The sequence below is a fragment of the Natronocella acetinitrilica genome, from assembly GCF_024170285.1.
GTDB lineage: Bacteria > Pseudomonadota > Gammaproteobacteria > Nitrococcales > Aquisalimonadaceae > Natronocella > Natronocella acetinitrilica.
This window is the reverse complement of sequence record NZ_JALJXV010000004.1, coordinates 1-56615: the sequence shown is the minus strand read 5'-3', so window position 1 is coordinate 56615 and position 56615 is coordinate 1. Positions and strand designations below refer to the sequence as shown.

Sequence of the window (56615 nt, the reverse complement as noted above, 5' to 3'; positions counted from 1 at the left end):
CATCCCCGAGCGCCAGGAAACGGCCTTGCATGACCTGCGTGAAATCGCACCGACGCTGTATTTCAGCTCGCCCCGTGCCTGGTCGAACATGCTGACCCGCATTCAGGTGGGGATCGACGAGTCCACCGGGATCAAGCGCTGGCTCTACCACCGCTTCATGCCATTCGCCGTCGAACTGGAACGTCGCCGTCTCGACGGCCATGACCCCGGCACCGGAGAGCGTATCTGGCGCGCCCTCGGTGAATTTCTCGTCTACGGCCCGATCAAGGATCAGCTTGGACTGGCGCGTGTCCAGCGCCCCTACACCGCCGGCGAGGCCATCGGCGAGGACGTGTTCCTGTTCTTCCGCGCCCTGGGGCTGAACCTGCGGCAGTTCTACGGCCAGACCGAGAACTGCGCCCTGTCCGCGGCCCAGGATCCGGAATCCATCAAGCTGCACACCGTGGGCAAGCCGTTCCCCGGCGTCGAGATCAAGCTGAGCGATGAAGGCGAGATCCTGATGCGCGCCGATAACGTGTTCGACGGTTATTACCGCAAGCCGGAATCCACCGCTGAAACGCTGCAGGATGGCTGGCTGCACACCGGCGATGCGGGGATCATCGAGGATGATGGCCAGGTGGTGGTGCTGGGCCGCGTCTCGGAGGTGGTCTATACCAATGCCGGCGAGCGCTTCATTCCCACCTACGTCGAGAACCGCATCAAGTTCAGCCAGTACGTGAAGGATGTCTGCGTGCTCGGCCAGCAACGCGACTACCTGGCGGCATTGGTGGCTATCGACATCAGTGCCGTGGGCCACTGGGCCGAGGAAAACGGTGTGCCTTATACCTCCTTCGCCGATCTCTCCCAGAAGCCGGAGGTGTACCAATTGATCCGGGGGGTGCTGGCCCACGTCAACGAGGTTCTGCCAGAGGGACTGCGGCTCAGGCGTTTCGTCAACCTGCACAAGGAGTTCGATCCGGATGACGGCGAGGTGACCCGCACCCGCAAGCTGCGCCGGAATGTGATCGACGCAAATTATGCCCCCATCATCAATGCCATCTATGCCGGTGATGACAGCGTCGACTACGAGGCAAGCATCACTTACGAAACCGGGGAATCCGGCGTGCTCAAACGGCATCTTGCGGTATCCGATGTGACCATCGGCGGAGGGCGGTAAGGCATGGACATCTATTACTTTCTTGAATTGCTGATCAACGGTGGTCTGACCGGCCTGATGTACAGCCTGACGGCGCTTGGCATTGTGCTGATCTACAAGTCCGCCGGCGTGCCGAACCTGGCCCAGGGCGCCATGGTAATGATCAGCGCCTATCTGATCTGGTGGCTTGCCAGCGTAACCGGCATGAACGTGTTCATCGCCATCGCCCTGGCCTGCATCGGCATGTTCCTGTTCGGGCTGCTCGCCGAGCGGGTATTGCTGAGAAAGATGGTGGGCCAGCCCATCATCATGATCGTCATGCTGACCCTGGGCCTGGAGATCTTCCTGCGGGGCCTGGGGCCGGGGCTCCTTGGCGCGGCGCCGAAGAGCCTCGATCTCGGTATCGACCTGATGCCCATCATCATCGGCGACATCTTCATCAATCGCGCCTACCTGATCGGCGGCATCGTCGCAGCCATCATGGTCGGGCTCTCGCTGCTGTTCTTCCGCACCCGTCTGGGGACCAAGCTCAGGGCCGTCTCCGACGACCATGTATCGAGCTGGTCCGTGGGCATTTCCGTGGAAAAGGCCATCGGCGTCTCCTGGGGCCTGGCCGGCGTGTCTGCGGTGGCTGCCGGCGCCCTCTGGGGCTCGGTGCAGGGTGTCGACTGGACCTTGTCCACCCTGCTGTTCCCGGCCGTCGCGGTGGTCATCCTCGGCGGTCTCGACAGCATCTACGGGGTGCTCGTCGCCGGGTTGATCGTCGGCATTCTGGGCAGCGTCATCCCGGGCTACGTCGACCCCCTGGTGGGCGGTGGCACCCGTGACGTGGTGACCTCGCTCATCATCCTGCTGACCATCATGTTCCGCCCCCACGGCATGTTCGGCCGCGAAGACATCGAGAGGGTCTGACCACATGTTCTACCGACTGTCCGGCGTCCATCACACCCGATACCAGACCGCCCGCGCGCTTTGGCCGATTCCAACTGACCGGCGCGTGGTCTACCTGCTGCTGGGCCTGGCCCTGGCGGCCCCCCTCTACATGTCAGACCTGTACCTGACCAGTTACATGTTGCCATGGCTGATCTGGAGCGCGGCTGCCCTGTCCCTGACCCTGCTCATGGGCATCGCCGGCCAGCTGCATTTCGGCTTCGCCGCGGTCATGGCCATCGGCGCCTACACCAGCATCCACCTGACACGGGCCGGCGTGCCCTTCGAGCTGGCGCTGATCGGCGCTGGACTGATGGCGGCAGTGATCGGCTGCATCTTCGGCGCCGCTGCCCTTCGGGTGAAGGGGCTATACTTGGTGATGGCGACACTGGCCATGCAATACTTGGTGGATTGGACCATCATCAACGTGCCGGCCATCTCCGGCGGCGCCCAGGCCACCCTCAGCACGCCCGATGTCAGGCTCCTGTTCGTGCCGCTGCAGGGTGACACCGCCATGTACTATGGCGCCCTGCTGTGGGTCGTGATCGTCACCCTGCTGGTACTCAACATCAAGCGCACCAGCTTCGGCCGTGCGCTGGTGGCAATACGCGACAAGGACTTCGCTGCCTCCGTGATCGGCGTCAACCCGTTCAAGTACAAGCTGCTGGCGTTTTTCACCAGCTCCTTCCTCGGTGGTGTCAGCGGTGCGGTACTCGCCTTCTGCTACTACCAGGCGGTCACGCCGGAGCAGTTCGGCTTCAATGTGTCCATCCAGCTGGTCGCCATGGTGTTGGTGGGGGGCCTGGGCAGCGTGATCGGTGCCTTCATGGGTGCGGGCTTCGTGCTGCTGCTGCCGATCATTCTCACCAATGTGGTGGCGTGGATGTCCATCATGGGCTGGCTGTCGGTGTCGTCGAACCTGCTTGCCCACATACCGTTGATGGTGTACGGCGCGCTGATCATCGGCTTCATCCTGTTCGAGCCGTTGGGTCTGGCGAAGATCTACGACAACTTGCGCAAGTATTTTCTGGTCTGGCCATTCCGGCACACACAAAGCTAGGAGGGTCGGACCGGTGGATCCCCGTTCGCGGGAACTTTGGAGTAGGTAGGAGGAGCGGATAATGAATAGCTTGCTGAAAGGCCTGGTCGGTGCCGCGAGTATCGCGGCTCTCGGCCTCGGAGGGGCCGCGAAGGCGGACGATACAATCAAGTTTGCACTGTTGCAGGACTTCACGGCGGTCTACACCTTCGTGACGGACGAATACAACCAGGGGCAGCGCGACTATGTCGAGCTGATAAACCGCGAGGGCGGCATCGGTGGCCAGCAGATCGAACTGCTGATCCGCGATACCGGCAACGAACCCCAGCGGGGTATTGAGGCCTACAACCGCGCACGTCGTGAGGGTGCTGTGCTGGTGGACTTCCTGAGCACGCCGGTGTCGCGGGCAGCCGTGAACCGCGTGCTGGATGATGAAGTCGTCATGATCACGGCCTTGCATGGCCGCGGCGACGCCAGCGATGGCACCACCTTCCCGTTCGTGTTCCCGATGATGGCCACATACTGGTCCCAGGCTACCGTGCTGCTGGACTACATCGATCGGGAAGCCGGTGGGCTCGAGGGCAAGCGTATTGCCCACGTGTACATCGACTCTCCGTTCGGCCGCGAGCCAGTGCCGGTGATGCAGGCGCTGGCCGAGCGCAAGGGCTTCGAGGTCCGCACCTTTGCCTACCCCAGCCCGGGTAACGAGCAGTCGGCCACCTGGTCCGACGTGCGCCGCTTCCGGCCGGATCACGTGATCCTGTGGGGCGCCGGTGGTGGTCAGGCGGTGTCCGTGCGGGAGGCCATTCGTAATGGCATCCCGGTGGAAAACGTCTACTCCGTGGTGTGGATGGCGGAAACCGACGCCCGCACCATCGGTGCTGACCGGGCCGTTGGCCTGAAACGCTTCGAGGCAGTGGGTACCGGCACCGACTACCCGGTGATGCAGCGGATCATGGAGCATGTAGTCGAGCCCGGCCATGGCGCCGGACCTCGCGAGAACGTGGGGACCACGTACTACAACATCGGTGTCGCCACCATGGCGGTGGCGGTGGAAGGTGCGCGCATCGCACTGGAAGAGTTCGGTGCCCCCCTGACCGGCGACAAGCTGCGCCAGGGCCTGGAAATGGTCACCGAGTACGATGCTGAAGGCATGATGCCGCCAGTCACCCTGTCGTCGGAAGACCACCAGGGCGGTGGCTACGGCCGCGTGTCACAGTGGAACGGCCAGGCCTGGGAAGCGGTGAGCGACTGGTTCAACGCTCACCAGGACGTGGTCTGGGAAGAAATCAAAAAAGACGCAGCCGGCTTCCGCGAAGGCCGCTAGTCGTTCTGCCGCCCCGCTCCGGCGGGGCGGTTTCCCCGGATCCATGGGCGCCGTGGCTCCGGGGAAGCCGCGAACTGGAACTGGCACTCACAACACCGGGATGCAGCAATGAGCAATCAAGCCGCACAGGCACAACCGGAGGCCACCACCGACAACCTGCTCACCATGAGTAACGTCGAAGTGGTGTACGACAAGGTGTTTCTCGCCATCAAGGGCGTGTCACTGCAGGTTGGCAAGGGAGACATGGTGGCATTGCTCGGAGCCAATGGCGCCGGCAAGAGCACCACGCTGAAGACCATCAGCGGTCTGCTGGCACCGGAGCGCGGTGCGGTGACCCGCGGCACTGTCGAGTTCCAGGGGCGGAACATCCTGCCGCTGGGGGCTCCGGCTCGCGTCGCCCTGGGTATGGTCCACGTGCTCGAAGGACGGCGGATCTTTGAGCATCTCACGCCGGAGGACAACTTGCTGGCGGCTTTCCCGAGCCGCGGCAGCCGGCAACGATTCAACGAGCTGAAGGAACAGGTGTTCACCTACTTCCCGCGACTCAAGGAACGGGCGCGCACCAAGTCCGGTTACCTGTCCGGGGGCGAGCAGCAGATGCTCGCCATCGGCCGCGCCCTCATGACCGAACCGGAACTGATCATGCTGGACGAGCCAAGCCTCGGGCTCGCCCCGCTGCTGGTCCAGGAGATCTTTGCGATCATTCGCGAAATCAATCAGCAGCAGAAGGTGAGCGTCCTGCTGGTGGAGCAGAACGCCTCAGCGGCGCTTGAGATCGTCCGGCACGCCTATTTGATCGAGAACGGGCATGTGGTGATGGACGGCAAGGCGGAGGTGCTGCGTCAGAACCCCGACGTGCAGGAGTTCTATCTCGGCGGGGCTGGCAAGGTGGACTATCACAACGTGAAGCATTATCGCCGCCGCAAACGCTGGCTCGCTTGAGGCAGTGGCGGCGAGGAGAGTCGAGCATGACGGAGAAAGCCGCAGAAACCGTGACGGAACGGGCGCTGTCCCGATTCCCCGTGCCGGCCCTCAGGACGTTGCCGGAGGACCTGCGGACGCGCATCGAGACCGTCAACGAAAAACTCGGTTTCGTGCCGAACGTTTTCCTTGTGCTGGCCCATCGCCCGGCCGAACTGCGTGCCTTCCTCGCCTACCACGATGCCTTGATGGAAAGCGACGAGGGGCTGACCCGGGCCGAGCGTGAGATGATCGTGGTGGCAACCAGCAGCGCCAACCAGTGCCTGTATTGCACCGTGTCCCATGGCGCATTCCTGCGGATTCGTTCCAAACGGGCAGAACTTGGCGAGCAGATCGCATTCAACTACCGCGAGGCGGATATCTCGCTGCGCCAGCGGACCATGCTGGACTATGCACTCAAGCTCGCACAGAGCCCATGGCTGGTGGAGGACGGCGACCTGGATGGCCTGCGGGAAGCGGGGTTCTCGGACGATGAAATCTGGGATATCGGTGCAATCACGGCACTGTTCGCCATGTCCAATCGTCTGGCGAGCCATACCGGCATGGGGCCGAATCGGCAATTCTACGGGTTGGCACGATGAACGGCTCAGGACCCTGCTTCAGCCGGGTTCACCACCGCGAGGGTGACCGTTGCCTTCGCGCACAGCGTTTCGCTGCCATCCGCCGCGCGCGCGCTGACCGCCGATTCGGCCACAATCACGCGGCGACCGCCACGCAGGACTTCGCCACGACAGATCAGCGCCTCACCCAACGCGGGCCGCAGCAGGTTGATCTTGAACTCGATGGTAAGCACATGATGCGCCGCATCGATCAGCGTGAAGGCCGCGCAACCCGCCGTGTGGTCGGCCATGGTTGCCTGGACGCCAGCGTGCACGAAGCCATCCTGTTGCCGGTGGCGGTTTGCCAGGGGCATGCGGGTTTCGCACCAGCCGGCGCCGGCATCGGTAAACTCCATGCCAAGAAGCTGGATGAAGTCAGCCCGTTCAATGATTTCGATGACGCGCTCTCGAAACTGCGGGTTACGGGCTTGCATTGCAGAATCCTCCGGGAGGCAAATTTGTCTTTTCCGTGCGGCATCAATGCGCAGAAAGTTGGAAAGTCTACAGGATGAACGAAGTCCGGGAAGTCAGCGCGGATAGTGCCCTGTCGGGCACGACCTACGGCATCGGGGAACTTGCCCGAGAGTTCGGCATTACCACGCGCGCCATCCGGTTTTATGAGGACGAGGGCCTGCTGTCGCCGATCCGGCAAGGAGCGAAACGCCTGTACCGTCGTCGGGATCGGGCACGGCTCAAGCTCATACTCCGTGGCAAGCGCCTCGGGTTCACGTTGAGCGAGATCCGGGAAACCTTCGATCTGTATGATCAGGCCCATGGAGAATCGAAGCAGTTGCGCTATTACCTCGGCGTGCTGGAGGAAAAACGGCAGCAACTGATTCGGCAGCGCCACGATCTCGAGGAAACCCTGCGGGAGCTGACGCAATCCTACGAGCACTGCAAGCAGTTGCTCGAGAACCAGGAGCGGGAAAAGCGCGATGCGCCGACCGCATCCTGAATGCCCTGTTGACGTTTTTTCACGCCTGCAGGTTGACGTATACGTAAACTTCAAGTCCTGGCCGTGATGGCCAGCGCCGCCAGCGAGGAGTTGCAACCATGATCCAGTTCCCTACTCTCGATTTCGGGCTGGGCGAGGACATCGACATGCTGCGCGATGCCGTCGCCGGCTTCGCGCAAGCGGAGATTGCTCCACGGGCTGCGGACATCGACGCCAGCAACACGTTTCCGACGGACCTCTGGGCCAAGATGGGCGACATGGGGCTACTCGGCATTACTGTCGAGGAGGAGTACGGCGGCAGCGGCATGGGCTACCTGGCCCACATGGTGGCCATGGAGGAAATCTCCAGGGCCTCGGCCAGTGTGGGGCTGTCCTACGGCGCCCACTCCAATCTCTGCGTGAATCAGATCCGGATCAACGGCACCGAGGCGCAGAAGCAGAAATACCTGCCGAAGCTGATCTCCGGCGAACATGTGGGTGCACTGGCCATGTCGGAGCCCGGTTCCGGTTCCGATGTGGTGAGCATGCGCTTGCGCGCCGTGAAGTCCGGCAACGGCTACGTTCTCAACGGCAACAAGATGTGGATCACCAACGGCCCGGAGGCGAACACGTTGGTGGTGTATGCCAAGACCGACCCCGAGGCCGGTTCCCGGGGCATTACCGCGTTCATCATCGAGCGTGGCATGGCCGGTTTCTCCACCGCCCAGAAGCTCGACAAGCTGGGCATGCGCGGCTCCAACACCTGCGAACTGGTGTTCCAGGACTGCGAAGTGCCGGAGGAGAACATCCTCGGCAAACTGGGCGGCGGCGTTCGCGTGCTGATGTCGGGGCTGGACTACGAGCGCGCCGTTCTTGCGGCAGGTCCGCTTGGCATCATGGCAGCCTGCATGGACGCGGTGATTCCCTATATTCACGAGCGCAAGCAATTCGGTCAGCCCATCGGCGAGTTCCAGCTCATGCAGGGCAAGCTGGCGGACATGTACACCACCATGAACGCCTGCAAGGCCTACGTGTATGCAGTGGGCCGGGCCTGCGATCGCGGCCAGACCACCCGCAAGGACGCCGCCGGCGCCATCCTCTACGCTGCCGAAAAGGCCACATGGATGGCCCTGGAGGCCATTCAGGCCCTGGGTGGCAATGGCTACATCAACGAATACCCCACCGGCCGGCTGTTGCGGGATGCAAAGCTCTACGAGATCGGCGCCGGAACATCAGAGATCCGGCGCATGCTGATCGGTCGGGAACTGTTCGGGGAGACGGCCTGAGCCATGTCCGTGATCAAGAGCAAGATCAATCCACGCTCCGAGGAGTTCGCCACCAATCGGGCGGCCATGGAGGCCCTGGTGAATGACCTGCGGGCGCGGGTCGAGACCGTGCGTCAGGGCGGTGGTGAGCGCGCCCGTGAGCGCCATGTAAGCCGTGGCAAACTGCTGCCCCGGGACCGCATTCGGGTCCTGCTGGATGTCGGCTCGCCATTCCTGGAGCTGTCGCAGCTGGCGGCGGGCGGCATGTACGGGGGCGAAGTGCCCTCCGCCGGCATCATCACGGGTATCGGGCGCATTGCCGGCCGGGAGTGCATGATCGTCACCAATGACGCCACGGTGAAAGGCGGCACCTACTACCCGATCACGGTCAAGAAACATCTGCGGGCCCAGGAGATCGCTCAGCAGAACCACCTGCCCTGCATCTACCTGGTGGATTCCGGCGGTGCCAACCTGCCGAGCCAGGATGAGGTGTTCCCGGATCGCGATCACTTCGGTCGCATTTTCTACAACCAGGCCAACATGTCGGCCATGGGTATACCGCAGATCGCCGTGGTCATGGGCTCGTGTACCGCCGGTGGTGCCTATGTGCCCGCAATGGCCGAGGAAAGCATCATCGTCAAAGAACAGGGCACGATCTTCCTCGCCGGCCCTCCGCTGGTGAAGGCGGCCACCGGCGAGGTGGTATCCGCAGAGGACCTGGGGGGCGCCGACGTCCACTCCCGCACCTCCGGCGTCACCGACCACTACGCCCTGAATGACGCCCATGCCCTGGGTCTTGCCCGGCGTGCCGTGTCCAACCTCAACCGCAGCAAACACCTGCAGATGGACATTCGTGAGGCACGTCCGCCGCTACATGATCCCGAGGAACTCTACGGCATCATCCCCGACGACACCCGCAAGCCCTACGATGTGCGGGAGGTGATCGCCCGCATCGTCGACGGCTCGGAGTTCGATGAATTCAAGGCGCTATACGGCACCACCCTGATCTGCGGCTTCGCACACATCTACGGCTACCCGGTGGGCATCATTGCAAATAATGGCGTGCTGTTCTCCGAGTCCGCCCTGAAGGGCACCCACTTCATCGAGTTCTGCAGCCAGCGCGGCATCCCGCTGGTGTTCCTGCAGAACATCACCGGCTTCATGGTGGGCCGCAAATACGAGGCCGGCGGTATCGCCAAGGACGGTGCCAAGATGGTCACGGCGGTGGCCTGCGCCAGGGTGCCCAAGTTCACGGTGATTCTGGGCGGCAGCTTCGGCGCCGGCAATTACGGCATGTGCGGCCGCGCCTATTCGCCGCGCTTCCTCTGGATGTGGCCCAATGCCCGCATCTCGGTAATGGGGGGCGAGCAGGCGGCCAACGTCATGGCCCAGGTCCGGCGGGACATACTCGAGCGCAAGGGTGAGGACTGGCCTGCAGATGAGGAGGAGCGCTACAAGGCGCCGATTCGGGAGCAGTACGAGCACCAGGGGCACCCCTACTACGCCACGGCGCGACTCTGGGATGACGGCGTGATCGACCCGGCGGATACCCGGCGGGTATTGGGTCTTGGCATCTCTGCCAGCCTCAATGCCCCGGTGGAAGAAACCCGCTTCGGCCTGTTCCGGATGTAGGTGCACCATGACCAGCGACAGCATACTCACCAGCATTGACGACGGCGTGGCGACCCTGGCCATGAACCGGCCGGAGCGCCACAACGCCTTTGACGACACGCTCATCAACGAGATGACCTCGGTACTGCAGGAATTCGAACAATCCCCCGCCGTGCGGGTTGTGATCCTGTCCGGCAACGGCAAGAGCTTTTCGGCGGGCGCGGATCTGAACTGGATGAAGCGCATGGCGGAATACAGCCGCGAGGAGAACTATCGCGATGCCATGGCGCTGGGTGGGTTGATGAGCACCCTGGATGGCCTGGCAAAGCCCACCATCGCCCGGGTGCATGGCGCCGCCATTGGCGGTGGCGTGGGACTGGTGGCGGCCTGCGACATCGTCATCGCATCGGAGGCCGCGGTGTTTGCCTTCTCCGAGGTGCGGCTCGGGCTTATCCCCGCGGCGATTTCACCCTACGTGGTGAAAGCCATCGGTGAGCGGGCAGCGCGGCGTTACTTTGTGACGGCGGAGCGTTTCGACGCCCGGGAGGCGCATCGACTCGGCCTGGTCCACGAAGTGGTCGCCGACACCGCCCTGGATTCACGGATCAACACCCTGCTCGACCAGATGCGCGGCAATGGTCCGCTGGCCATGGCCGCCGCCAAGCGCCTGGCCCGGGATGTGAGCCGCGGTCCGGTGAACGAGACCATGATCGAGGACACCTCCCGACGGATTGCGAACATTCGCGTCAGCCCGGAGGGCCAGGAAGGGCTGGGGGCGTTTCTCGAGAAGCGGAAACCGTCATGGAATTGAATATGGCGGGTGCGAAGCGGGCTTCGATCGGCGGCTGGCCGGGGTTACTGTTCCGGACACGCCGTGAATACGTCCCTGTAGGCTCGACAGCGACATCCCTGTCGCTGACGGTCCGGAACGGTAACCCCGGCCAGCCGCCTGACGCCGGAGGTATCGTTTTGGGCGTTGCCCCGGGAACGTCTCGCGCTCGGCTTGCCTCTGAAGGAAGAGCCCCATGTTCGACAAGATACTGATCGCCAATCGCGGGGAAATCGCCTGCAGGGTAGCCCGCACCTGCCGCGCCATGGGCGTTGCAACAGTGGCCGTTTACTCTGAAGCGGACGCCGATGCCATGCACGTCCATGCATGTGACGAGGCCTGGCTGATCGGCCCGGCGCCGGCGCGGGAAAGCTACCTGAATGGCGCCCGCATCCTGGAGGTCGCCCGGCAAAGCGGGGCCCAGGCCGTCCATCCCGGCTACGGCTTTCTCTCGGAAAACGCGGGCTTCGCCAAAGCCTGCGCCGAGGCCGGCATCGTGTTCATCGGGCCGCCGGTGGCGGCGATCGAGGCCATGGGCTCGAAAAGTGCCGCGAAGTCCATCATGGAGAAAGCCGGCGTGCCGCTGGTGCCCGGATATCACGGCGACGATCAGGCACCGGAGCGGCTTGCTGCGGCGGCGGATGACATCGGCTATCCGGTGCTCATCAAGGCCTCGGCCGGCGGCGGTGGCAAGGGCATGCGACGGGTAGACAAGCCCGAGGATTTCGCAGAGGCACTGGCAGCCGCCAAGCGCGAGGCAGCATCCGCCTTCGGTGATGAACACGTGCTGGTGGAGAAATACCTGGTGGGGCCGCGCCACGTGGAGGTGCAGGTCTTTGCCGACGGCGATGGCAACACGGTGCACCTGTTCGAACGGGACTGCTCCATCCAGCGCCGCCACCAGAAGGTCATCGAAGAGGCGCCGGCCCCCGGGCTCGACGAAGGGCGCCGCGCCGAGATGGGCGCAGCGGCCGTCGCGGCTGCGAAAGCCATCGGCTACCAGGGCGCGGGCACGGTGGAATTCATCATGGACGCCGCCGGTGCCTTCTATTTCATGGAGATGAATACCCGCTTGCAGGTCGAGCACCCTGTCACGGAGTGCATCACCGGACAGGACCTGGTGGCCTGGCAATTGACCGTCGCCGCCGGTGGCCCCCTGCCCAGCAATCAGGCGGAGTTGTCCATCAGCGGTCATGCCTTCGAGGCCCGCATCTACGCCGAGGATGCATCGCGGGACTTCCTGCCCGCCACCGGCACCATTGCCCATCTGCGCACGCCGGCGGAAAGCCGTCATGTGCGTATCGACACCGGCGTGCGCGAGGGGGACACCATCTCGGTGCACTACGACCCCATGATCGCCAAGCTGGTGGTCTGGGATCACGATCGCACAACGGCGCTCCGGCGGCTGCAACACGCGCTGGAACAGTACCTGGTCGTGGGCACGGTGACCAATGCGGCTTTCCTTGCACGGGTCGCGGCGCATCCCGCCTTTGCCGAAGGCGGTGTCGATACCGGCTTCATCGACACACACCGCCAAGAGCTGTTTCCAGCCGCCTCGCCGGTAAGCAGCCGTATCCTGGCGGCGGCGGCCCTGTTCGAGTTGCTCAGTGTGGACCAGCAGGCCGAGATCCGCGCGGCAGCATCCAGCGACCCCTGGTCGCCATGGCATCTCACCGACGGCTGGCGGCCCAACAGCGACAATTACCACACGCTGCACTTCATGGATGGAGAGCAGGATGTCGAGGTCATCGCCCACTACCGGGACGACTGTTTCCTGCTTGAATTACCCGACGGGGAAGTACGTGCCAACGGCACACTCAACGCAGACGGCCGGCTGCGCATGGAGCTCGATGGCGTGCATCTGGATGCCATGGTTCTGCGCGACGGACAGCGACTGACCACAGGAGTGGGCGGTGACACCCGGGAACTGGTGGTCCACGATCCGCTGATCGCCGGCATGGAGGATGAGCTCAGCGAAGGCAGCCTGACCGCGCCGATGCCCGGCCTCGTTCTGGCAGTCAACGTCAGTGCGGGAGATCATGTCTCCGAGGGCGACGCCCTGCTCGTGCTGGAGGCGATGAAGATGGAATACACCATTCGCGCCTTCGCCGACGGTGTTGTGGAGCACGTGAACTACGCAGTGGGCGACCAGGTCAGCGAAGGTGCCGAGCTGCTGGCCATCGTGAGCGGAGACTGAGCGGTGGCGGAGACGTTCCAGCATGGCCCCATGTACCTGGAGGATCTGCAACCCGGCATGCGCTTCCGGGCGCCCACCTGGCCGGTGACCGAGACGGACATCATCCGCTTCGCCAGCGAGTTCGACCCGCAGCCCCACCACGTGGATCCGCAGGCAGCAAAGTCGTCCTTCTTCGGGGGGCTTGCCGCCAGCGGATGGCATACGGCGGCTATGATCATGGGTATGGCCATGCGCTCCGACCTGCAGATGAGCGGCGGACAGGTGGGCATCGGCGTGGAGAACCTGACCTTCAGCAAGGCGGTGCGGCCGGGTGACGTTCTGTCACTGGACATCGAGATTCTCGCCGTCCGGCCCTCCCGCTCGCGGCCTGGCCAGGGAATTTTCAAGGCCCGCTGGCGCTGCACGAACCAGCACGGGGAGACAGTGATGGAAATCACCCCCACGGTACTGGCGCAGACCCGCGCGGGTCGGGAGCAGCGGTCAACGGAAACAGAATCCTGAGGTGATGACCATGGGATTACCTGAGCATGTGCGAATTGTCGAGGTCGGCCCCCGGGACGGCCTGCAGAATGAACCGGGATCGGTCTCCAGCGCCGTCAAGCTGGAGCTGATCCACCGCCTGGCCAATGCCGGCCTGCCGGCGGTGGAGGCCACGGCCTTCGTCTCGCCAAAGTGGGTCCCGCAGATGGCGGATCACGACACCGTACTGCGGGGCATCCAACGCCGGAACGGTGTGCGCTACCCGGTGCTCACCCCCAACCTCAAGGGTTTCGAAAACGCCGTCGCGGCGGGTGCGGACGAGGTCGCCGTGTTCGGCGCGGCCTCCGAGAGTTTTTCCCGCAGGAACATCAACTGCTCCATCGACGAGAGCCTGGAGCGTTTTGCGCCGGTCATGGAAGCAGCCCAGGCGCATGGCGTGCGGGTGCGGGGTTATGTCTCCTGTGTGCTCGGTTGCCCCTACGAGGGCGCCATCGAGCCGAAAGTGGTCGCACATGTGTCGGACACGCTCTACCGCATGGGCTGCTATGAGATCTCGCTGGGCGACACCATCGGCGTGGGCACGCCCCTGCAAGCCCAGCGCATGGTGGCTGCCGTAGCCGAGCGCGTGCCCATGGAACACCTGGCCGCGCACTTCCACGATACCTATGGCCAGGCGCTGGCGAATCTGTTCGCGGTACTGCAGCTGGGCATCGCCACGGTTGACAGTGCCGTCGCCGGACTGGGCGGTTGCCCCTACGCCAAGGGCGCCTCGGGTAACGTGGCGACGGAGGACGTGGTCTACATGCTGAACGGCATGGACATCGATACCGGGGTTGATATGGACGCGCTGGCCGCCACCGGCCGATGGATCTGCGAGCAACTTGGCAAGCAGCCCGCCTCACGGGTTGCCCGGGCACTCGCGGCCAGGGCTACGGAGGGCTGAGGGGGGCTGCCATGGAAACCGGTTTCATTACCCGACGCAGCCAATGGCCATGTCGTCGTATCAACGGCGACCGACCCGCGGTGTCCTTCGAGGATGGCGACACCTGGACCCACGACCGGCTGCGCGGCCGGGTCAATGCCTACGCAAACGCGCTGCTTGCCGATGGCGTACAACCCGGCGACCGGGTGGGCATTCTGCTGCACAACTGCCTGGAATACTGGGCCACCTACCTCGCCGTGATGCGCATCGGCGCCATTGCGGTGCGCCTGAACTTCCGCCTCACGGCGGACGAACTGCACTTCGCCATCAACGATTCCGGCAGTACTGTGCTCTGCTTTCATAGTGCCTTCGCGGAGACCATCGGCGGCATTCGCGACGACCTGCCGGTACGGCGGTTCATCGCGCTGGAAAGCGACAGCGGCGAACCCCGGCCCGACTGGGCCGCGGCCTGGACCATGCTGGATGCAGGTAGCGCCGAAGAGCCCGATTGCCCCAGGCCCACCGCCGACGCACCGGCCATGCTGATGTACACCTCCGGCACTACGGGCCGGCCCAAGGGGGCCGTCTGGCGCCATGCCAATACCCTCTGGTTCACCGCCATGCAGGCCATGCAATGGGGGCTCGACGAACACACGGTGGGCATGACGACCGGGCCCATGTACCACGTGGGCGCGGTGGAGGATCTGACCAGCGCCGCACTGGCCGTTGGTGGCCACGCCGTGGTGCTGAAGAGCGGCGGCTTTTCCATACGCCGGGTGCTGGAGATCGTCGCCAACCGGCGGGTGACTGACCTGTTCCTGTTTCCATTCATGATCTACGAACTGGCACAGCTGGATGATCATCAGGGCTACGACCTGTCCAGCGTGAAACGCATACTCTCCGGCGGCGACCCGCTGCTGCCCTGGGCTACTCGTACGCTGCAGGAGCGCTACCCCTGGATCGAGATCATCCAGGTCTATGGCCTGACCGAAGGCACCCCTATTGCGGCCTGCTCCACCGGCGAGGAGACCCTGGCACACCCGGAAAGCGTCGGCCGGCCCATGCCGTTCACCGAGATCTCGCTGCGTAACGACGACGGCAGCGAGGCCGGACCCGGCGAGGAAGGCGAGATCTGGATTCGCGGCCCGGTGGTCTGCGAGGGCTATTGGCAACGGCCGGACGCAAACCGCGAAAGCTTCACCGATGGCTGGTGCCATACAGGGGATCTCGGACGACTCACCGACAACGGCCTGCTGTGCATCGCCGGCCGGAAGAAGGACATGATCCGCACCGGCGGCGAGAACGTCTATCCGGCAGAGCTGGAAGACGTTCTCATGCGGCTCGCCGGGGTGCGCGAAGCGGCGGTGGTCGCCGTGCCCGATGCCCGCTTCATCGAGGCGGTCACGGCGGTGATCGTGACCAGGGACGGCGTGTCGATCTCGCCGGAGGAGATCATCAGCCACTGCCGGCAGCATCTGGCAGGCTACAAGTGCCCACGCCACGTCGCATTCACCGACGCCCTGCCCCGGACGCCCTCGGGCAAGCTGATGAAATACCGCCTTCGCGAGACGTATCGTCACCTGGGCAGCGAGCCCGGCTCCGGGAAAACGGCCTGAGACAGGATCAAGCATGAGCGAGCCATTACTGTTCGAGAACGATGGTCACCTGGTCACACTGACCATGAACCGCCCCGAGACCCGAAACGCCGTATCCGAGGCGGACATGATCGACGCCATCGAGGATGCGGTTCACCGCATCAATGGGGACGCCAGCGTCCGCGCTGTCATCCTCACCGGCGCGGGCACGGCGTTTTCATCCGGCGGCAACCTCAAACACATGCGCGACCGCACCGACATGTTCGCCGGCAAGCCCGCCGAGGTGCGCAACGCATACCGGCGCGGTATCCAGCGCATTCCCCGGGCCATGCTCGACCTTGAGCCCCCCGCCATCGCGGCGGTCAACGGCCCCGCCATCGGCGCTGGCTGTGATCTGGCAATGATGTGTGATCTGCGGGTGGCCGCCGAGAGCGCCATCTTTGCCGAAAGCTTCATCAAGGTGGGCATCATCCCCGGCGACGGTGGCGCCTGGTTCCTGCCCCGGGTCGCAGGGCTTGCACGAGCCAGCGAGATGGCGCTGACCGGCGATCCAGTGGATGCCCGGACAGCGCTGGAATGGGGACTCGTGAATCGCGTCGTGCCCGGCGACGCCCTCATGGCGGAAGCGCGGGCTCTGGCGGAACGCATCATGGTCAACCCGCCGGAGGTCACCCGGATGACCAAGCGATTGTTGCGGGAAGCCCAGCTCACACGTCTCGACAGCCTGCTGGAGCTGTCAGCCGCCTACCAGGCCATCGCCCACACTACACAGGACCATCAGGAAGCGGTTCGTGCCCTGCTGGAGAAGCGGCAAGGCGAGTTCACCGGCGATTAGCCGGCTCGCCAGGCACGACTCGGTCAACATGGCGCGGTATCACGCCTTGGCATGACAATCCCGGGTGGTATGTCGCCGCGTCCCTTGGCATGCTCTGACCATCCTTGGCCGCATCGACCGGAACCTCGCCATGCATGATTACAACCCACCGCTTCGCCACATGCGCTTCGTGCTCCAGGAGCTACTGGACTACGAGGCGATTCATGTCCTGCCGGCATGGTCCGAGGCCAGCCCCGATCTGGTGGATGCGGTGCTGGAAGAGGCCGGGCGCTTTGCCGGTGGCGTGTTGGCGCCGCTGAATCGCGTTGGCGACCGGCAGGGTTGTCGCCTGGCCGATGGCGCGGTCACAACACCGGAGGGCTTCCCCGACGCCTATCGCCAATACGTCGAGAATGGCTGGAACGGCTTGTCCTGCCCCCCGGAATTCGACGGCCAGGGGCTTCCGGGCTGCGTGGCCACGGTGACCCAGGAGATGTGGCAGGCGGCCAACATGGCCTTTGCCCTCTGCCCCATGCTCACCGCCGGTGCCATCGAGGCCATCCACCGCCACGGCACCAGCGAGCAGCAGGCGCTGTATCTGCCCAGGCTGGTGAGTGGCGAGTGGACAGGGACCATGAACCTCACCGAACCCCAGGCGGGTTCAGATCTCGCTGCGGTGCGGGCGCGGGCGGTACCCGAGGGTGACCACTACCGGCTCTTCGGCCAGAAGATCTACATCACCTGGGGCGAGCACGACTGCGCCGAGAACATCATTCACCTGGTGCTGGCGCGTACGCCGGACGCACCGCCGGGGGTGAAGGGGATTTCCCTGTTCATCGTTCCCAAGTTCGTGCCCACTGCCGGTGGCGACCCTGGCGAGCGCAACGACGTACAGTGCGTTTCCACGGAACATAAACTCGGCATCCACGGCAGCCCCACCTGCACCATGGCCTACGGCGAAAAAGACGGTGCAGTGGCCTACCTGGTGGGCGAGGAGGGCCAGGGGCTGGTGTACATGTTCACCATGATGAACGAGGCCCGCCACAAGGTGGGGGTGGAAGGCCTGTCGATCTCCGACCGCGCCCTGCAGCAGGCCCGTGCCTATGCCCGGGACCGCGTGCAGGGGCGGCCGGCGGGTTCCAGCAGCAGTGAAGCGCAGGCGATCATCCACCACCCTGACGTACGCCGCATGCTGCTCACCATGCAGGCCGGTGTGGAGGCAATGCGCTGCCTCTGCTACTACGCCGCATGGTGCATGGACCTGGGCCGGGAAGCGGCAGACGGCGACCAACGCGCCACGCTCGGCGCCCGGGCCGATCTGCTGATTCCCATCGTCAAGGGCTGGTGTACGGAACTGTCCGTGGAACTCACCTCCCTGGGCGTGCAGGTGCACGGCGGCATGGGCTACGTGGAGGAAACCGGCGCGGCCCAGCATTTCCGCGACGCCCGGATCACGCCGATCTACGAAGGCACCACGGCAATCCAGGGCAATGATCTGATCGGCCGCAAGACCCATCGCGACGGGGGTGAGGCCATCAAGGCGCTTATCCATGAGTTCCGTGGAGACGCCGAGGCTCTGCGGGATATTCCGGGATTACCGCATTTGTGCGAAGCCCTCTCCACGGCGCTGAACGGGCTTGAGACGGCAGCGGACTGGGTCGTGGCGCACCATGGGGAACAACCCGCGGCTTCCGCCGCCGCAGCGGTGCCCTACCTGATGCAGGCGGGTTACGTGATTGCCGGTGGGCTGATGGCACGCGCTGCGCGGCGGGCCCATACAGCGCTGGAAAGCGGTACCGGGGAAAAGGCTTTCTACGAGGCCAGAATCGTCACGGCGCGGTTCTACATGGAGCAGCTGTTGCCGAGAGCGGGCGGTCTCTTGCCAGCGGTACTGGCCGGGGATGCGGTGGCGCAGACGGACGCCTCGGTGCTTGATTGAAACGCCGCTGTGGTGCGTTACGCGCTGCGCGCTAACACACCCTACGATGGCCCGTGCGCGATCCAAGCCTCTCGTAGGGTGCGTTAGGCCGAAGGCCGTAACGCACCACTTAACCTTTCAGCTTCTGGGTCAGCTCCGGAACGAGTTCGAACAGGTCCCCTACCAGGCCGTAATCCGCCACCTCGAAGATGGGGGCGTCTTCGTCCTTGTTGATGGCGACAATGACCTTGGAGCCCTCCATGCCTGCCAGGTGCTGGATGGCGCCGGAAATGCCGATGGCGATGTAGAGATCCGGTGCCACCACCTTGCCCGTCTGGCCCACCTGGTAATCGTTGGGCACGTAACCGGCATCAACCGCCGCGCGAGAGGCGCCAATGGCCGCGCCAAGGGTATCGGCAAGCTCCTCGAGCAGGCGAAAGTTCTCGCCGCTGCCAAGCCCCCGTCCACCGGAAACCACCACGCCTGCGGCGGTGAGTTCAGGCCGGCTTGACTCGGTAAGTTGCTGATCCACGAAGCGACTGCGTCCGGAATCCGCACCCGGATCAACGGGCTCGACGGCACCGCTGCCGCCCTCGGCCGCAGCCTTGTCGAAAGCCGTCGGGCGCACCGTGATCACCTTGATGGAGTCTGTGGACTGCACCGTGGCGAGGGCGTTACCGGCATAGATTGGTCGAACGAAGGTGTCGGCGCTCTCCACCACCGTGATATCCGAGATCTGCTGCACATCCAGCAGCGCGGCGACCCTGGGCATGAGGTTCTTGCCAAAGGTGCTCGCCGGCGCCAGCAGGTGCTGGTAATCGTCGGATAGGCCGACGATCACTGGTGCCAGGTTCTCAGCCAGCCAGTGGTCGAGGTGCGGCGCGTCGGCGACACGCACCCGGGCCACGCCCGCAACCGTCGCCGCCCGCTCTGCAACTGCACTGCAGCCATGACCGGCGACGAGGACGTCTACCGTGCCATCGATTGCGAGGGCGGCTGTGACCGTCGCCAGCGTGGAAGGGGCAAGTTGTCCGTTATCGTGTTCCGCAATCACCAGTACTGACATGTCAGATCACCTTCGCTTCATTGCGCAGCTTCTGCAGCAGCTCATCGACGCTGGCGACCTTGCTGCCGCCCTGCCGTTTCGGTGGCTCGCTCACCTTGAGGGTCTTGAGGCGCGGAGCGATATCCACGCCGAGCTCATCCGGTGTCAGGGCGTCGAGCTGCTTTTTCTTCGCCTTCATGATGTTGGGCAGCTTGGCGTAACGCGGCTCGTTGAGCCGCAGATCGGCGGTAATCACCGCCGGCATCGACAGTGCGACCGTCTCCAGGCCGCCGTCGATTTCACGGGTCACCTTTGCCTCGCCATCGGCGATTTCGACCCGGGATGCAAACGTGCCCTGGGGCCAGCCCAGCAGTGCCGAGAGCATCTGTCCGGTCTGGTTGGCGTCATCATCAATGGCCTGCTTGCCCAGAATCACCAGCTCTGGCGACTCCCGATCAACCAGTGCCTTCAGAAGCTTTGCGACAGCCAGGGGCTGGAGTTCGGCATCGGTGTGCACCAGGATGCCGCGATCACCGCCCATGGCGAGCGCCGTGCGGATGGTCTCCTGGCACTGCTGGATACCGAGGGAGACAATGATCACTTCCTCGGCAGCGCCTGCCTCTTTCAGCCGCACCGCCTCTTCCACGGCGATTTCGTCGAAGGGATTCATCGACATTTTCACGTTGGCGGTCTCAACGCCCGACCCATCGGCCTTGACCCGCACCTTGACGTTGTAATCGATGACCCGTTTGACGGGCACCAGGATTTTCATGAACAGCCCTCCATTACCCGCTGCCGTTGGAATGTCGCGGAATCGCAAGGACCATACGCCAGCCTTGTGTGGCTAGGCAAGGGCGAGCGGCGCTGCCGCTGCGCTCTCCGCTGCCACCAGGTTTCGGTAGGCCGATTGCAGGCTGCGGAATGCGGGCCCGGGGCAGGTGCGGATCAACCGACCATCGACTTCCCGCAGGGGCAACAGGCCGGCTCCGGTCCCGGTCAGAAGCGCCTCATCAGCGTCGTACACATCCACCAGCGTCAGGCTGCGCTCTGCTACCCGCAAACCACAGGCAGGCGCCACCTCCATGACCGTTGCCCGGGTAATCCCGTCCAGCGCTCCATCCGTGACCGGCGGCGTACAGAGTGTGTCACCCCGGACCACGAAGAGATTGGCGACGCTCGCCTCCACCACATGGCCGTTGCGGTTGAGCAGCAGTGCTTCATCGGCACCCGCCCTGTTGGCCTCGGCACGGGCCATCACACCGGTGAGGTAATTCAGGCTCTTGATTCGCGGATCCAGACAATCCGGCGGCAGGCGCCGAAGGCTGGCGGTGATAGCCCGCACCCCCTGCTCGACACGATCCGACGGTACAACGGCGAGTTGGGCTGCAATGATGAACACGGTCTGTCGCTCACAGCCCTGCGGATTCACCCCCAGGCTACCCTCGCCCCGGGTCACCACGATTCGCAGATAGCCGTCTTCCGGGTCCGCGGCATCCACAGTTTGTTGCACGGCGGCAGCCAGTGCCGGCAGATCATAGGGAATTGTCAGCCCGATACCTGCGGCAGATCGGGCGAGGCGCCGCAGGTGACGCTCCAGACGGAACGGCGTTCGTCTGTAATAGCGCACACCTTCGAACACGCCATCGCCATACAATAAACCGTGATCGAGCACCGACACCACCGCCTGCGCCGGCTCCACCAGCACGCCGTTCTTCCAGATGGTCATTTCCGCGGTCATCATCCACTCCCGGCAAAGATCTGTTCAGTGAGCCTATCCCGCCAGCCACAAACAATACAGATTCAGAATATGGATTTTTGAACCAGTACAGATTAGTGTCTGACTCATCTGTTATGCCTAATCTGCTGGAACTGTGTTGCATGACGCCACCGGATCGACACCGCACACGCTACCAACACCTGACCGATACCCTCTCCGAGAGGATGGATGATGGGGTCTACCAGGCCGGGCAGCGACTCCCTGGCGTACGACGGCTTGCACGGGAGTTCTCTGTGAGCGTCTCCACAGTTCTGCGGGCAATGGAGCAGTTGGAGTCCTTTGGCCGCGTCGAGGCACGGCCGCGGTCCGGCTACTATGTTCGAGCGTCGCGAAAGAGATCGCTTCCCGCGCCGCAGGCAGACATCACCCCTTCTCCCCAGGCGATTGACGGGCAGGACAGAGTGCTGCAACTGCTCCGGGGTGGGCAGTCCGAGGGCATGCTGTCGCTGGCTGCCGCCATGCCGGATGCGCAACAGTTGCCGCTGCGGCTCGTCAACAAGGCACTGGTCAGCGCTGCACGACGCCGTGGTCCGGATGACGCCCTGTATGACTTTCCGCCGGGTCACGCACCCCTGCGCCAGGCAATCGCCCGCCGCATGCACCTCAACGGTTGCCCGGTAGACCCCGCCGACATTGTCATCACCGGTGGCTGCCAGCAGGCGCTTGGCCTTGCCCTGCAGTCAGTTTGCGCGCCGGGCGACCTGGTTGCTGTCGAGTCGCCCACCTACTACGGTCTGTTGCAGGTGCTGGAGGCCCATCGACTCAAGGCACTGGAGATACCCAGCCACCCGGAGACGGGGCTCAGCCTGGAAGCACTGCGAATGGCGCTGGACAACTGGCCTATTCGCGCCTGCGTGCTGGTACCCAGCTACAGTAACCCGACAGGGAGTTGCATGCCCGAATCTCACCGGCAACGCCTGGTTTCCATGGCGGGTAGCCACAACTTCACTATCGTCGAAGACGATGTCTACGGCGATCTGGCCCACGATGGCTCGCGAGCGTTGCCAGTCCGGGCATTCGATCAGGCGGACCGGGTCGTCTACTGCAATTCGTTCTCCAAGACCCTGGCTCCGGACTTGCGCGTGGGCTGGGTGTCGTCACCTCGCCTGAGCGAGCGCCTCTGCCAGTTGCAGTTCGCCGGCCAGCTTGCGGCGCCGGGTCTTGCTCAACGGGCACTCACGGAATTGCTACAGGGTGGTGGCATCGACAGACATCTGCGGCGTGTTCGGGCCAGCTACATGACCAACATCAGCCGCGCTGTCCATCTGGTGGATCAGTACTTCCCGGCAGGCACGGAGGTAACCAACCCTGCCGGCGGTTACGTCATCTGGGTGCGAGTGCCCGGCCTGGATAGCGAGGCTTTTCAACGACACGCCGCCAACGCCGGGGTGTTGATTGCACCCGGCACGCTGTTTTCCACCGGTCGACGCTACGCCGACTGTTGCCGTATCAATTGCTCCCGGCCCTGGGGCACGGATATGGATACCGCAATTCGCCTGCTGGGCCACCTGGCCCGGGAACCCCATCACCAGAAAAATGAGGAGCTGTCATGAAGCGCATCGGATTCATCGGTCTCGGCAACATGGGCGCGCCCATGGCCCGCAACCTGATCAGGGCCGGGCATGCGGTTACCGTCTTCGACCTGCAAAGAACCCCCGTGCAGACCCTGGTCGCCGAGGGCGCCACTGCAGCGGACTCGGCCCTGGCGGCGGCCCGCGACCAGGAGATCGTGATTTCCATGTTGCCTGCCGGCAAGCACGTCCACGGGCTATACCTGAGAGAAGCCGGCATTCTGCAGGTGGTCGCCGACAACACCCTGCTGGTGGACTGCTCCACCATCTCGGCGGACGAAGCCCGTACAGTCGCTTCGGCGGCGGAGCAGCAGGGCCTGACATTCATTGACGCCCCTGTCTCCGGCGGTGTCGCCGGCGCTGCGGCGGGCACGCTTACGTTCATCTGTGGTGGGCCAGCCGACGCCGTGGAGACCGTCCGTCCAGTCCTGGAGACCATGGGCAAGGCGGTCTTTCATGCCGGCGGCAGCGGTGCCGGACAGATCGCCAAGATGTGCAACAACATGCTGCTTGGCGTACTCATGATTGGCACCGCCGAAGCGTTGAACCTGGCGGATGCCAACGGCCTCGACCCGGCACTGGTCTCGGAGATCATGAAGGCGAGCTCCGGAAATAACTGGGCGCTTCAGGTCTATAACCCGTGGCCTGGCGTCATGGAGACCAGTCCGGCCAGTCGTGGTTATGAAGGCGGCTTCCTCACCGATCTCATCGTCAAGGATCTTGGTCTTGCCATGGATGCGGGGTTGAAGGCGAACGTGTCATTGCCCATGGGCTCTCTCGCCAGCGCGCTGTACCGCGCTCACTCGGCCAGCGGTAACGGTGGGCTTGATTTCTCCAGCGTGCTTCGGCTCTTGCGGGGCATCGATCCGACGAATTGAAGTCACTGAAATGCGGACAAACTGTGCAGCCTATCGCAGCATCTGGTCATTTTTTGACCGATACTTGAGGGTCAAAACAAAAATGTAACCAAAACGGCACAGCAGGCGAGTTCGAGGACAGGCATGGCCGATAAAGGCGACAAGGGGCTCCGTTCCAGGACGGTCGCCGCCGACCCATGGTGCGCAACAGCGGCAACGTCCGCTGACTGGGCGGACGTCGAGCGGCGCCTGCGGGACAGCGAAGAAAAGTACCGTCTGCTGGTAACCAACCAGAACGAACTTGTCCTAAAGGTCGATCTGCAAGGCAACTACCTGTTCGCAAGCCCGTCTTACTGCCGCACGTTTGGTCTTGCCGAGGCGGACTTGCTGGGCAAGCCCTTCATGCCGCTTGTCCATGAGGAGGATCGCGAGTCCACGCTCCGCGCCATGGAGCAGATCCTTGAGCCGCCTTTCCGGGTCTACCTGGAGCAGCGAGGCAAGACTTGCGACGGCTGGCGCTGGTTTGCCTGGTCAGCCAACGCGGTGCGGGATCAAGCAGGTCGACCCTGCGAAATCGTCTCAGTGGGCCGCGATATCACGGAGCAGAAACGCACCGAAACTGCGCTGCGCGACAGCGAGGCACGCTTCCGGCGCCTGGCGGAAAACGCGCCGGACATCATCTACCGCTTCAGCCTCCGCAAGCGAGGCCATGTGGAATACATCAGCCCCGCTGTCGAACGGATGCTGGGTTACATAGCGGCCGACTACGCTGCTGATCCCAACCTCGTATTCCGGATGACCCACGCCGACGACAGGGCCATGCTGGAGCGGCACCTGCAGCGGGCCTCTGGCATGGGCGATCCCCTGGTGATCCGCTGCTTTCATCGCGACGGCCATCTGGTCTGGCTGGAGCTCAGCGATAGCCTTGTAGAGGGTGCCGATGGCCTGCCGGAAGCCATTGAGGGTATTGCCCGGGATATATCAGAGCGCAAACGCCTGGAGCAACGGCATCAGGCCCAGGCCCGACTCCTGGAGCGGATTTCCACCGACCAGCCCCTGACCCACCTGCTGGAAGAAATGCTGCTGTTCATGGAGGCACAGTCCCCGGGAATCCGCTGCAGCGTCCTGCTGGCGGACAACGCCCAGGGCATCCTGCGTCAGGGGGCGGCTCCGAGCCTGCCCCCCACCTACAACCAACTGGTTGACGGCACACCCATCGGCGAGGGGTCGGGCTCCTGCGGCACAGCAGCGGCGCGGCGGGAATCGGTGATCGTCACGGACATTCGAACCGATCCGCTGTGGCAGGGTGTGCGACACAAGGTGGCCGGCTTCGATTGGCTCCACGGCTGCTGGTCAACGCCATTCTTCGACTCCGGCGGCGAGCTGCTGGGCACCTTTGCGATTTACCCGGAGTCCTTTGGAGCACCGGGCGAGCGCGAATTCGATCTCATCGAATTCGCCACCTCCATGGCCAGCCTGATCGTTGAGCGCCGGCGGGATCAGGACACGCTGCGCTCGCTGTCCAGGGCCGTGGATCAGAGTTCCAGCCACATTCTGATTACCGATGGCGACGGCATCGTCCGCTACATCAACAAGCAGTTCGAAGATGTAACCGGCTTCACCAGCGCCGACGTGGTCGGCCGGCCAATGCAAACGCTGATCGTTCAGCGATTCGGCCATGCCGAGAACGACACCTGCGCTGACGCCTTTCGCAACTTTGCAGAATGGCAGGGCGAGTACCAGGCCCACCGCAAGAACGGTCAGCAGTACTGGGAGTCCGTCACCCTCACCCCGATTCGGGATGACAATGGTCATCTACTGCAGCTGGTGGTTGTCGGCGAGGACATCAGTGCCCGGAAGCAGGCGGAGAGCGAGATCCGCAAACTCGCCTTTTTCGACCCGCTTACCGCTCTCCCGAACCGCCGATTACTGCAGGACCGGCTCGGCCAGGCACTGGATGCCGCCCGGCGTAGCGGCAACTACGGTGCCGTGCTGTTCATTGACCTGGATCACTTCAAGCAGCTCAACGATGCCCGCGGTCATGCGGTGGGTGATGACCTGCTGATCGCCGTCGCGGCGCGTTTGCAGGCAGAGTTACGGCGTCAGGACACCGTGGCCCGCCTCGGTGGCGATGAATTCGTCATCGTGTTGGTAAACCTTGCGGATGAGAGCTGCCAGGCCAGTGTCCAGGCACGACAAGTGGCCGACAAGCTGCGGCAGACACTCAGCACACCCTTCCGCATCGGCGATCTCAACTATCACCTCGGGGCAAGCGTGGGCTACACCACCTTTCCCAAACCCGATGACCGGGTCGATGAGTTGCTCCGCGAGGCGGACACCGCCATGTATCGCGCCAAGCAACTGGGTCGCGATGGCGTGACCGCTTTTGTGCCGGCCATGCGCGAGGCCGCCCAGGACCGGTTTGCCCTGGAAGGGGACCTGCGCCATGCGATTGCACGCAATGAGCTTGAGGTCTGGTTGCAGCCCCAGGTGGATCATAACGGCGTGCGCATCGGTGCGGAGTTGTTGCTGCGCTGGCGCCATCCGGAGAGAGGACTCATCTCACCCGCCGCCTTCATCCCCGTGGCCGAGCAGTCCGGCCTCATTATCAAGATCGGCGACTGGGTGCTGGGGCAGGCGGCGCAGCTCTCACGCACACTGACCGATCACGGCCAGCGTCTCCGCCTGGCGGTGAACATCAGCCCACGGCAGTTCCGCCAGCCCGAACTGGTATCCGGCATCAAACACTGGCTGGAGGCAAGCGGCGCCGACCCCGAGTTGCTGGTGCTGGAGGTCACGGAGTCTCTGGTGATCGAGGACATCGTTGATACGGCTGCCAAGATGGCGGAACTGTCGACCCTGGGCGTGCGCTTTTCCGTGGACGACTTCGGCACGGGGTATTCGTCGCTGGCCTACCTGAAACGCCTGCCCCTGCATGAACTGAAGATTGATCGCACCTTCGTGCAGGATGCACCCACGGATGCCAACGACGCGGCCTTGGTGGAGGGCATTCTTTCCGTCGCCCGGCATCTTGGCCTGCAGGTCGTGGGCGAGGGTGTGGAAACGCCCGCGCACAGGGACTTTCTGCTGGAACGGGGCTGTCGCTACTTCCAGGGCTACCTCTACGGCATGCCGAAGCCACTGCATGAGTTTCTGCAGGATCAGCTGGCCGACCAGTGCTCTCAAGAAGTCACGGATTCACTCACAGCGCCGATCCGCCCTTCCTCGACCCCATGACAGGCGACCTCCCCACCACCGGCTACCGACCTGAGCTCAGGCAATTCGCGACGGCAACGCTCGTTGGCGAACGGGCAGCGCGGGTGAAAACTGCAGCCGGATGGCGGATTGACGGGATTGGGCACCTCGCCCTCGATCCCCGTGCGTGTCCGATCCCGCTTGGTCAATGAGGGGACGGCTGTGAGCAGCATGCGTGTGTAGGGATGCCGGGGAGTCTGGAACAGCTTTTCCCGCGATGCGATCTCTGCGATACGCCCCAGGTACATCACCGCGATCCGGTCGGCCATGTGCTTGACCACCGCCATGTCATGGCTGATGAACAGGTAGGTCAAACCATGGCGTTCCTGCAGATCGCTCATGAGGTTCAGAATCTGCGCCTGCACGGAGACATCCAGTGCCGAGGTAGGCTCATCGCAAATCAGGAACTCCGGCTCGTTGGCCAGCGCCCGTGCAATGGAGATGCGCTGGCGCTGGCCACCGGAGAACTCGTGGGGATATCGTGCCCCGTCCGCGGCACTGAGCCCTACCTGTTCAAGCAACTCACCAACCCGGCGGCGACGCCCTGCAGCGGAGGTCTCGATGTCGAAGAACTTCAGCGGTTCGGCAATGATGGAACTCACCCGCCACAAGGGGTTCAGGCTGGCGTAAGGGTCCTGGAAGATCATCTGGAAGCGGCGCCGGATGGCAGCGGCGCGCCGACCGCTGAGGCGGCTGAGCCCGGTGATGTCGTTGCCGTCGAAAAACAGCTTGCCGGCAGTGAGCCCGTACAAGCCCACGATCAGTCGCGCCACCGTGGACTTGCCACAGCCGGACTCCCCCACCAGCGCCACGGTCTCACCGCGGCGGATGGACAGGTTCACCCCATCCACGGCCCGCAGCATGAGTCGGGGCTGCCGCTCCAGCACGCGGTTCAGCCAGGGGCGGGAGACGTCGAAATGACGCGCGATACCCTCGGCCCGCAACAGTTCCTGCGCGCTCACGGGACATCCCCCTGATACAGCCAGCATGCCGCCCGCGATGTGCCAGCCTGACGCAGCCCTGGCACCTCACGGCGACAGCGCTCCATGACCCGGGGGCATCGTGGATTGAACGCACAGCCTGCGGGTATGGCCGCCAGCCTGGGCATGGACCCGTTGATCTGGTGCAAGCGCTGACGGGTCTCGTGCATGGACGGAATCGACTCCATCAGGCCCTGGGTGTAGGGGTGGCGCGGTTCACGGATAACCGCATCCACCGGACCGATCTCGGCCAGGCGTCCGGCGTACATCACGGCGACCCGGTCGGCGGTCTCCGCGATCACCCCCATGTCGTGGGTCACCAGCATCACGGCGGTGCCATGATCGGCGCAGAGTCGCTTCAACAAGGCCAGGATCTGTGCCTGTACGGAGACATCCAGCGCCGTGGTGGGCTCATCGGCGATCACCAGCTCCGGCTCGGCGGCCAACGCCAGGGCAATAACCACCCGTTGACGCATGCCACCGGAGAACTCATGGGGATAGGCATTGATGCGGTTCTCCGCCGCCGGAATACCCACCTCTTTCAGCAACGCCAGCGCCCGGGCCCGGGCCTGCTTCTCGGTGAGCGGCAGATGCGCGCGGATGGTCTCGACGATCTGGTCGCCGATGGCGAACAGCGGATTCAGACTGGTCAGCGGGTCCTGGAAGATCATGCCGATACGCCGTCCACGCAAGCGACGGAATGCACTTTCCGGCAGATCGTCGATGCGTTCGCCGCGCAGCCTGATCTCACCGCCGGCAATGCGCCCGGGCGGCTCCAGCAAGCGAATCACGGCGTTGCCGGTCATGGATTTGCCGGCGCCGGACTCCCCCACCACCCCCAGGACTTCGCCGGGTGCGATGTCGAAGGACACGTCATCAAGCGCCACCAGGGTGCCATGGCGGGTCGGAAACTCCACCCGCAGGTTGCGCACCGACAATAGCGCCTGATCAGCGGAGTTTCGGGTTGAGGACATCGCGCAACCAATCGCCTAGCAGATTGACCGAAAGCGCCAGTATGAGCAGCGCCAGGCCGGGAAAGAGCAGAATCCACCACTCACCGGAGAACATGTAGTCCTGGCCGACGCGAATCAGCGTGCCCAGGCTGGGTTGGGTAGGCGGCATGCCCACACCAAGGAAAGACAGGGTCGCCTCGGCGATGATGGCCAGCGCCAGGCCAATGGTGCCAATCACCAGCACCGGCCGCAGCACATTGGGCAGCAGGTGGCGAATCAGGATGATCCGCGGCGGCAGGCCGATGACCCGGGCCGCCTGAATGTATTCCTTGCCCTTCTCCACCATCGTCGCACCGCGCACCGCCCGCGCGTACTGCACCCAGTCGGACAGGCCAATGGCGACAATCAGGACAATGATCGCCGCCTCCTGGTGCATGGATCGCGGCAGGATGCCGCGAATCACACCGAAGATGAGCAGCGCCATGAGTATGGAGGGGAACGTGAGCTGAACATCGGCAATGCGCATGATCAGTGCATCCGGCCAGCCGCCCCGATACCCGGCATAGAGCCCAAGCCCCGTGCCCATCAGCAAGGCAAACAGCACCGCCGAGAAACCCACCAGCAACGAGATCCGCGAGCCATAGAGGATGGCCGAGAACACGTCCCGGCCCTGGCTGTCGGTGCCGAGCAGATAGTAGTTGCCGGTGAAATCCGAGGTACTGAACGGTTCGGTAAAGGCGTCGATCAACTCCAGCTCCGCCGGGTTGAACGGGTTCTGTGGAGCAATCCAGGGTGCAAACAGCGCACCGGCAAACATGATGAGGGTCAGTAGGCTCGCGACGATAACCACCGGCTGACGCCGATAGGAGTAGAACACATCGCTGGCCAGCATACGCCGCAACAGGCCTGGGCGCTGCGTCTCGGCTGCCCGCAGCTCCTGCTCCTCGCGACTGCCGACGGTACTCATCGGCTACCTCCCCGAACGCGCAGCCGCGGATCCACGGCGTAGTACAGCAGGTCCACCACCAGATTGATCACCACGAATACCAGGGCGATCAGCAACAGGTAGGCGGACATGACGGGAATATCCACGAAGCGCACGGCAGTGATGAACAGAGCCCCCACACCCGGCCACTGGAATACCGTCTCGGTGATGATGGCGAAGGCAATGATGGTGCCCAGTTGCAGACCGATGATGGTGATCACCGGGATCAGCGTGTTCTTGAGGGCATGCTGCAGGTTGACCACCCGCCGGGTGAGCCCACGGGCCCGGGCAAACTTGATGTAGTCGGTGCGCATCACCTCCAGCATCTCCGCCCGGACCAGTCGCATGATCAGGGTTAGCTGGAACAGGCCCAGGGTGATTGCCGGCAATATCAGTGAGCGCAGACCGCTCTGGGTCAGCAGCCCCGTGGTCCACCAGTCACCGATGCGCACCACTTCACCACGGCCGAATGCCGGCAGCCAGCCCAGTTCGACGGCAAACAGGTAGATCAACAGGATGCCGATGAGGAACGTGGGCAGGGAGACACCGATCAGCGAGACGGTCATCACAACACGGGACAACCAGCTGCGGCGGTACAGGGCCGTGTAGACCCCAAGGGCAATGCCCAGCACCACGGCAAAAATGGCGGAAATGATGGCCAGCTCAAGCGTCGCCGGCAGTCGCTCCATGATCATGTCGGTAACCGGCCGCGCCGACCGGTAGGAGATGCCGAACTCGAACTGCGCGGCATTACCCACGAATCGCATGAACTGGATGATCGCCGGATCGTTGAGGCCCAGGCGCTCACGCAACTGCGCCCGATCAGTCTCGGTGGCCTCCTGACCCAGCATGTTGAGCACCGGGTCGCCCACGTAATAGAACAGGGAGAAGGCAATCAGCGCCACCACAAGCATGACGAACACCGCCTGCAGCGTTCGCTGAATGATGAATGCGAGCATGGACCGTCCGGATCAGTCTGTCGGGCCGCCGTCCATGGCGGCGTCCAACCTATCGGATAAACCGCAAGTATTTGAAGTGCGGTGTGTTCTCGCTTTGCACCTGGAAGTCGATGTCTTCCCGCATGGCCCAGGTCAGCATCTGGTGATGCAGCGGCAGGTAGATGATCTCGCCGTGCACGATTTCCCATGCTTCGTTGACCACGGCTTCACGTTCCTCCTCGTCAGTCACCCGGGCCATGGCGCGGGTCAATTCGTCCACACGCTCGTTGGAGAACCCGGTGAAATTCCAGGTACCGAGGTTGTCCTGCTTGGTGTGGTAGAGGTAGTTGAAGATGTACTCCGAATCCATGGGCGGCACGCCCCAGCCCAGCATGTAGAAGTCGTACTCTTGCCGGGCAAGTTCAGCAAAGTGCACCGACCGGGTCTGGGATACCAGGTCGATATTGATGCCGATCCGCCCCAACATGCCGACCACCGCCTGACAGATCTGCTCGTCATTGACGTAGCGGTCATTCGGGCAATGCAGCGAGACACGGAAACCGTCCGGGTAGCCCGCCTCGGCCAGCAACTCGCGGGCACGCTCCTGATCAACCCTGGGCAGCTGATCAAGCTCTTCGGAATAGCCGTAGACGAACGGCGGCGCGATGACGCCGGCGGGTTGCGAGTTGCCCCGCATCACCGAGCGCTGGATGGCCTCCCGGTCGATGGCGATATTCATGGCTTCCCGGACCCGGTGATCGGCGAATGGATTGCCGTCAACATCGGCGCTACGCAGATTCTGGCTGGCCACATCCATGCCCAGGAAGATGGTGCGATTCTCCGGGCCCTGTTCGATCTTGATGCCATCAGCCTGGGACAGGCGCTGTATGTCCTGCACCGGGGCTTCCTGCAGCAGATCCACCTCGCCGGAGAGCAGTGCTGCAACCCGCGTCGCCGCCGATTCGATGGGGGTGGAGACGATGCGCGAGACTTCCATGGGGTAGTGATCCCGGCCCCAGTAGTCGTCATTGCGTACCAGCACGGTGCGCACGTCGGGCTCCCGGCTCTCCAGGCGGAATGGGCCGGTGCCATTGGCGTTGCGCACGGCGTGGCTCTCCTCGCCGGCCGCATAATTGGTGGGCACCTCCACGCCATGCTCTTCCGCCCATTCGCGGCTCATGATGAACAGGTTGGTAAAGTTGTTGGGAAGCAGCGGGTTGGGGCCGTCGGTCTCGATTTCCACCGTGTAATCGCCGGTGGCCCGGACATCGACGATGGAAGCCAGCAGGCCCCGCATGTCGGAGTTCTCGTGGCGGGCCCGGTTGATGGAGAACTCCACGTCGTCGGCGGTCAGCGCCTGCCCCTGGTGAAAGCGGACACCCTCGCGGACGTGGAAAACCCAGACACTGGGATCGTCTTCGGACACCTGCCAGTCAGTGGCCAGGCCCGGCTGGATCTCCAGATCCATGTCCTGGTAGAGCAGCGCGTCATGTATCTGGTGGGAAACTGCGTGGGTGGGTTGCTCGTTCTGGGAATGTGGATCGAGGGTGAGGCTATCGCCGGAGCGGGTCCATCGGACGGTCTCGGCGCTGAGGCTCGACACCACACCCACCGTCGAGGCCACCGCTATCACACACACGAGCCTGATCATTCTTCGTCCTCCCAAACTGGCTGCCCGGCGAGACCGGGATCCTTGTCGTGAGGGGCTCCTTGCCGCACCCTCGACTTCAAACGTAGCCCGCATCGGCGAAAGGCACAATGCTTCAATTGTGGAGGTACATTGAACGCCCCGGATCACCGCCTCGTCATACTGCTGAACAAGCCCTACAACGTGCTCTCGCAGTTCACGGACGACCGTGGCCGCACCACCCTGGCGGACTTCGTGCAGAAGCGGGAATGCTACCCCGCCGGCCGGCTCGATCGGGACAGCGAAGGGCTGCTGGTGCTGACCAACGACGGCGCTCTGATCCATCGCCTGGCCGACCCGCGGCACAAGGTGAGCAAGTCCTACTGGGTGCAGGTGGAGGGAGAACCGACGGACCCGGCGCTGGAGCGCCTGCGCCAGGGCGTGGAACTGAAGGATGGCCTGACCCGGCCGGCGAAGGCCCGGCTGATGGACGAGCCACCGGGCCTGTGGCCGAGGAACCCGCCGATTCGCTATCGGGCCAGCATCCCGACCTGCTGGCTGGAACTGACCATCACCGAGGGTCGCAACCGGCAGGTACGGCGCATGACCGCGGCGGTGGGCCACCCCACCCTGCGGCTGATTCGCTACCGGGTGGGGTCCTGGACGCTGGACGGGCTGGCGCCCGGCGAGTGCCGGGAGATCAGGCTCTAGGCAAGCGCGCCGTCAGCCGGCGGTGGCTTCGCGGCGGAGATCGCGCATTTCCTGCCCCCAGACCAGGGACAGACTCACCACGTAGATCAGTGTCACAGCCAGCACCACGAGGAGCAGCATCTGCGGCCCGGTCACGGCGCCCGTGAAATAATCCGGCTGGCCTACACCGGGCTCAAGCCGCATGGCCGCCATACCCGTGTAGTGCATCCCGCATACCGCAACTGCCAGCACCGGGGCGCTGGCGGCGCGCAGCATGCCCCGCGCCCGCTGCAAGATGAACAGCGCGACGCACGCCGCCACCAGCGCAATCACCACGGAAACCGCCATCAGCGTGTGGTCGTGGCCGATCACCGCCTCGGAGCGGATCGCCGCCATGCCCATATAGTGCATCGCCGCCACACCCAACCCGAGGATGCTCCCGGCCGTGAGCAGCGCAAGGACGGACTCCGGATTCCGGCTAGTGACCCAGAGGCCCAGCCCGAACAACGCGACAGGCACTACCAGCGACATCAGGGTCAGGTTCAAATCGTAGGTAATGGGAATGTCGGGACGATAAGCGAGCATCCCCACGAAATGCATGGCCCAGACCGCACCGCCACCGAGCACCACCGCGGAGAGAACCAACCAGCCGGGGTGAACGCTGCCGTCGGCCTTCGTGATCCGTCGCGAGGTCAGGAGGCCGGTGCCGGCGCCAAACAGGCTCACCAGAAACGACAGGCCGACCAGCCAGAGATTGTAATCGGACAGGGAGTTTTGCATTACGCCCTCGAGTTAGGGAAGGTGAGTAGCGGCGAGAAGATTGACGTAATTCGTATCTGAACTGCGTGACCGGGGTCACAACCATGATGCCGGGCGGACATGGCGTTGGCCCTGGCACTGGCCGTATGATCAGGGAAGTCAATGCGCAGCCGCTTGAGGAGCCCCATCATGGTTACCGCCATCATTCTGATGACTGTCGATCGCAAGCGCATCAACGAGCTTGCCCAGGAACTCGCCGACATCGAAGGCGTTTCGGAGTGTTATTCAGTGGGCGGAAGCTATGATCTGGTCGCGCTGATCCGTGTTCGCGACACCGAGTCACTGGCAGATCTGGTCACCCGCCAGATGGCCCACCTGGAAGGCATCGAACACACGGAAACACTTATCGCTTTCCAGGCCCACTCCCGCCATGACCTGGAGAACATGTTTTCGGTGGGGCTGTAGGAACGGCCGAATGAGCGACACCGCAAACCATTCCAATGGTCCTGCCAGCCTTTAGCCCCATGCCGTAAACAGCTTTCGCCGCGCGCGCCCCTACCAGCATCAATGCACAGTAGTCGACGCTACGCGCAGATGCTGGTAGCGCCCTGCTGATGACAACGCATTGTCAACGTCAAAAAGTTGACGCCGATCATCGGCTGACCTATAAGTTAGGTGCGCCCCAAAAAGGAGCGCCCTCCTGCAAGAATTGACACTCTGCGCAGAGGAGTGTTTGTGCCCGAAAAAAATGGGCACGGATCAAACGGAAATAAAGACAACAATGCAGACCCTAAGGAGACAATAATGAAAATTGCGCCTTTCGCCCTATCCGTCGTATCAGCAGCGGTTCTCGCCACTGCCATTTTCGCTCAGGCCCAAGCCAAGGAAATCCACTCCACCGACGCTCTCTACCCTGCTGTGGGTCCCTACTCCCAGATGGTACAAGCCGGCAACATGCTGTTCCTTTCCGGCGTCATACCGCTCAACAAGGAAGGCAATGCAACTCAGGGAGATACGATCGAAGAGCAGACCCGTCTCGTCCTCGATTACATTGGTGCCAAGCTGGAGTCCCGGGGTCTCGGCTACGAAGACGTCGTGATGTCCAACGTGTTCCTTCAGGACCTCAACCACTTCGGCGCAATGAACGCCATTTATGGCGAATACTTCCACACAGACCCACCGGCTCGCGCCACGGTGGAAGTCGCCCGACTGCCCCGGGATGTGCTGATCGAAATCGCGGTGGTTGCCTACATCTCCGACTAAAACCAGCGTGAAACATACAAAACAAGAAAGGCAAGGGTGGGTTTAAAAAGATAATCCCGTCAACTTGTTTGGGGACACGACTAATGACAGTCCAACACGAGAATAATTCTGGCTCTTCCAGCAAGGGTCAGATCGATGATTCCGCTCGTCGCAAATTCCTGCAGATGATCGGTGCCGGTACCGCCCTGGCGGCCACCGGATTCCATGGATCGCTGCTGGCCAACCCGGGTCTGCTCAATGCTGCCCAACGTGGCGGCGGCGGCGGCCCGGCCGTGAGTCCATGGCGCAGCGACTTCATTCTGGATCGATCCCGGGTGTTCATGAACATCGGTACCGCGGGTTCCATGCCGCGCAAAGTGGTCCAGGCATACAACGAGGCCAACATTGAGAAGGCCAGGAACTCCCTGAACGGCTACGGGAACTATGCCGACATCCGGCAGCGCATTGCTCCAGGGTTTGGTGTAGGCGCTGACGAATGCGCCCTGTCGTATAACACCACCGACGGCATGTGCAGCGCCGTGCTGGGTATTCCATGGAAGGAAGGTGATGTCATCGTCACCACGAACCACGAGCATCCCGGCGGTAACTCGCCTATGGCCGTGGTCGCGGCCAAATACGGCGTCGAGATACGTCGCGTATCACTGCCGGTCGGGCCTGACGTACAACCTGAGGAGATCGTGCAGCTCTTCCAGGACAAAATCAACGAGGGCGGCAACGTGCGGGCCCTGGTGTGGTCAAGCCCCACCTTCCTGACCGGCACCATGCTGCCAATCCGCCGCCTGGTGGACCTGGCCATCCAGCACGGCCTGATCAGCATCTGCGACGGCGCCCACCTGCCTGGCATGATGAACTACGACTATGGCGCACTGGGTGTGGACTTCATGTCCGGCGCCGGCCACAAGTGGCAGTGCGGCCCGGGCGCCACGGGTATCCTGGTCGTGCGCAACAGGGTGGGGCCGAACAACCCGCTGCCCCTGCCCGCATTCTTCCCGGTGTCTTCCGCCGGATTCGGTCCCTCCTGGGTGCGAGGCGTGGAGCTGAACGCAACGCCCAACTTCGACGTGGCGGCCGTATTGTGTAACATCGGCAGCCGCAACAGGCCCTCCCTGGAAGCACTTGCGGATGCCTGCGACATGTGGGACGAAATCGGTCGTCAGGAGATCGAGGACTACATCCTTGGTCTGTCCCGGCACCTCAAGCAGAGCATCGCCGACCGCTGGGGTCGTCAGGCCTTGGTTGCCCCGGACCACCCGGAACTGCTCTCGGCTCTCACCGCCTTCAACCCGTTCATCAGCAGTAACGGAGAGGTCAACCCGAAGAACTTCAACTCGTCGGAATCTGGCAACTTCGTGAGCCGTCTGGCGAACGACTACGGGTTCATTGTCCGGAACACCAGTGTCCCGGTGCCCGGCATCCCGAATCAGTTCCCGCTGCGTGTCTCCACCCACCTCTGGCACAGCCAGCGGGAAGTGGATCAGTTCGTGGATGCAGCCTGGCAGTTGGCAAACGAGCTGAGCTGAGCCTGTCTCATGACCCAAGCACCGTTGGCGGCCCTGCCGCCAACGGTTTTTTTATCTTTGAAGCGCCTCCCTAAAGCTCCTTTTTCCAGAAGAGCATGGGCTCACCTCCATCGCCAAAGCCCATGGAACGATAAAGGCCCATGGCCCGGTCGTTATCCGTGCGCACCTCAAGCGTGACGGCGACACAACCCTGTTCCTCAGCGTGCCGGATCACCGCTTCCAGTAGCCCCCGGCCCACCCCCTGCCCCTGCCGCGCCGGGATGACCGCCAGATCATGGACATTGAGCCGCGGTCGTGCGTTGAAGGTGGAGTAGCCCATCAGGCAGACGGCGACGCCTACCGCCAACTCGCCAGACCACGCAAGAAAAACCACGGCACCGGGTGTCCGGCGCAATCCGGGGATCAGCTCAGCCTTCACGGCTGCAGTCAAAGGCCGCCCCAGGCCCATGTCGCTGGCGGCATAGGCATCCAGGCAGCTCACCACACCGGCTGCATTCGCCGGGTCTTCAAGATGAGCGGCTTCCACTCTGAGTCGCGACATGAAACCTCCTGCAGTTTGGCCAGTTGATCCACGTCAAATCCTGCATGAACCCCCGCCCCGATAATCCCCATGGAACCCGCTGACGCGTGATCCCTCCTCGGCAAACGGACAGGATTCCATGGACTCTGCAATCAAGTACAACGAAAAAGTGGTACGCCAGTTCGCAATCATGACCGTCGTCTGGGGCGTGGTCGGCATGGGCGTGGGCGTGCTGATAGCCGCCCAGCTCATCTGGCCAGCGCTCAACTTCGACGTGCCCTGGCTCAGTTATGGGCGCCTGCGCCCGCTGCACACCAACGCCGTGATCTTCGCCTTTGGCGGAAGCGCCCTGTTCGCAACGGCCTACTGGGTTGTGCAGCGCACCTGCCAGACATCGCTGTTTGCACCGAAGCTTGCCTCCTTCACCTTCTGGGGCTGGCAAACGGTGATCGTGCTGGCGGCCATCACCCTGCCCCTGGGTATCACCCAGGGCAAGGAATACGCCGAACTCGAATGGCCCATCGCCCTGCTGATCGCGGTGGTCTGGGTGTCCTACGCAGTGGTGTTCTTCGGCACCATCGTCAAGCGCCGGGTCAAACACATCTACGTGGCCAACTGGTTCTACGGCGCATTCATCATCGCCGTCGCGGTTTTGCACATCGTCAACAACCTGGCCATTCCGGTGGGGCTGACCCACTCCTACCCGGTCTACTCCGGCGCCGTGGACGCCATGGTGCAGTGGTGGTACGGCCATAACGCGGTGGGCTTTTTCCTCACCGCCGGCTTCCTGGGGATGATGTACTACTTCATACCCAAGCAGGCCAACCGGCCGATCTACTCCTATCGCCTGTCCATCGTCCACTTCTGGGCGCTGATCTCGATCTACATGTGGGCCGGACCCCATCACCTGCACTACACGGCGCTGCCGGAGTGGGCGCAGTCCCTCGGCATGGTGTTCTCGCTCATCCTGCTGGCACCCAGCTGGGGCGGCATGATCAACGGCATCATGACCCTCTCCGGAGCCTGGCATAAGCTGCGCACCGATCCGATCCTGAAGTTTCTGATCGTCTCGCTGTCGTTCTACGGCATGGCCACCTTCGAAGGGCCGATGATGGCCATCAAGACAGTCAATGCCCTGTCCCACTACACCGACTGGACCATCGGCCACGTCCATGCCGGAGCCCTGGGCTGGGTGGCCTTCATCACCTTCGGCGCCATGTATGCGTTGATTCCCAAGCTCTACGGCCGAGAAGAGATGCACAGCGTCAAGGCTATCGAGCTGCATTTCTGGATCGCCACCATTGGCGTGGTGCTTTACATCGCCGCCATGTGGATCGCCGGGGTCATGCAGGGGCTGATGTGGCGTGCGGTCAACGAGGACGGGACGCTGACCTACACCTTCATCGAGTCCCTGGTGGCCACCTACCCCTACTACATGGTGCGACTGCTGGGCGGCATTCTCTTCTTCACCGGCATGCTCATCATGGCGTGGAACGTCTGGATGACCACCCGGACCGCACCAGCCCGGGAAACCGCCACCGTCGCGGCGCAGGAGGCCTGAGCCATGAATCATTCAGTCGTTGAAAAGAACATCGGGCTAATGGCAGTGCTGATCGCCGCCGTAATCAGTGTGGCGGGGCTGGTGCAGATCGTGCCCATGCTGTTCCTCGCCGAGACCACCGAGCCGCTGGAGGGCATCGAGCCTTACGGACCACTGGAGTTCGCCGGGCGCGACATCTACGTGCGGGAGGGTTGCTACAACTGCCATTCGCAGATGATCCGCCCCTTCCGTGCGGAGACCGAGCGCTACGGCCACTACTCGCTGGCCGGAGAATTCGTCTATGACCGACCCTTCCAGTGGGGTTCGAAGCGCACCGGGCCGGATCTGGCCCGGGTAGGCGGCCGCTATACCGATCTGTGGCACGAGATCCATCTCATCAACCCGCGGGACGTGGTACCGGAATCCAACATGCCCAGCTACCCCTGGCTCGCCGAGCGCACATTGAACGGCGAGACCGTGGCCCGGCGCATGCGCGCTCAGCAGCGCTGGCTGAACGTGCCTTACACCGACGAACAGATCGAGGAAGCGGTGGAGGCCACCGATGGCCGGACTGAAATGGAGGCGATGATCGCCTACCTGCAGTCCCTGGGAACCAACATTCAGCGTAATCGCTGACAGCGAGGGGAGATCTCTGGCAATGGATGTGAACACCTTTTACGGCCTGATCACCCTGGTCCTGATGATCCTCTTCGGCGGGATCGTGTTCTGGGCCTACAGCGGCAAGCGTAAGCAGAGTTTCGACGAGGCGGCTCAGTTGCCCCTGGAAGAGAACCGGGACAAGCCTGCAAGGCAGAGTGAGGGACGCGGAAATGAGTAGCTTCTGGAGTTTCTGGAGCCTGTGGATCACGATCATCGCACTGGCGAACATCTTCGCCTGTGTCTGGCTGATCCGCTGGACCGAGAAGAAACGCCCCGGCGAGGCGGCATCCCATGAAACCACGGGGCACGAATGGGACGGCCTGCAGGAATACAACAACCCCATGCCGCGGTGGTGGCTGTGGCTGTTCTATATCACCATCGTGTTCGGGCTGATCTACCTCGTGCTCTACCCGGGTCTTGGCGGATTCAAGGGCGTACTGGGCTGGTCGCAGTACACCGCCTGGCAGGAGGAAGTGGACACCGTCGAGGAACGGGTGGCACCGCTTTTCGCCCAATACGCGGAGATGTCCATCCCCGACCTGGCCGCCCATGACGAGGCAATGCAGACCGGCCGTCGCCTGTTCGGCAACAACTGCGCCGTCTGCCATGGTGCCGACGGGGGCGGCCGCATCGGTTTCCCCAACATTGCCAACAATGACTGGCAGTGGGGCGGCGAGCCTGAGCAGATCTACAAGTCGATCCTCGACGGGCGTGCAGGCGTCATGCCGGGCATGGGGCGGGCATTGGGTGAGCAGGGTGTCACCGAGGTTTCAGCCTATGTATTCAGCCTGAGCGGCCGCGGCGCACCCGAGGATCTCGTCACCCGTGGCCGCGAACGCTTCCAGGCGCTTTGCGCCTCGTGCCACGGTTCGGATGCACGCGGCAACACCGCCATGGGAGCCCCCAACCTCACCGACGGCAACTGGACCTACGGTGGCAGCCTTGAGGCAATCCGGACGTCGGTCCGCGATGGCCGCCGCGGCCGCATGCCGGCGCAGAAGGATCTTCTCGGCGAAGACCGTGTGCACCTGCTCGCAGCCTACGTCTACAGCCTGTCGATGGACGAACGGGAGAACGCTGCGGCGGACAACGCGGATGAATAGGGAACGCCTCTATCGCAGCATTGGCGGGACGCTGTGGCCGTCGTTCCTGACGGCTGCGGCGGCGTCCGTGGTGTTCTTCGCCGCCATCGACCCGGCCACCCTGCACATGCAGACCCTGCCGGACTGGGAGATCAGCCGCATGGCAGGCTACACCCTGGGGTTCTTCATGTTCTGGGGTGTGGGGCTTGCTTCCAGCCTGATCACTTTTCTGCTCACCGACACGCGCCCGGGAGACCGGCCATGAGCGAAGAGCAGGTGCACAGCGAAGATGCCGGCATGTACGTCGCGCGGGAGAAGATCCACCCCCGCGAGGTCAAGGGCATCTTCCAGAACCTGCGTAACCTGGCGGTGGTGGTGCTGCTCGGTATCTTCTACGGCCTGCCCTGGCTGCGCTGGGACGGTCGCCAGGCGGTGCTGTTCGATCTGCCGGCGCGGCAGTTCCACATCTTTGGCCTGACCTTCTGGCCCCAGGATTTCGTGTACCTCGCCCTGCTGCTGATCATTGCAGCCCTGTCCCTGTTTTTCTTCACAGCCCTGGCCGGTCGCCTGTGGTGCGGTTACGCCTGCCCGCAAACGGTCTGGACCGAGGCGTTCATCTGGATGGAGCGCTGGACCGAGGGTAACCGTCAGCAACGCCTCAAGCTCGACAAGGCCCCCTGGAATCGGCGCAAGATCCTGCGACGGGGCAGCAAGCACGTGCTCTGGGTGGTCTTCGCCCTGTTCACGGGCTTTACCTTCGTCGGCTACTTCACCCCCATCACGGAACTGTCCGGGGCGGTAGCAACGCTCAGCCTCGGCCCGTGGCAGACCTTCTGGTTGCTGTTCTACGGCTTTGCCACCTGGGGAAACGCCGGCTTTCTGCGTGAGCAGGTGTGCATTTACATGTGCCCCTACGCCCGCTTCCAGAGCGCGATGTTCGACAAGAACACGCTGATCATTTCCTACGACGAGACGCGGGGGGAACCCCGGGGCGGCCGCTCCCGCAGCGTTGATCCGCGGGAGAAAGGGCTTGGCGACTGCATCGACTGCAATCTCTGCGTACAGGCCTGCCCGACGGGCATCGACATTCGCAAGGGGCTGCAATACGAGTGCATTGCCTGCGCCGCCTGCATCGACGCCTGTGACACCGTCATGGACCAGATGAGCTACCCCCGAGGACTGATCCGCTACTCCACGGAAAACGCCATGGAGGGCAAGCCGGCCCGCGTGCTGCGCCCCCGTGTGCTGATTTATGGCGTGCTGCTGCTGGCGCTCATCGGCGGCGTCCTGTTCAGCCTGACCCAGCGCATGCCGCTGACTGTGGAGGTCCTGGCAGACCGCAATGTGGTCTATCGTGAAGTGGACTGGGACACCATCGAAAATGTCTACACCGTGCGCATACTCAACAAGGACCGGGTAGCCCACGAGTATCGGCTGACAGTGGAAGGCATCCCCGGCATTGAGGCGGTGACGCGATCCGAGCCGATTCGCGTCGGTCCCGGCGATACCGATTCCGCCGTTGTCCGCGTGCAAGTGCCGCGGGATGCGGTCAGCGGCGCCGGCAATCCGTTCCGGCTGATCATGGAATCCACCGACAACCCGGATATTCGCACCGTCAACACGGCCCGCTTCAACGGCCCGGCAGAAGGACGCCCCTGACATGGAACAACAGGCCCCTGCACGTCCCTGGTACAAGGAATTCTGGCTCTGGTTTGTGCTGGCTCCGCCCATGGCCTCCATCGTCGTGGGGCTGAGCCTGCTTACCACGGCGATTCTCTATGGTGACAGCCTGGTGGTGGATAACTACTCCCAGGCCGGCCGCGCCCTGCACAAGGACGACGCCCGGGAACGAGCCGCCGTCAGCATGGGCCTGGACGGCATGCTGGTGGTAGACCGGGAAGCCGGACTGGTGACGATCAATCTGCAGGGGCTCGACGACATGCCCGAGACGCTGCAGTTGCTGTTCTCCCACCCGACCCATGCAGATCGCGACGTGACCCTGACCCTGGAGCGTGACAGCACCGGCCTGTACCGGGCCGATGCGAGGCGACCGGTAGAGGGACGACAGTACGTCCGGCTGGAGCCTGATGACGGCCGTTGGCTGCTGGCGAAAGAGCTTGGCCAGAGCGCCGACGAGCTGTCGCTCTCGCCGCGCACCCGGAGCCAGTGATGCAGCGTGAGGCCGGTATTACCTGCTTCCACTGCGGCGAGCCGGTGCCATCGGATATCGATCTCACCGTCACGGTGGATGATGAGCCCAGGCCGGTGTGCTGCCATGGCTGCCATGCCGTGGCCAGCACCATCGTTGGTGCGGGGCTGGACGCCTTTTATCAGTTTCGCCCGGAACCCAACGGTCGCCCCGAAGACGCAGGCATTGCCGAGCCCACCCTGTATGCAAGCTTCGATGAGCCCCGGGTGCAAAAGGAGTTCGTCTACAGCACGCCGGACGGTCACTGCGAAGCAAGCCTGCTGGTAGACGGACTCTACTGCGCGGCCTGCGGCTGGCTCATCGAGCGCAGCCTTACCGGGGCCGATGGCGTCGACGAGATCCGCGTCAACCCGGCCACTGGCCGGGCGCTATTGCGCTGGAATCCCGACACGGTGTCCCTGAGTCGGGTGATGGCCCATATGGGCCGCCTGGGCTATCGCCCCCATCCCGTGCTCGCCGACGCCACCGACTCCCAGGCCAATCGTGAGCGCCGTGGCGCCATGCGCCGCCTCATCGTCGCCGGGCTGGGCATGATGCAGGCCATGATGTTCGCCGTGGGCCTTTACTTCGGCCAGTACTATGGCATGGAGGCGAGTCACGAGCAGTTCCTGCGACTGGTGAGCATGCTGGTGGCCACGCCGGTGGTGCTGTATGCCGCCCTGCCCATATTCCTCGGCGCGTTCCGGGATCTGCGCAACCTGCGCCCCGGCATGGACGTACCCGTCTCGCTGGCCATTGGCGCGGGTTATAGTGCCAGTGTCTGGATTACATTTTTCGGCGGCCCGGAGGTCTATTTCGACTCCATCGCCATGTTCACGTTTTTCCTTTTGATTGCCCGCTACGTGGAAATGGCGGCCCGCCACCGGGCCAACGCCACCACCGACGCCCTTGCCCGGCTGGTACCCACAACCGCCCTGCGCCTGGCCGCCAATGGCACAGAGGAGGAAGTCCCGTCCGGCGATCTGCAACCGGGAGACCGGGTACGGATTAGACCCGGCGCCACCATCCCCGCAGATGGGGTGATCGTGCGCGGCGACAGCAGCGTGGATGAATCCATGCTCACCGGCGAATCCGACCCGCAGCGGCGCAACACGGGCGATCGGGTGGTGGGTGGTAGCGTCAATCTTGAAGACAGCCTCGATGTTCGCATCGAGCAGACCGGCCAGGACACCATGGTGTCCCACATCGGTCGCCTGCTCCGTCGCGCCCAGTCACAACGCCCCGCCTTCGCTCGCCTGGCAGACCAGGTGGCGCGGTATTTCGTCACAGTGGTCCTGCTGGCAGCAGCCGTGGTCTTTGCCGTCTGGTGGCAGCTGGATCCAGCACTGGCCTTTCCCATCACCCTGGCAATGCTGGTGGCCACCTGCCCCTGCGCCCTGTCCCTTGCCACACCCACCGCGCTGGCCGTCGGCACCAACCGCATGGCTGGCGACGGCCTGCTCATCACCCGCGCCGATGCGGTAGAGACACTGGCCAGGGTCAATCACGTGGTGCTGGACAAGACCGGCACCCTCACCGAAGGCCGCCTCAGCGTGGTGGAGACCCGTGTGCTGGGTGAGTTGTCCGAGCAGCAGGTCACCGGGATTGCCGCCGCGCTGGAGCAGCATTCGGAGCACCCCATCGCACGGGCATTCAAGGCCGCCAGCGCCGCGACACCGGCGGAACAACCCCAGAGCACCCGCGGCGCGGGCATCGAAGGTGAGGTGGACGGACGGCGCCTGCGAATCGGTCGCCCGGACTGGGTGCTGGAACATGCCGGTCTGCCCGTCGACGCCCGCTTCGGTGATGGTGCCTGGATACTGCTTGGCGACAGCCAAAGCGCTCTGGCCGCATTCCGGGTCGCTGACCGCCTGCGACCGGAGGCGGCGGAGAGCATCGCGCAGTTGCAGTCCCGCAGCATCACGGTGGAAATCGCCAGCGGCGACGCGCCGGAACCGGTGGCCGACGCGGCGAGACGGCTAGGGATCGCCCGCTGGACTGCACGCATGACCCCGGAACACAAGCTGGAGAGGCTGCGTGAATTGCAGGCGTCGGGTGCGACCGTGCTGATGGTGGGCGACGGTATCAACGACGCCCCGGTACTCGCCGGCGCCAACGTCTCCGCAGCCCTGAACGAAGGCACCGCCCTCGCCCAGACCAGCGCCGCCATGATCCTGCTGGCCGGCCGGCTGGATCGGCTGGTATCAGGGCTCGACAGTGCCCGGCGCACCATGCGGGTGATTCGCCAGAATCTCGCCCTGTCGGCCACCTACAATGCTTCCATGCTGCCTCTGGCAGCCATGGGGTTCGTGCCGCCCTGGCTCGCCGCCATCGGCATGACGCTCAGTTCCCTGGTCGTGGTGCTGAACGCACGACGACTGGCCCGCCGTCAGCGCCGGGGCATCACCCGGTCGATGGCGCCCGAACTTCTGCAGGGAGGGTCCAGCGCATGAACATCATTTACGTGTCCATCCCCATCAGCCTGATTCTGCTGGGCGTGGGAATCTGGTTCTTCTTCTGGGCGGTGCGCAGCGGACAGTACGACGATCTTGACTCACCGGCCTACTCGATCCTGCTAGACGAGGAAACCGACCGGAAACGGCAGCGCAAATCCAGGGCGAAGGATCAAGACGAGCAGCAATGACCACGGAACTGACACTGGTCGCGGCGCTTGTCATCGGGCTTGCCGGCAGCACCCACTGCCTCGGCATGTGCGGCGGCATCGCCGGTAGCCTGGGCGCCGCCACCAGCACCGAGCGCACCGGCACACGCCTGCTGTATGCAACGTCTTACAACCTCGGCCGCGTCGGCAGTTACACGCTCATGGGTGTGCTGTTCGCATCATTGGTGGGGCTGCTGGGGTTCAGTCTGTCCCGGCCGGAGTGGGGTGCCGCGCTTCGAATCGCAACCGGTCTGATCCTGCTCGCGGTGGCTGCCCACCTGCTGCTGGACTGGTCCGGCCTGCGCCGCATCGAGGTTGTCGGCGGAAGAATCTGGCGCGTGCTGGGTCCCATCGCGCGGCGTCTGCTGCCAGTGCGCTCCATGGGCGGTGCTCTCGCCCTTGGCGCACTCTGGGGCTGGCTTCCTTGCGGACTGGTCTATACCGTCCTGCTGGCGGCAGCGGTATCCGGTGATCCGCTGATCGGGGGTGGCATGATGCTGGCCTTCGGCCTTGGCACCATGCCCGCCATGACCGGGTTGACCGTCTTCGGCCAGACGCTTCGCCGCTGGCTCACGGGCACCCGGCCACGGCGCGTTCTTGGTGCCCTGCTTCTGGTGTTCGCGCTCTGGACACTGACAGTACCGATACTGCACCTCGCTGACGGCGGCGGCCACGACCATCACGAGGCGCACTCGGAATGAGCGCCATCCTCCCGGCAAGATCCCGGGCGTCCCATGTCCGGCTGACCCGGCGGCGCATCCTGCTGGAGTTCCTCGGCTCCATGAACCTGGCGATCATCCTGCTGGTCGCCCTGGCGCTGGCCTCGGTGATCGGGACGGTGCTGCAACAGAACCAGCCCTATCCGGACTACCTGGCCAAGCTCGGCCCTTTCTGGTTCGAGATGTTTGCCAGGCTGGGCCTGTACGACGTCTACGGAGCCGCCTGGTTTCTGGGCATACTGCTGTTCCTGCTGGTCTCCACCAGCGTCTGTCTCTATCGCCATACGCCGGTGGTGCTAGGCCAGATGCGCAATTTCCGTAGCCGCCAGCAGGTAGCCTCGCTGCGCGCGCTGCAACACCATCGAGAGTGGCAGCTTGAAGCCCCGGGCGCGGAACTGGCGACACGGGCAAAGGCGGTCCTGTCGCAGCATGGCTACCGGGTCAGGGAAAGCGGGGAAGGCAACCCGGTCCTGCTCACCGGACTATCCGGCCGAGGCAATCGACTCGGCTATATCCTGACCCACCTGGCGGTGGTGGTGATCTGTATCGGTGGGTTGCTGGACAGTAATCCGGCACTGAGAATCGCCGGATGGACGGGAAGCGTACAGCCGGCGACTGGCAATCCGGCCCACGGGAATATCGCGCCCGAGAGCCGGATCGGTGTTGGCCCTGGCGCCTTCAAGGGCTCAATCACCATTCCGGAGGGCGCCGCTGCCAGCGCCGTGCTGCTGCATTACCGGGATGGGTATCTGATCCGGGATCTGCCCTTTCGAATCACGGTAGAGCGTTTTCACATCGAACGTTATGCCAACGGCGAACCCCGCTCGTTCGAGACCGATGTGGCCATCACGCCCCGCTCGGGCGGCGAGGTGGTTCGAGAGACCATCAGCGTGAATCGCCCGCTCAGCTACGACAATCACCGCATCTACCAGTCCAGTTTCACCGACGGCGGTTCACACCTGCGCTACCGGGTGTGGCCATTGCAATCCGGCAGCACCGCGCAGGATGGAGCCGCCCGTGTCTTTGAACGCACACGCCTGGACGATGACAAGCAACCACTCACCCTGGAGTTCACCCACCTTGAGCCATTCAATGCGCGACTGGGCGACGACCGCAGGAGCGGATTCAATGTGGCAGCAGAGCTCGGCCCCAGTTACCGCTATCGCATCACCGACGCCACCGGCAGCACCCTGGAATTCGAGAACACCATGCAACCGGTGGACATGGACGGCGGCCGTTATTTCATCAGCGGCATGCGCCACAGCGAGTCGGAACCGTTCCGTTACCTGCACATCCCCGCGGATCAGAACGACAGCCCCGCCCGCTTCATGGCCCTCGTCGACGTACTGACCGGCGATGACCTTGCCCGCGCAGCGTCGGCAGCCGGAGCCACGGTGGCAGAGGACCTGGAGTTTTCGGCGCCAGCACTGCAACAGGCCCTGGCCGAGACCGCGCAGCGCCTGGTTCAGCGACTCAATGCCGGGAGCTCGGGATCAGCTCCAGACGCGTCGATGCCGTCTGCCCTGTCAGACGCCCTGGTACAGGAAACCCTGACCGAAGCCTATCGGCTCTCGCTGGCACGCACCGGGGATGATGCCAATCGCTCGCTCACCGGGGCCGACGCGGCATTTATTCAGCATGCTGCCTCCACGGTGCCGGCACTTGGCGGCTATGGCGCACCGGTATTCATCCAGCTCCTGGACTTCGATCACATCCAGGCCAGCGGACTCGAGATCACCAGGGCACCCGGTCAACCCATCGTCTACGCCGGCTTCATACTCCTGATAGCCGGCATTATCTGCATGTTCTTCCTGCAGTTCCGGCGTATCTGGTGCCATATCGAGCCAACCGCCGACGGGCAATGCAGAGTGCTAATCGCAGGTCAGTCCCCGCGAGATCCCATCGGCCAGCAGCAACATTTCCAGCGCCTGCAGAACGCCCTGGAGCATCACCTGGGCGGCGTCGTGGAACGACGACGGAGGTAGTGTTCCCACCAGCGGATGATGCAAGATGCAGGCTGACCCCGGAATCAGGAAGGCCTCATGACCAGACGCAGTCACTCCCTACCCACAAGTTTGGCACTGACCCTTGCCCTGCTTGTCGCCGCTCCCGGCATGGCCAGCGCCACCGGCCTTTATGGCGGCATCGGCGGTATCTACACCGACTTCGACGATGTCGACAACGATTCGCGATTTGGCTACCGACTCTACGGTGGTTACGACTTCATCCGGATCCCGGCATTGCTGCGGTTGGGACTGGAGGGTGGCTACACGCGCACCGGCAGCTTCGAGGATGGCGACGGCAACACGGATCGGCTCAGCAATGGCGATGCCGGGCTGCAGGTAACCCTGACCACGCTACCATTGGTGAACTTCCATGGACGCGCCGGCTATGAATGGGGCGACACGGAAGGTGCAATGTTCGCGCTAGGTGGCAGCGTGAGCGTTTTCCCGCTTACGCGTATTCGGGCCGAATACCAGAACCGCAACGAGTTCGACGCGGGCATGCTGAGCCTGGAGATTCGCTTGCCCTGAAGGGGCGGTGTCGCTGGTCAGGCGACCCGTTCGATCGCCTGCCGCCACTGCGTGACGCTGACATCTGTCAGCTTGCGCAGTTGCTCCGCGTAAAGTTCATGGAGCCTCTGCAGATTTTCCGCCTCGTCCACCGCCTGGGCACGGACTGAATTGGCCAGATCCACATGACCGTCGAGAAAAGCGCGCAGATCGTCCCGCGAGCGAATCTCCAGCGCGCCACGCAGGTGGCGAATGCTGATCTCACTGCAGGCCCGGGCAGCATCGACCTGCGATTGCAGAAGCAGCTCGGAGTAGACCAGGGAGAGCCCGGCGAGAGCACGGACCGGCCCGAACAGCAGCCGATCAAACTGGGCGCTCGGGTCGATATTCGAATCGTTCGAGGTAGGCATGGTCGACGCTCCGGAGGGCATGCGTGGAAGCTTTCCACGGTTGGAGTAAACGTACCATAACGTATGTTGCGGCGCAACATACGTTATGGATGTCACAGTCCAGGAAGCGTCTGCCGCCGGTTCCCCGGCGGCATCAGTCAGATCAATCTCTGCCGAACAGGCTCATCATGGACGACGCCATCATCAGCATGCTCATGGACGACAGCATCTGATTCATCCCGCCCAGACCGCTGTCGTTATCCTGCAACAGAGACTGGGAGACCATGGACTGCGCCATGCCGATCAACCCCAGGGCCATGCCCATCATGGCCATGGACTGCATGTGGTCCTGGTCGGCAGGCGCTGGCTTGTCGGTAACGGGGGTGTCGCTACCCTCTGCGCCGAGCAGCGTTTCGGCAGAGGGAATCTTCACCACCACATCGTTCCAGTCCCAATCCTTCCAGTCCTCATGCTCAATGACGCGGGTGCCGTCATCCAGCATCGTCTCCCGCTGGCGATCAGAACCCGGTTCGATGGTGAAATTGGTATCACCATTGCCGTTGCTGTCCACATGGACACGGATCTGCAGCTCATCGAGCCAGTTCTGAACCGCCTCGACGTCACCGGACTCGCGCAGATGCTGTGGAATCTCGATCTGTTTTGTCGTCGGCGGCTTGCCCTCGCCATGGCCTTTACTGCTGAGTTCCACCCACTCGTTGCCGTCGTGGTACTCGGCTGTCAGACCGAATTGCGCGGCATAGCTGACATCGACGTCCACATGGGCGGGGATTTGCGGGCCGCAGGACGCCGGCTCCGGCGCACAGGCTTCGGCCTGGGCCGAATACTGGGCTGCAAGGGCCTTGGCCAGTTTGCCGAAGGCGTTCTCCAATGGTACACCGCAACCCGGCCCGGTATGCCTCGGCACGGGGGCGCAACCCGCATGCTGCGCTGACTCGATCGACATGGCTCTATCCTCATAGGTCTGGTTCCAGATCATGAGGTTAGGAAAAGCGGGGGTATGCCGGCTATCCACCAGACGGCCTAGACTGAAGAGCTATATCTCCCTGGAGCCAGAATCAATCCGTATCCTGCTGTCGCGCGATCAGGTACTGATCGCCGGGCGCATGGAGGTACAGGCGCAGTTCGTTATCCATGCTGAAACGGTAAACCCCGGCCAGCAATTCAAGGAATTCCTGCTCCAGTTCCATGACCGTCTGCTCACACGCACGCCTGGTGGATGCCGCATGGCCAACGCTCAGGCCCTCGCGGGTCAAGGTGTACGACGCCATGTAACGGTTGCAGGCCGTGGACCCCGTCAATCGCTGTTCGTCGATGTCGAACCGCAGCGTCGGCCGCTCTTCCCCGCGCAGCGTGTTGACGTTCAGCCGCTCGACAACCCATTCGCCACCGGCGAGGAGGCTGGCAGGTTCACCCCCGCAGCCCTGCAGATACTCTCCGTCAAGAAACACGACCACTGTCTGGGGGTGTGGCATGCCGGTCATGGTGTCCTTGCAGAGACGCTCCAGGAGTGTCGCACTCAGAGTGGAACCACCCTCGCTGACGCGCCAGTTCAGGCCTCCTCCCACCGCTGATGGTTGCGGCGTTGTCACTTCCAGATCGACATCACCGCCCAGCATGTCGAAGCGCAGGCTGTCGGCATCGATCTGCAGCTGCCAGAACGGCTCATTGCCGGTGGCGCGGAGAATGGTTTCGGCACCGCGGGTTTCGGTACCAATGGGGTCGGCTGACGGCGCGCTCGATCCGGGTTCCGGATCACCACTGGCAGCGCAGGCCGCAAGTGATAGAAGCAAGGGTAAAACAAACAGACGACTGGCGAGCATGGGCACCTCCCGTTCACAGTCCGTTGCGGCGGGGCGTTACGGGCCCCGGCGAGGAGTACACAGAATAACCCGAACAGAACGGCAGTGGGCACTTCCATGCGCCTATCCGATCGTGGTGTCAGGCCGAGGCAACCACCGCGCCTGGCGGGGGTAACGTCAAGGCATGAGTGGTCGATCATTCAGAGAGCGACTATTCTCAGGGTGTTCCCGTGCTCGATGCTGCACACGGGAAGGAAGGTGGATCATGAGGCACATTACGATGTGTCTGCCGTCCTGCTACGCCGACCCTGCGCGCCGACACCGGCGGCACGCTTCCGGGAAGGCTTTTTGCGGCATCACACCCAAACCCGTTCCTGCGCCTGTCGCTTCCTCGCTCCCGACCACACCAGCGGGTCACAAGCCTATGCCTGCCCTACGGCCTGGTCGGGACACCGATCTTCGGGAGACGTGGTCATGAGGCTCAAGCGTTATTTCTTCATCAGCAATGATCTCGACGATCTGGAGCGTTTCGAGGAAGACCTCGAGAACGCCGGCATCGTCACACCGCAAATCCATGTACTTACGTTGGACGACACCGGCGCAGACTTCCATCACCATCTGCATACGGTCACCGACTTCATGAAGCGCGACGTACTGCACTCCACGCTGATCTGCGCCGCGGCCGGTGCCTGCCTTGCCGTACTCGTGTTGCTGGTGGCTTATTTTGCCGGCTGGACTGACAGCCCCGCAGGCTGGATGCCGTTCATCTTTCTCGCAATCATCGTGCTCGGTTTCGTCACCTGGGAAGGCGGTCTGCGGGGTATCGATACCCCAAACTCCCAGTTCCAGCGGTTCGAGCGCGCACTGCGGGACGGGAAGCATGTGTTCTTCGTGGATATCGAGCCGGGGCAGGAAAAAATCGTGAACAAACTGGCGAAAAACCACCCGACAGCACAATCGGCGGGGACGGCTCCCGGCGCGCCACGCTGGCTGGTGTTCTCCCAGCACCGGTTACGACGGTTTTTCGCCGACACGTTTCCGTAGCCGGAACGGCCGGGGGGGGATCATGGCTGTTGCGATCGTCCTGCTGATCATTGTCATCGCCTCGGTGGTGTTCCACTTCGTCAACCCGTGGACGCTCACGGAGCTGGCGTCGAACTGGTCATCCATGGACGCCATGCTGCAGGTCTCCTTCGCCGTGACCGGCATCGTGTTTGTGGCGGTCAGCCTGTTCCTGGTACTGGCCATCTTTCGCTATCGCCATCGACCCGGCCATCGGGCCCGTTTCTCCCCGGACAACCGGCGTCTCGAATGGTGGCTGCTCGGTATCACCTCCGTCGGCATCATGGCGCTGCTTGCCCCCGGGCTGGTGGTGTATTACGACTTCATCCGCACCCCGGACAACGCCATGACTGTGGAAGTGGTGGGTGAGCAGTGGCGTTTCTCCTATCGCTACCCCGGTCCCGACGGTGAACTCGGTGCCGCCGATGTGCGGCGCATGTCCAGCGACAACCCCCTGGGGCTGGATCCGGATGACCCCGCCGGCCAGGATGACGTGGTGGTGGTGGACGGCCCGCTGCGACTGCCGGTGGATCGGCCAGTGCGCGTCGTCATGCGCTCCAAGGATGTGCTGCACAACGTCTTCGTGCCGCAGTTCCGCGCCAAGATGGACATGGTGCCGGGCATGGTCACGCAATTCTGGTTCACACCGACCCGCGCCGGCGAGTTCGAGATGATCTGCGCACAGCACTGCGGTGTCGGGCATTTCAACATGCGCGGCAGCGTGCAGGTGCTGGAGCCCGATGCCTTCGACACCTGGCTGGCGCAGCAGGACAGCTTCGGCGTGATGCTTGCGGCGCTGGACGCCCGCGTGGAAGACCCGGAAGTCGCCCGGGGTCGCGGCATTGCCGAGCAGCAGGGCTGCCTTGCCTGCCACAGCGTTGATGGCAGCCGGCGAGTTGGCCCTACCTGGCTCAACCTCTACGGCAGCGAGGTCACGCTGGCGGACGACAGCGTGGTGACGGCGGACGACGCCTACCTGCGCCGCTCCATCACCGATCCGCGGGCGGAACTGACCAAGGGTTATCCGCCGGCCATGCCCGCCTATGACTTCGAGGACGACGTGATGGACGCCCTGGTGGCTTACATCCAGAGCCTTGCCGACAGCGGGGAGTCGGCAGACGCCCAACCCGCCCCCGATGACGCGGACTGAGGGAGACAGGTCATGGCAACCGTCGCTTCCGATCATGCCCACGCCCACGATGAACCCCAGGGATTCGTCCGCCGCTACATCTGGAGCCAGGACCACAAGGTCATCGCCATCCAGTACTCGGTGACCGCCATCGCCGTGGGGCTGGTGGCACTGGTGCTGTCCGGGCTCATGCGCATCCAACTGGGATTCCCCGACTCGGGCCTGGTGGACGCCTCCAGCTACTACCAGTTCATGACCCTGCACGGGATGATCATGGTGATCTACCTGCTCACGGCGCTGTTCCTTGGGGGTTTTGGCAACTACCTGATTCCGCTGATGATTGGCGCGCGGGACATGGTGTTCCCCTACCTCAACATGCTGAGCTACTGGTTCTATCTGCTGTCGGTGATCGTGCTGATGGCGAGCTTCTTCGTACCCGGTGGCCCCACAGGAGCGGGCTGGACGCTGTACCCGCCCCAGGCCATCACCGGCGGTACACCCGGGGCGGGCTGGGGCATCATCACCATGCTGGTCTCGCTGGCCATCTTCATCGTCGCCGCCACCGCCGGCAGCCTGAACTACGTGGTCACCGTGCTGCAGGCACGCACCGAGGGCATGACCCTGATGCGGATGCCCTTGACCGTCTGGGGCATCTTCGTCGCCTCGATCATGGCGTTGCTGGCTTTCCCCGCCCTCTTCGTCGCCGCGGTGATGATGATTCTGGATAGCCTGCTGGGCACCAGCTTCTTCATGCCAGCCGTGATCGCCATGGGCCAGCAGTTACCTCACGAGGGCGGCAGCCCGCTGCTGTTCCAGCACCTGTTCTGGTTCTTCGGCCACCCGGAGGTCTATATCGTGGCACTGCCCGCCTTCGGACTGGTGTCGGACCTCATCAGCACCCACGCCCGGAAGAACATCTTCGGCTACCACATGATGGTCTGGGCCATCGTGATCATCGGCTTCCTCAGCTTTTTCGTCTGGGCCCATCACATGTACGTGAGTGGGATGAACCTGAGCTTCGGCTTCTTTTTCGCCATTTCCACGCTGATCATCGCGGTGCCGACGGCGATCAAGGTCTACAACTGGGTTCTTACTCTGTGGCAGGGCGACATTCACCTCACGGTGCCCATGCTGTTCGCCATCGGCTTCATCATCACCTTCGTGGTGGGCGGACTGACCGGGCTTTTTCTCGGCAACGTCGTGGTGGACATCCCGCTTGCCGACACCTATTTCGTGGTGGCCCACTTCCATATGGTGATGGGGGTGGCGCCCATCCTGGTGATCTTCGGTGCGATCTATCACTGGTTCCCAAAGATCACCGGCCGGATGATGCATGACGGGCTTGGCAGGCTGCATTTCTGGATCACCTTTCTCGGCACCTACGCCATCTACTTCCCCATGCACTACCTGGGCATTCTCGGCATGCCCCGGCGCTACTACGCCTACGAGGACTACGATTTCATTCCCCAGTCCGCCCATGACCTGAACACCTTCATTAGCGTCATGGCCCTGCTGGTGGGCGTGGCCCAGTTGCTGTTCCTCTGGAATCTGGGCTGGAGCGCGTTTCGTGGCCGCGCCGCAGGCCCCAACCCCTGGAACGCCACCAGCCTGGAGTGGCAGACGCCGGATACGCCGCCAAAGCATGGCAACTGGGGGGCAAGCCTGCCGGTGGTGCACCGTTGGGCCTACGACTACAACGTGCCCGGCGCGCGCCAGGACTTCATCCCCCAGAATCAGCCCTACTCCGAATCCACACCGGCAGGTGATCACCACGGTCGGCCATCGGAGGCACCGTCATGAGCTTCTGGGTCCGCCACGACGCCACGCACGGCACCATCGAACCATCCACGGGCCGCGGCACATGGCGGGGCGCACCCGATCGCCCGACACTGGCGATGCGTGGCCTGCTGCTCTTTCTGGTACCGCTCACGTCCATGTTCGGCCTGGTGATTGCCGCCTATGTGATGCGCCGGCACATGGGGGACTGGCAAGCCCTCAGCATGCCCTGGCAGCTCTGGCTCAGCACATTGCTGCTGGCGGGCAGCAGCCTCGGATTCGAGCAGGCGCGACGGGCCGCTGTCAGCGCCGTGCCAGTGAGCCCGCGCCCGGGGCTGACGCTGGCAGCGGCGTTGGCGGTCGCGTTCCTGCTCTCCCAACTCTGGGCCTGGCAGAGCCTGGTTCAGCAGGGTCATGTACTGGCCGCCAACCCGGCCAACAGTTTCTTCTACCTGATGAGCGGCCTCCACGCCCTGCACCTGACCGGCGGCCTCGTGGCCTGGACCCGCGCCCGCCAGGCACTGGCCCGGGGGCGTGCCGACCAGGCGCGGCTCGTGGTTAGGCTTTGTGCCGTCTACTGGCACTTCCTGCTTGCGGTCTGGCTAGTGCTATTCGGCGTCCTGCTGCTGGTCGCCTGAGGAGAGCGGTCATGAGCGAACAGACGACTCATCAGCCCACGGACCCGGGCTCCGGACCATGGCGCAGCCTGGTCAATGACTGGTCCGGCGACCGTCAGACTTTCCCCCGGGTCTCCTGGGGGAAGACCATGATGTGGATCTTCCTGCTCAGCGACACCTTCGTCTTCAGCCTGCTGCTGGTGGGCTACATGGCGGTACGGCTAACCACACCACAGCCGTGGCCCGATACCAGCGAGGTATTCGCGCTGACCGTGATGGGTCACAACTTCCCCCTGCTGCTCATCGCCATCATGACCTTCATCCTGATCACCAGCAGCGGAACCATGGCCATGGCCGTGAACTTCGGTTATCGGCGCAACCGCCGCATCGCCGCCCTGTTTCTGCTGCTCACGGCAATCCTGGGGATGAGCTTCGTCGGAATGCAGGCCTATGAGTGGACTGACCTCATCGGCAAGGGCGTGCGGCCCTGGGAGAACCCCATGGGCGCGCCGCAGTTCGGCGCCGCCTTTTTCATGATTACAGGCTTCCACGGGCTGCACGTCTCCATTGGCGTGCTGTATCTGCTGATTGTCGCCGTGAAGGTCCTGAAGGGGGACTTCGACCGTCGCGGCAGTTACGAGGGCGTGGAGATCGCCGGGCTGTACTGGCATTTCGTCGATCTGGTCTGGGTCTTCATTTTTGCATTCTTCTACCTCTTGTGAGGTGCGGCCATGGCGGACACCACCGGACAACAACACCCCATCCGTCTGTACCTGCAGATCTGGGGTTGGCTCTTCGTGCTGAGCTTTTTCTCCTACCTAGTGGACTACAACGATCTGCAGGGTTTCTGGCGCTGGTCGCTGGTGCTGCTTTTCATGGTGCTGAAGGCCGGACTCATCATCGCCATCTTCATGCACATGCGCTGGGAGCGGCTGTCGCTGGTATCCGCGATCCTGCTGCCACCGGCGGCCATCCTCGTGCTGATTGCCTTCCTTGGCCTTGAGGGCGGATACATCGCAGGACTGCGGGCCAGCTTCTTTGGCTAGGTGTGATCTCTCAACAGGTTGTCCACGGAGTCCCTCCGATGGATGCTGAGTTTGCGGACTTGGCATTCCAAGAAGGAGAAACCCCGTGGACATCCA

Annotated in this window: 55 protein-coding genes (1 of these 55 running past the window's edge); 41 read left to right on the top strand and 14 right to left on the bottom strand. The window is 63.5% G+C overall.

The window, feature by feature from the left end:
• The 6 genes from J2T57_RS09050 to J2T57_RS09025 all read left to right on the top strand — a co-directional run.
• Positions 1-1156 carry the 3' portion of an AMP-dependent synthetase/ligase gene (locus J2T57_RS09050; RefSeq protein WP_253476941.1) on the top strand. It extends 815 nt beyond the left edge of the window, so 1156 of the gene's 1971 nt are visible here — the last part of the coding sequence; the start codon falls outside the window, past its left edge; its stop codon occupies positions 1154-1156.
• 3 nt (positions 1157-1159) lie between these two features.
• Entirely contained in the window at positions 1160-2047 is an 888-nt protein-coding gene (locus J2T57_RS09045; protein WP_253476938.1) for a branched-chain amino acid ABC transporter permease, read from the top strand.
• A 4-nt stretch (positions 2048-2051) separates the two neighbouring features.
• Positions 2052-3125 carry a branched-chain amino acid ABC transporter permease gene (locus tag J2T57_RS09040; protein WP_253476936.1) on the top strand — a complete coding sequence of 358 codons (1074 nt, stop codon included), beginning with the start codon at positions 2052-2054 and terminating at the stop codon, positions 3123-3125.
• A gap of 61 nt (positions 3126-3186) precedes the next feature.
• Positions 3187-4431, top strand: coding sequence for an ABC transporter substrate-binding protein (locus J2T57_RS09035; RefSeq protein ID WP_253476933.1), 1245 nt, complete (start codon positions 3187-3189; stop codon positions 4429-4431).
• 108 nt (positions 4432-4539) lie between these two features.
• Positions 4540-5373 carry an ABC transporter ATP-binding protein gene (locus J2T57_RS09030; RefSeq protein ID WP_253476930.1) on the top strand — a complete coding sequence of 278 codons (834 nt, stop codon included), beginning with the start codon at positions 4540-4542 and terminating at the stop codon, positions 5371-5373.
• Positions 5374-5399: 26 nt separating this feature from the next.
• Entirely contained in the window at positions 5400-5993 is a 594-nt protein-coding gene (locus tag J2T57_RS09025; protein WP_253476927.1) for a peroxidase-related enzyme, read from the top strand.
• Between the two features lie 5 nt (positions 5994-5998).
• Here the strand turns inward: J2T57_RS09025 and J2T57_RS09020 are convergent, their stop codons facing one another.
• Entirely contained in the window at positions 5999-6445 is a 447-nt protein-coding gene (locus J2T57_RS09020) for a PaaI family thioesterase (protein WP_253476924.1), read from the bottom strand.
• Positions 6446-6519: 74 nt separating this feature from the next.
• Between J2T57_RS09020 and J2T57_RS09015 the strand changes: the two genes are divergently transcribed.
• The 10 genes from J2T57_RS09015 to J2T57_RS08970 all read left to right on the top strand — a co-directional run bounded on the left by J2T57_RS09015 (position 6520) and on the right by J2T57_RS08970 (position 18597).
• Positions 6520-6966, top strand: coding sequence for a MerR family transcriptional regulator (locus J2T57_RS09015; RefSeq protein ID WP_253476922.1), 447 nt, complete (start codon positions 6520-6522; stop codon positions 6964-6966).
• Positions 6967-7064: 98 nt separating this feature from the next.
• On the top strand, positions 7065-8231 hold the full coding sequence (locus J2T57_RS09010; RefSeq protein ID WP_301289264.1) for an isovaleryl-CoA dehydrogenase: 1167 nt from the start codon (positions 7065-7067) through the stop codon (positions 8229-8231).
• Positions 8232-8234: 3 nt separating this feature from the next.
• Positions 8235-9842 carry a carboxyl transferase domain-containing protein gene (locus J2T57_RS09005; RefSeq protein WP_253476919.1) on the top strand — a complete coding sequence of 536 codons (1608 nt, stop codon included), beginning with the start codon at positions 8235-8237 and terminating at the stop codon, positions 9840-9842.
• Positions 9843-9849: 7 nt separating this feature from the next.
• Positions 9850-10632 carry an enoyl-CoA hydratase/isomerase family protein gene (locus tag J2T57_RS09000; protein ID WP_253476917.1) on the top strand — a complete coding sequence of 261 codons (783 nt, stop codon included), beginning with the start codon at positions 9850-9852 and terminating at the stop codon, positions 10630-10632.
• A gap of 214 nt (positions 10633-10846) precedes the next feature.
• Positions 10847-12847: an acetyl/propionyl/methylcrotonyl-CoA carboxylase subunit alpha gene (locus J2T57_RS08995; RefSeq protein ID WP_253476915.1), complete on the top strand. Its 2001-nt coding sequence runs from the start codon at positions 10847-10849 to the stop codon at positions 12845-12847.
• A gap of 3 nt (positions 12848-12850) precedes the next feature.
• Positions 12851-13348: a MaoC family dehydratase gene (locus J2T57_RS08990; RefSeq protein WP_253476912.1), complete on the top strand. Its 498-nt coding sequence runs from the start codon at positions 12851-12853 to the stop codon at positions 13346-13348.
• A 10-nt stretch (positions 13349-13358) separates the two neighbouring features.
• Positions 13359-14270 carry a hydroxymethylglutaryl-CoA lyase gene (locus tag J2T57_RS08985; RefSeq protein ID WP_253476910.1) on the top strand — a complete coding sequence of 304 codons (912 nt, stop codon included), beginning with the start codon at positions 13359-13361 and terminating at the stop codon, positions 14268-14270.
• A gap of 11 nt (positions 14271-14281) precedes the next feature.
• Positions 14282-15865, top strand: a complete 1584-nt coding sequence (locus J2T57_RS08980; protein ID WP_253476907.1) for a class I adenylate-forming enzyme family protein — start codon at positions 14282-14284, stop codon at positions 15863-15865.
• A 13-nt stretch (positions 15866-15878) separates the two neighbouring features.
• On the top strand, positions 15879-16679 hold the full coding sequence (locus tag J2T57_RS08975; protein ID WP_253476905.1) for a crotonase/enoyl-CoA hydratase family protein: 801 nt from the start codon (positions 15879-15881) through the stop codon (positions 16677-16679).
• A gap of 130 nt (positions 16680-16809) precedes the next feature.
• Positions 16810-18597, top strand: a complete 1788-nt coding sequence (locus J2T57_RS08970; RefSeq protein ID WP_253476902.1) for an acyl-CoA dehydrogenase — start codon at positions 16810-16812, stop codon at positions 18595-18597.
• A 109-nt stretch (positions 18598-18706) separates the two neighbouring features.
• Here the strand turns inward: J2T57_RS08970 and J2T57_RS08965 are convergent, their stop codons facing one another.
• The 3 genes from J2T57_RS08965 to ilvE form a co-directional block, all read right to left on the bottom strand.
• Positions 18707-19642, bottom strand: coding sequence for an electron transfer flavoprotein subunit alpha/FixB family protein (locus tag J2T57_RS08965; protein WP_253476899.1), 936 nt, complete (start codon positions 19640-19642; stop codon positions 18707-18709).
• A 1-nt stretch (position 19643) separates the two neighbouring features.
• A complete protein-coding gene (locus J2T57_RS08960) occupies positions 19644-20393 on the bottom strand; it encodes an electron transfer flavoprotein subunit beta/FixA family protein (protein ID WP_253476896.1) in 750 nt (249 codons plus the stop codon).
• Positions 20394-20465: 72 nt separating this feature from the next.
• Positions 20466-21362, bottom strand: a complete 897-nt coding sequence (gene ilvE, locus J2T57_RS08955) for a branched-chain-amino-acid transaminase (RefSeq protein ID WP_253476893.1) — start codon at positions 21360-21362, stop codon at positions 20466-20468.
• Between the two features lie 137 nt (positions 21363-21499).
• Between ilvE and J2T57_RS08950 the strand changes: the two genes are divergently transcribed.
• The 3 genes from J2T57_RS08950 (at position 21500) to J2T57_RS22205 (ending at position 27063) form a co-directional block, all read left to right on the top strand.
• Entirely contained in the window at positions 21500-22951 is a 1452-nt protein-coding gene (locus J2T57_RS08950; RefSeq protein ID WP_253476891.1) for an aminotransferase-like domain-containing protein, read from the top strand.
• Positions 22948-23847: a 3-hydroxyisobutyrate dehydrogenase gene (gene mmsB, locus J2T57_RS08945; RefSeq protein ID WP_253476888.1), complete on the top strand. Its 900-nt coding sequence runs from the start codon at positions 22948-22950 to the stop codon at positions 23845-23847. Before J2T57_RS08950 ends, mmsB begins: the two co-directional genes overlap by 4 nt.
• A gap of 123 nt (positions 23848-23970) precedes the next feature.
• Positions 23971-27063 carry a sensor domain-containing protein gene (locus J2T57_RS22205; RefSeq protein ID WP_301289262.1) on the top strand — a complete coding sequence of 1031 codons (3093 nt, stop codon included), beginning with the start codon at positions 23971-23973 and terminating at the stop codon, positions 27061-27063.
• On the opposite strand, the gene J2T57_RS08925 is transcribed toward J2T57_RS22205, so the two are convergent.
• Genes J2T57_RS08925 through J2T57_RS08905 form a run of 5 tightly spaced genes read right to left on the bottom strand, consistent with a single transcriptional unit; the run spans position 27009 to position 32588 of the window.
• On the bottom strand, positions 27009-28043 hold the full coding sequence (locus tag J2T57_RS08925; protein WP_253476885.1) for an ABC transporter ATP-binding protein: 1035 nt from the start codon (positions 28041-28043) through the stop codon (positions 27009-27011). The genes J2T57_RS22205 and J2T57_RS08925 overlap by 55 nt on opposite strands.
• Positions 28040-29035, bottom strand: coding sequence for an ABC transporter ATP-binding protein (locus J2T57_RS08920; protein ID WP_253476882.1), 996 nt, complete (start codon positions 29033-29035; stop codon positions 28040-28042). Before J2T57_RS08920 ends, J2T57_RS08925 begins: the two co-directional genes overlap by 4 nt.
• Positions 29010-29981 (bottom strand): ABC transporter permease, encoded by a 972-nt coding sequence (locus J2T57_RS08915; RefSeq protein ID WP_253476879.1) that lies wholly within the window; start codon positions 29979-29981, stop codon positions 29010-29012. Before J2T57_RS08915 ends, J2T57_RS08920 begins: the two co-directional genes overlap by 26 nt.
• Positions 29978-30958, bottom strand: a complete 981-nt coding sequence (locus tag J2T57_RS08910) for an ABC transporter permease (protein WP_253476876.1) — start codon at positions 30956-30958, stop codon at positions 29978-29980. The genes J2T57_RS08915 and J2T57_RS08910 overlap by 4 nt, the downstream gene beginning before the upstream one ends.
• Positions 30959-31007: 49 nt before the next feature.
• Positions 31008-32588, bottom strand: coding sequence for an ABC transporter substrate-binding protein (locus tag J2T57_RS08905; protein ID WP_253476873.1), 1581 nt, complete (start codon positions 32586-32588; stop codon positions 31008-31010).
• Positions 32589-32717: 129 nt separating this feature from the next.
• Here J2T57_RS08905 and J2T57_RS08900 point away from each other — a divergent pair, with 129 nt between their 5' ends.
• Complete coding sequence (locus J2T57_RS08900) at positions 32718-33275, top strand: pseudouridine synthase (RefSeq protein ID WP_253476870.1); 558 nt, start codon at positions 32718-32720, stop codon at positions 33273-33275.
• A 12-nt stretch (positions 33276-33287) separates the two neighbouring features.
• Here the strand turns inward: J2T57_RS08900 and J2T57_RS08895 are convergent, their stop codons facing one another.
• Entirely contained in the window at positions 33288-34034 is a 747-nt protein-coding gene (locus tag J2T57_RS08895) for an MHYT domain-containing protein (RefSeq protein WP_253476867.1), read from the bottom strand.
• 168 nt (positions 34035-34202) lie between these two features.
• Here J2T57_RS08895 and J2T57_RS08890 point away from each other — a divergent pair, with 168 nt between their 5' ends.
• From J2T57_RS08890 to J2T57_RS08880, 3 genes are all read left to right on the top strand, one after another.
• Positions 34203-34478, top strand: a complete 276-nt coding sequence (locus tag J2T57_RS08890) for an Lrp/AsnC family transcriptional regulator (RefSeq protein WP_253476865.1) — start codon at positions 34203-34205, stop codon at positions 34476-34478.
• Positions 34479-34817: 339 nt separating this feature from the next.
• Positions 34818-35276 carry a Rid family detoxifying hydrolase gene (locus J2T57_RS08885; RefSeq protein ID WP_253476862.1) on the top strand — a complete coding sequence of 153 codons (459 nt, stop codon included), beginning with the start codon at positions 34818-34820 and terminating at the stop codon, positions 35274-35276.
• Between the two features lie 83 nt (positions 35277-35359).
• The gene (locus J2T57_RS08880; RefSeq protein ID WP_253476859.1) at positions 35360-36796 is read left to right on the top strand and encodes an aminotransferase class V-fold PLP-dependent enzyme; all 1437 of its coding nucleotides are present in this window, start codon (positions 35360-35362) and stop codon (positions 36794-36796) included.
• A gap of 70 nt (positions 36797-36866) precedes the next feature.
• Here J2T57_RS08880 and J2T57_RS08875 read toward each other — a convergent pair whose 3' ends face one another.
• On the bottom strand, positions 36867-37337 hold the full coding sequence (locus J2T57_RS08875; protein WP_253476849.1) for a GNAT family N-acetyltransferase: 471 nt from the start codon (positions 37335-37337) through the stop codon (positions 36867-36869).
• Between the two features lie 118 nt (positions 37338-37455).
• Between J2T57_RS08875 and ccoN the strand changes: the two genes are divergently transcribed.
• From ccoN to J2T57_RS08815, 12 genes are read left to right on the top strand one after another with little or no spacing between them, the layout of a single operon-like run.
• Entirely contained in the window at positions 37456-38877 is a 1422-nt protein-coding gene (gene ccoN / locus J2T57_RS08870; RefSeq protein ID WP_253476846.1) for a cytochrome-c oxidase, cbb3-type subunit I, read from the top strand.
• 3 nt (positions 38878-38880) lie between these two features.
• On the top strand, positions 38881-39492 hold the full coding sequence (ccoO, locus tag J2T57_RS08865) for a cytochrome-c oxidase, cbb3-type subunit II (protein ID WP_253476845.1): 612 nt from the start codon (positions 38881-38883) through the stop codon (positions 39490-39492).
• A 22-nt stretch (positions 39493-39514) separates the two neighbouring features.
• Positions 39515-39694 carry a cbb3-type cytochrome oxidase subunit 3 gene (locus J2T57_RS08860; protein ID WP_253476844.1) on the top strand — a complete coding sequence of 60 codons (180 nt, stop codon included), beginning with the start codon at positions 39515-39517 and terminating at the stop codon, positions 39692-39694.
• Positions 39687-40619, top strand: a complete 933-nt coding sequence (ccoP, locus tag J2T57_RS08855; RefSeq protein WP_253476842.1) for a cytochrome-c oxidase, cbb3-type subunit III — start codon at positions 39687-39689, stop codon at positions 40617-40619. The genes J2T57_RS08860 and ccoP overlap by 8 nt, the downstream gene beginning before the upstream one ends.
• Positions 40612-40863, top strand: coding sequence for a hypothetical protein (locus J2T57_RS08850; RefSeq protein ID WP_253476841.1), 252 nt, complete (start codon positions 40612-40614; stop codon positions 40861-40863). Before ccoP ends, J2T57_RS08850 begins: the two co-directional genes overlap by 8 nt.
• Entirely contained in the window at positions 40860-42257 is a 1398-nt protein-coding gene (gene ccoG, locus J2T57_RS08845; protein WP_253476839.1) for a cytochrome c oxidase accessory protein CcoG, read from the top strand. The genes J2T57_RS08850 and ccoG overlap by 4 nt, the downstream gene beginning before the upstream one ends.
• Before the next feature lies 1 nt (position 42258).
• A complete protein-coding gene (locus J2T57_RS08840) occupies positions 42259-42768 on the top strand; it encodes a FixH family protein (protein WP_253476838.1) in 510 nt (169 codons plus the stop codon).
• Entirely contained in the window at positions 42768-45239 is a 2472-nt protein-coding gene (locus J2T57_RS08835) for a heavy metal translocating P-type ATPase (RefSeq protein ID WP_253476837.1), read from the top strand. Before J2T57_RS08840 ends, J2T57_RS08835 begins: the two co-directional genes overlap by 1 nt.
• A complete protein-coding gene (gene ccoS, locus J2T57_RS08830) occupies positions 45236-45430 on the top strand; it encodes a cbb3-type cytochrome oxidase assembly protein CcoS (RefSeq protein WP_253476831.1) in 195 nt (64 codons plus the stop codon). The genes J2T57_RS08835 and ccoS overlap by 4 nt, the downstream gene beginning before the upstream one ends.
• The gene (locus J2T57_RS08825) at positions 45427-46149 is read left to right on the top strand and encodes a sulfite exporter TauE/SafE family protein (protein WP_253476828.1); all 723 of its coding nucleotides are present in this window, start codon (positions 45427-45429) and stop codon (positions 46147-46149) included. Before ccoS ends, J2T57_RS08825 begins: the two co-directional genes overlap by 4 nt.
• On the top strand, positions 46146-48152 hold the full coding sequence (locus tag J2T57_RS08820; RefSeq protein WP_253476827.1) for a cytochrome c biogenesis protein ResB: 2007 nt from the start codon (positions 46146-46148) through the stop codon (positions 48150-48152). Before J2T57_RS08825 ends, J2T57_RS08820 begins: the two co-directional genes overlap by 4 nt.
• Before the next feature lie 57 nt (positions 48153-48209).
• A complete protein-coding gene (locus tag J2T57_RS08815; RefSeq protein WP_253476825.1) occupies positions 48210-48701 on the top strand; it encodes an outer membrane beta-barrel protein in 492 nt (163 codons plus the stop codon).
• A gap of 17 nt (positions 48702-48718) precedes the next feature.
• Here J2T57_RS08815 and J2T57_RS08810 read toward each other — a convergent pair whose 3' ends face one another.
• The 3 genes from J2T57_RS08810 to J2T57_RS08800 form a co-directional block, all read right to left on the bottom strand.
• On the bottom strand, positions 48719-49090 hold the full coding sequence (locus J2T57_RS08810) for a hypothetical protein (protein WP_253476824.1): 372 nt from the start codon (positions 49088-49090) through the stop codon (positions 48719-48721).
• 142 nt (positions 49091-49232) lie between these two features.
• Positions 49233-50033, bottom strand: coding sequence for a hypothetical protein (locus J2T57_RS08805; protein ID WP_253476823.1), 801 nt, complete (start codon positions 50031-50033; stop codon positions 49233-49235).
• A gap of 112 nt (positions 50034-50145) precedes the next feature.
• Positions 50146-50910: an META domain-containing protein gene (locus J2T57_RS08800; RefSeq protein ID WP_253476822.1), complete on the bottom strand. Its 765-nt coding sequence runs from the start codon at positions 50908-50910 to the stop codon at positions 50146-50148.
• Positions 50911-51363: 453 nt separating this feature from the next.
• Between J2T57_RS08800 and J2T57_RS08795 the strand changes: the two genes are divergently transcribed.
• The 6 genes from J2T57_RS08795 to J2T57_RS08770 are packed head-to-tail and all read left to right on the top strand — an operon-like array spanning position 51364 to position 56519.
• Positions 51364-51933, top strand: a complete 570-nt coding sequence (locus J2T57_RS08795; RefSeq protein WP_253476821.1) for an NAD/FAD-utilizing enzyme — start codon at positions 51364-51366, stop codon at positions 51931-51933.
• Positions 51934-51955: 22 nt separating this feature from the next.
• A complete protein-coding gene (locus J2T57_RS08790; protein ID WP_253476820.1) occupies positions 51956-53101 on the top strand; it encodes a cytochrome c oxidase subunit II in 1146 nt (381 codons plus the stop codon).
• A gap of 12 nt (positions 53102-53113) precedes the next feature.
• Complete coding sequence (ctaD, locus tag J2T57_RS08785) at positions 53114-54880, top strand: cytochrome c oxidase subunit I (protein WP_253476819.1); 1767 nt, start codon at positions 53114-53116, stop codon at positions 54878-54880.
• Positions 54877-55494, top strand: a complete 618-nt coding sequence (locus J2T57_RS08780) for a cytochrome c oxidase subunit 3 (RefSeq protein WP_253476817.1) — start codon at positions 54877-54879, stop codon at positions 55492-55494. The genes ctaD and J2T57_RS08780 overlap by 4 nt, the downstream gene beginning before the upstream one ends.
• Before the next feature lie 11 nt (positions 55495-55505).
• Positions 55506-56195 (top strand): heme-copper oxidase subunit III family protein, encoded by a 690-nt coding sequence (locus J2T57_RS08775; protein WP_253476815.1) that lies wholly within the window; start codon positions 55506-55508, stop codon positions 56193-56195.
• Between the two features lie 9 nt (positions 56196-56204).
• The gene (locus J2T57_RS08770; protein WP_253476813.1) at positions 56205-56519 is read left to right on the top strand and encodes a cytochrome C oxidase subunit IV family protein; all 315 of its coding nucleotides are present in this window, start codon (positions 56205-56207) and stop codon (positions 56517-56519) included.
• The last annotated feature ends 96 nt before the right edge of the window (positions 56520-56615 follow it).

Coding starts and splice junctions, on each gene's coding strand:
- J2T57_RS09045 (WP_253476938.1), top strand. CDS start 1,160: ATGGACATCTATTACTTTCTTGAATTGCTGATCAACGGTGGTCTGACC.
- J2T57_RS09040 (WP_253476936.1), top strand. CDS start 2,052: ATGTTCTACCGACTGTCCGGCGTCCATCACACCCGATACCAGACCGCC.
- J2T57_RS09035 (WP_253476933.1), top strand. CDS start 3,187: ATGAATAGCTTGCTGAAAGGCCTGGTCGGTGCCGCGAGTATCGCGGCT.
- J2T57_RS09030 (WP_253476930.1), top strand. CDS start 4,540: ATGAGCAATCAAGCCGCACAGGCACAACCGGAGGCCACCACCGACAAC.
- J2T57_RS09025 (WP_253476927.1), top strand. CDS start 5,400: ATGACGGAGAAAGCCGCAGAAACCGTGACGGAACGGGCGCTGTCCCGA.
- J2T57_RS09020 (WP_253476924.1), bottom strand. CDS start 6,445: ATGCAAGCCCGTAACCCGCAGTTTCGAGAGCGCGTCATCGAAATCATT.
- J2T57_RS09015 (WP_253476922.1), top strand. CDS start 6,520: ATGAACGAAGTCCGGGAAGTCAGCGCGGATAGTGCCCTGTCGGGCACG.
- J2T57_RS09010 (WP_301289264.1), top strand. CDS start 7,065: ATGATCCAGTTCCCTACTCTCGATTTCGGGCTGGGCGAGGACATCGAC.
- J2T57_RS09005 (WP_253476919.1), top strand. CDS start 8,235: ATGTCCGTGATCAAGAGCAAGATCAATCCACGCTCCGAGGAGTTCGCC.
- J2T57_RS09000 (WP_253476917.1), top strand. CDS start 9,850: ATGACCAGCGACAGCATACTCACCAGCATTGACGACGGCGTGGCGACC.
- J2T57_RS08995 (WP_253476915.1), top strand. CDS start 10,847: ATGTTCGACAAGATACTGATCGCCAATCGCGGGGAAATCGCCTGCAGG.
- J2T57_RS08985 (WP_253476910.1), top strand. CDS start 13,359: ATGGGATTACCTGAGCATGTGCGAATTGTCGAGGTCGGCCCCCGGGAC.
- J2T57_RS08980 (WP_253476907.1), top strand. CDS start 14,282: ATGGAAACCGGTTTCATTACCCGACGCAGCCAATGGCCATGTCGTCGT.
- J2T57_RS08975 (WP_253476905.1), top strand. CDS start 15,879: ATGAGCGAGCCATTACTGTTCGAGAACGATGGTCACCTGGTCACACTG.
- J2T57_RS08970 (WP_253476902.1), top strand. CDS start 16,810: ATGCATGATTACAACCCACCGCTTCGCCACATGCGCTTCGTGCTCCAG.
- J2T57_RS08965 (WP_253476899.1), bottom strand. CDS start 19,642: ATGTCAGTACTGGTGATTGCGGAACACGATAACGGACAACTTGCCCCT.
- J2T57_RS08960 (WP_253476896.1), bottom strand. CDS start 20,393: ATGAAAATCCTGGTGCCCGTCAAACGGGTCATCGATTACAACGTCAAG.
- ilvE (WP_253476893.1), bottom strand. CDS start 21,362: ATGATGACCGCGGAAATGACCATCTGGAAGAACGGCGTGCTGGTGGAG.
- J2T57_RS08950 (WP_253476891.1), top strand. CDS start 21,500: ATGACGCCACCGGATCGACACCGCACACGCTACCAACACCTGACCGAT.
- mmsB (WP_253476888.1), top strand. CDS start 22,948: ATGAAGCGCATCGGATTCATCGGTCTCGGCAACATGGGCGCGCCCATG.
- J2T57_RS22205 (WP_301289262.1), top strand. CDS start 23,971: ATGGCCGATAAAGGCGACAAGGGGCTCCGTTCCAGGACGGTCGCCGCC.
- J2T57_RS08920 (WP_253476882.1), bottom strand. CDS start 29,035: ATGTCCTCAACCCGAAACTCCGCTGATCAGGCGCTATTGTCGGTGCGC.
- J2T57_RS08915 (WP_253476879.1), bottom strand. CDS start 29,981: ATGAGTACCGTCGGCAGTCGCGAGGAGCAGGAGCTGCGGGCAGCCGAG.
- J2T57_RS08910 (WP_253476876.1), bottom strand. CDS start 30,958: ATGCTCGCATTCATCATTCAGCGAACGCTGCAGGCGGTGTTCGTCATG.
- J2T57_RS08905 (WP_253476873.1), bottom strand. CDS start 32,588: ATGATCAGGCTCGTGTGTGTGATAGCGGTGGCCTCGACGGTGGGTGTG.
- J2T57_RS08895 (WP_253476867.1), bottom strand. CDS start 34,034: ATGCAAAACTCCCTGTCCGATTACAATCTCTGGCTGGTCGGCCTGTCG.
- J2T57_RS08890 (WP_253476865.1), top strand. CDS start 34,203: ATGGTTACCGCCATCATTCTGATGACTGTCGATCGCAAGCGCATCAAC.
- J2T57_RS08885 (WP_253476862.1), top strand. CDS start 34,818: ATGAAAATTGCGCCTTTCGCCCTATCCGTCGTATCAGCAGCGGTTCTC.
- J2T57_RS08880 (WP_253476859.1), top strand. CDS start 35,360: ATGACAGTCCAACACGAGAATAATTCTGGCTCTTCCAGCAAGGGTCAG.
- J2T57_RS08875 (WP_253476849.1), bottom strand. CDS start 37,337: ATGTCGCGACTCAGAGTGGAAGCCGCTCATCTTGAAGACCCGGCGAAT.
- ccoN (WP_253476846.1), top strand. CDS start 37,456: ATGGACTCTGCAATCAAGTACAACGAAAAAGTGGTACGCCAGTTCGCA.
- ccoO (WP_253476845.1), top strand. CDS start 38,881: ATGAATCATTCAGTCGTTGAAAAGAACATCGGGCTAATGGCAGTGCTG.
- J2T57_RS08860 (WP_253476844.1), top strand. CDS start 39,515: ATGGATGTGAACACCTTTTACGGCCTGATCACCCTGGTCCTGATGATC.
- ccoP (WP_253476842.1), top strand. CDS start 39,687: ATGAGTAGCTTCTGGAGTTTCTGGAGCCTGTGGATCACGATCATCGCA.
- J2T57_RS08850 (WP_253476841.1), top strand. CDS start 40,612: ATGAATAGGGAACGCCTCTATCGCAGCATTGGCGGGACGCTGTGGCCG.
- ccoG (WP_253476839.1), top strand. CDS start 40,860: ATGAGCGAAGAGCAGGTGCACAGCGAAGATGCCGGCATGTACGTCGCG.
- J2T57_RS08840 (WP_253476838.1), top strand. CDS start 42,259: ATGGAACAACAGGCCCCTGCACGTCCCTGGTACAAGGAATTCTGGCTC.
- J2T57_RS08835 (WP_253476837.1), top strand. CDS start 42,768: ATGCAGCGTGAGGCCGGTATTACCTGCTTCCACTGCGGCGAGCCGGTG.
- ccoS (WP_253476831.1), top strand. CDS start 45,236: ATGAACATCATTTACGTGTCCATCCCCATCAGCCTGATTCTGCTGGGC.
- J2T57_RS08825 (WP_253476828.1), top strand. CDS start 45,427: ATGACCACGGAACTGACACTGGTCGCGGCGCTTGTCATCGGGCTTGCC.
- J2T57_RS08820 (WP_253476827.1), top strand. CDS start 46,146: ATGAGCGCCATCCTCCCGGCAAGATCCCGGGCGTCCCATGTCCGGCTG.
- J2T57_RS08815 (WP_253476825.1), top strand. CDS start 48,210: ATGACCAGACGCAGTCACTCCCTACCCACAAGTTTGGCACTGACCCTT.
- J2T57_RS08810 (WP_253476824.1), bottom strand. CDS start 49,090: ATGCCTACCTCGAACGATTCGAATATCGACCCGAGCGCCCAGTTTGAT.
- J2T57_RS08805 (WP_253476823.1), bottom strand. CDS start 50,033: ATGTCGATCGAGTCAGCGCAGCATGCGGGTTGCGCCCCCGTGCCGAGG.
- J2T57_RS08800 (WP_253476822.1), bottom strand. CDS start 50,910: ATGCTCGCCAGTCGTCTGTTTGTTTTACCCTTGCTTCTATCACTTGCG.
- J2T57_RS08795 (WP_253476821.1), top strand. CDS start 51,364: ATGAGGCTCAAGCGTTATTTCTTCATCAGCAATGATCTCGACGATCTG.
- J2T57_RS08790 (WP_253476820.1), top strand. CDS start 51,956: ATGGCTGTTGCGATCGTCCTGCTGATCATTGTCATCGCCTCGGTGGTG.
- ctaD (WP_253476819.1), top strand. CDS start 53,114: ATGGCAACCGTCGCTTCCGATCATGCCCACGCCCACGATGAACCCCAG.
- J2T57_RS08780 (WP_253476817.1), top strand. CDS start 54,877: ATGAGCTTCTGGGTCCGCCACGACGCCACGCACGGCACCATCGAACCA.
- J2T57_RS08775 (WP_253476815.1), top strand. CDS start 55,506: ATGAGCGAACAGACGACTCATCAGCCCACGGACCCGGGCTCCGGACCA.
- J2T57_RS08770 (WP_253476813.1), top strand. CDS start 56,205: ATGGCGGACACCACCGGACAACAACACCCCATCCGTCTGTACCTGCAG.